Below are 57,671 nucleotides of genomic sequence, written 5' to 3'. Positions count from 1 at the left end.
CTTTCTTTGGTAACAGTTGCACCTTCGTTATCTCTGTTGCAAATCTTGTCGAGAGCAATGTCTGTGGAGGCGTCAACCCACTTACCATAGTCATTTACGACTTCTTTAGCTATAGAGCACTTGAAACTGTGGCTTTCACCATCCTTGAGGGTTTCGCTCTTAATGTCTGCAATGTTTTTAGTATCACCTCTATCGGTTTCGCAATCACCAAACTTGGCGTTAAGGTACTCATTTTCATTAATTTCTAGCCAATCTGTGGAGGAAGAACTTACGGGGATTCCTTCTACGTTGCCATTAGCAAGACATTCATAGTATGCGTCACCGACTATAGCGGCATCTTTTTTTCGATTTTTCGTGCAAATTCCAAGCGTTGCGTTTTCATCCAAATCGCTTGCTTTAACCCAAGAGTATCCGCTGGAAGAAAATCCAGAAATGTAGTTACACTTGTATTTTTTTCCTCCGTAAACTGCTACTTTGGTTTGATTTTTCATCTTATCTTCATCGCATTCGCCATAGATTTCTTCAAAGGTAAGTTCACGCCAATTATGGATATGGTTACCGTCGTTGTCTAAATCCTCTACTGTTTCACAAACATATGCATAACCGGATTCAGTAACCACTTTTTCATTGACATAGCCATAATGGCAAGCTTTATGTAAATCAAAGTCAACCTTAGCTGTAGAAACCCATTCGTATTTTTCCTGTTTATCAAGGTAATCGCACTTATAATGTTCGGAACCAGATTCTGCCTTGACTTCGCCCTTTTCCATCACGGCTTTTGAGCATGTTCCATATTTCTCGTCATGATCATCTTTCTCTCTCCATTTGGAGCCGTCGCATACAAAGGTCTTTTTGCTCGTTGTCGTGGCAAGTTCCGCATTCTTGGTGTCGAACAGCTTTTCTTTGCCTTCGTTTACAGTAGCGCTGCATTCACCGAGGTAAAGCTTGGATTCCGGATTGTTAGCCAGTTCTTCCGGGGTCATGCCGTCCTGTTCAGAATATTCTCCGGAAGAACTCGAAGAACTAGGATCACCAGGCACAAGTCCAAGATTATTGCAAGCAGTAGAATCAGGCAGATTACATTTCTCTTTGACACACTCATACTCTTGAATTTCCCCGTCAAAGAACGCCGATCCCTTATCGCCTTCACTACGGCCCAAGCATACATTGTCAGTATATTGCCAGCCACAGTTTTCATCGTCGCATACACAAACGGCATTATCATCAAGACCGTCAAAGCTATAGAAGAAGGTCGAATTAACAGCGTCAGCATCGCAAACTTTTTCCACCGTTGCAACACCTACAGCCCAAAGTGTTACAGGATACCAACCTTGTTCGTTTTCGATATATTCAAAGTAATGGAAATATCCCCCTTTGACATCAGACTTATATACCTTGCTGCTATAGCCAGACGGATCATTGAAATCCTTTGCGTCTTCGACTTTAAGCTTATAGGCTTCCACAAATCCATTCTGCAAAATCTTGTAATAGACGGCATCCGTACCACTCCAGACATTCGTTTCAGCAGTAGAGTCGCCATGCTGCATTTGGTTCCACTTGAAGAAGTTCGCGTCAATAAGCAAAGCGAGGTAGTCTACAAAGAACATGCTGTGTTCCTTGCCTGCGTAAGTCGTATTGACGGCGGTGTTAAAGTTGCCGTTTTCGGCAAAGACATTGCGGAAAGCGTTATAGACCGGGTTAAAGCCCGGAGTCTTGTCCTTTTGGTCAATGAGGGCCATCACCCACACGATGCTGTTGAAGTTTTCGGCCAGGCCAATCTGATCGGGGGCATAATGTTCGAAAGACGGATATTCTTCGCTGTTTTCCAAATAAAGGGCACCGGCAAGTTCCTTGTTTGCCTGCTCGTTTGCAACACCAAAACCGTTACCATCGTCAACCAACTTCTTTACGCGGGCGGCCTTGTAGTCGGTCAAGAAGTCGATGACAATCGTATCGGACGCATCGGACAAGTCTGCATAGGCGTTGTAAATGACATCCGTTGCGTTCGAGCCAAATCCGCCAAAGGCGCCGAAAGCGTTGTTACTCAAGTTCAGCTTGACACGGAACTTCACAACCGGGGTCGTAAGGTTCGTGATGTCGAGATCCCCTTCGAGGCGTGCAACCTTGTATTCCACCGTCTTTTCGTTAGTTTCTTCGATTGTCACAAAGGATTTATTGGCAGAGGCGAACAAGTCCTGCATAAACACCTTGCCGCTCGGGGCGAACTTTTCGTCAAGGTCCGTCACGGTAAGTTCTGCATTGTCGCCACCCTTGAGGTTCTTCCAGATTTCTTCATAGATGTCGTCAGTTTTTGTTTCCTTGTTGGCCTGCACCGGGAAACGCACCACCACATGCTTCCTGTACACCTTGGCAAGATTCTCGTTCACGGGCGTGAACGGGATTTCCATCTCGGTTTCGGCTTCGCCACACTTGATGAACACGGTGATGATTGCCTTTTCGTTGTTACGAACAATTGAATCGATGGCGCAAGCCTTGTTTTCAAGTTCTGCATTCCAGCTGCTGTAGGCGTCGTTGAACCTGTTGTCGATATCTTCGCCGAACTTGTCCGTTGCAGAGCTCAAGTTCTTGAGGGCGTCTTCGATGTCCTTCAGACTTTGTGTAGAGGCGCTGCTCAGGCTCTTGATTGCTTCTTCGACATCCTTCTGGTTCTTGGCCGAGGCATTGTCCAGTTCATTAAGAGCTTTCTCAATTTCCTGCTGGCTTGCGTCAGTGGCTTCACTGTACTTTTGGATAGCGTCGTTGAGTTCTTTTTGGTTTTTTGTCGAGGTGCTGTTCAAGGCATCTTTGATAAACTTATTGATGGCGACCGTATCAGCACTTACACCGTTTTGACCGTCTGTGCCATTCGTACCGTTAGCACCATTTTTACCATTGGCACCATTCTTGCCGTCGGCACCGTCCTTACCATTGTAGACAATACCAATCGTATCGCCGTCGCAAATAATGGCAAAGCCGGACTTGTCCTTTAATTCCTTGGATTCGCAGCGATACTGGATGGCTTCCTGGTCGTTCATGGCAATCCATTCGCCTTCGGAACAGATGTACATCGTGGCTTTGGGCTTCACGAAGTTCATGGTTCCTTCGGTTTTGTCGTTACAGTCTTCTGGATCTAGGGAACTGACGATACTGAGGTTGTCGTTAGTGATAGTTTCTTCGTTGCTACAAGATGTAACACTGATTGCAAATGCTGCGCACAATGCAGCCATTGAAAGGTGTTTAAAATTCACCTTATTCTCCTTTGTTCTGTTTTTTTTGGACGCAAAGATAGAAAAATTTGTTTTACATTTGTTGTTGATTTTTATTTTTTGAGAAAAAAGAAGTAGTCTGTTATCTTAAATAATGTTATTTCTATTTTATCGGTATTGAATATGGTTGATCGTGTGATTGCTTCTCTCAAGGGTTTTATTTTTGCAGCCATTTCGGCTATTTGCTATGGCACGAATCCGCTGGGTGCGCTCCACTTGTATGCACAGAACTATTCGCCCGAGACGGTGCTTTTTTACCGATTCTTTACGGCGGCATTGTTGCTGATGGTCGTCATGCTTTCCAAGGGTTCGCACTTTAAAATTTCGTTTCGCGAGTTCCGTGCGCTTGTGGCGTTCGGCTTCTTGTTTGCCGCGAGTTCACTCACGTATTACGCCTCGTTCAAGTACATGGATGCGGGGCTAGCCTCGACGCTCTTGTTCCTTTATCCGCTCGAAGTCTCGGTGCTCATGGCGGTTTTCTTCAAGGAAAAAATCAAGATCTGGACGGTTGTATCTATTGCGGTTTCTATGGCGGGCATAGCCCTCTTGTACCGCGGGGGAGATGGCGCAACGCTCAGCACGGTGGGGTGCCTGCTCGTGTTCCTGTCGTCCATCAGTTACGCCATTTACATGGTGATGGCAAATCGCATCAACTTGCAGATGGGGTCGGTCAAGATGACTTTTTACGCCATTTGCTTCTGCATGTTCTTTTTGTTACTTTATTCGGTGACGCTCGGTTCGGGCCTCCCGCCGGTGTTTACGCAGGCAAGTTCGTGGGGCTGGGGCTTTATGCTGGGACTTGTGCCGACGGTGCTCTCGCTCATTTTCATGGTGAAGGCGGTGCGTATCGTGGGTTCTACGCCGACGGCGATATTGGGCGCTCTGGAGCCTGTGACCGCCGTGACGATTGGCGTGACTGTCTTTGCCGAAACGCTGACGACGCGCATCATGGTAGGCATCATCTTGATCCTTTGTTCCACCATTTTGATTGCCGTAAAGAAATAACCCTTTAATTCCCGTCTACTTCCTACTGTCTACTTTCTACTATTTACTATATTACCGACATGCAGTGCACATGTTCTGTTTGCAACAAGGAATTTAACGACAAGGTCGGGATGTCCCCGATGCAGAGTAACCTTGCTATCCGTGTTCGGAACAAGGTCGGGAACATTTGTCCGGATTGCCGTGCAGAAACATGCAAGACCAAGCGCGGTCGCTGGCGCATGTTCTTTTATGACCTGAAAATCGGGCTGCTTTGCCTGTTGCTGCTGTTGCCCGTATTCCTGCTCTTTGCGGGAATTATTGTCGTGCTTGCGCTTTATGTGCTGTAAAGCTTGAGTTCGTTTGGCTAGAGTCCGCCGACCGCGACAATGACACCTGCGAAAACGAGACTCACCATTGTCATCAGTTTAATCAAGATGTTCAGCGAGGGGCCTGCGGTATCCTTGAACGGGTCGCCTACGGTATCGCCGACAACGCCTGCCTTGTGACAATCGGAGCCTTTCCCGCCGAAGTTGCCTTTTTCGATATATTTCTTGGCGTTGTCCCAGGCACCGCCTGCGTTGTTGAGCATGCAGGCGAGCGAGAATCCGCAAGCGAGCCCACCGGCGAGCAGGCCGAAGACGCCCGCGATTCCCATGAACAGGCCAACAACAACCGGAACAATGACAGCGAGAAGCGATGGCAGAAGCATTTCGCGCTGGGCTCCGTGAGTCGAAATTTCGACGCATTTGGCGTAGTCCGGCTTGCCTGTTCCTTCCATGATTCCAGGAATTTCCTTGAACTGGCGGCGGACTTCCTTGACCATGGAAGAGGCTGCGCGGCCGACCGCCTTGATGGTCATGGCGCAGAAGACAAAGGCCATCATGCAGCCGATAAAGAGGCCGCCAAGAAGCATGGGGTTCATCAGGTTCAGGTTGAATGCGTTCATGAAATCGCCGAACGAAGCGTCTGCAATAGAGAGCGCTGCGAGCGAACCGTCGTTTGCGATGGCCTTGATGCCGCCTTCTAGAATTTGCCAGTGAGTGTTGCTTGTAGCCGCTCCAGAAGTAAGCGCGGTAGAGCTGCTGAAGAAGGTAACGTTGCCGAATTCGAATGCGCCGTCGTGGGCGAATTTGCCGAGCCAGAGCTTGATTTCTTCGACATAGGAGGCAAGTAGTGCCATGGCGGTAAGGGCTGCAGACCCGATGGCGAAACCCTTGCCTGTCGCGGCGGTCGTGTTGCCGAGCATGTCGAGTTCGTCGGTACGTTCGCGGACTTTCTTGGGGAGTTCTGCCATTTCGGCGTTACCGCCCGCATTGTCGGCAATGGGCCCGAAGGCGTCTGTCGAAAGCGTGATGCCGAGGGTCGAAAGCATACCGACGGCCGCGAAACCGACTCCATAAAGCCCCTGCGAAATGTTTTCGAAACCGCCCGCAAAACCGAAGGAGGCGAGAATGCCGAGAACGATAGTGATTACCGGGAGGGCGGTGGAGTACATGCCGACCGAAATGCCTTCGATGATGGTCGTGGCGGGGCCCATCTGCGTGCGCGAAGCGATAGCGCGGGTGGGCTTGTAGGCGTCGGAGGTATAGAACTCGGTAAACTGTCCTATGATGACGCCAGCGGCAAGGCCCGCGACGACTGAACCGAAAATGCCCCACGAAATGAGTCCCAACTTGACAAAGACAAGGAGCGCCAAAAGAATAAGGATCGAAGATCCGAGCGTTCCGACGAGAAGGGAATGCAAGAGCGACTTGGTGTTGGCGTCATCTTTGGTGCGCACCATGAAAATGCCGACAATCGAAAGGACAATGCCTATTGCCGCGACAAGCATCGGGGCAATGACATGGTGCATGCTCATGCCGGGGAGTGCCGCGCCGAGGGCCGCTGTCGCCAAGATGGAACCGCAGTAGGATTCGTAGAGGTCTGCGCCCATGCCCGCAACGTCTCCGACGTTATCGCCGACGTTGTCGGCGATGGTGGCGGGGTTACGCGGATCGTCTTCGGGAATTCCCGCTTCGACTTTACCGACCAAGTCTGCACCGACATCGGCCGCCTTCGTGTAGATACCCCCGCCAACGCGGGCAAAGAGCGCCTGCAGCGAGGCGCCCATGCCAAAGGTCAGCATGGTGGTTGTCACCTCGGCCATCTTGGCGTGCCCGAAAGCGGAATTCGTAATCAAACTGTCCGAAAAATCCATCGAAATCTTGCTTGCCAGGGTGGCTCCCATGCCGAAAATATTATGGTCGTAGATGAAGTTCAGAAGGTAGAACCAAATGGAAATGTCTAGCAGGCCGAAACCGACGACAATGAGGCCCATGACCGCGCCGGAACGGAATGCCGTGACAAGCCCTTGGTTCAGGCTTTTGCTTGCGCCGGCGGCCGTTCTGGAACTTGCCTGCGTAGCCGTTTTCATGCCTAAAAATCCGCAGAGCCCGCTAAAGAAACCGCCGGTGAGGAATGCGACCGGAACGAAGGGGTTCTGGATTCCGAGGAATGCGAGAACCACGAAAATGAGGAACAAAATGGCGAATACGACCGAAACGGTTCTGTATTGGCGCTTGAGGTAGGCGAGAGCCCCTTCGCGGACATAACCCGCAATCTCTATCATGCGCGGCGTCCCTTCGTCCATTTTCATCATGGATTTGAAAAACAGGAATGCCGCTACAAGGGCAAGGATTGACGCTGCCGGAACAGTGTACCAAAAACCAGGAATGCTGAATGTTTCCATAAATGACTCCTTTGATACCGTTTTGGGGGCGAATTTCTATATAAATCTATACTGAAAATGGCGGAATAGGAGAAAATAAAATGCTAAAATTATGCTATGGAATTCATTAAACTCGCTCAAAACCGTTACAGCTGCCGCAAATTTAGCGACAAGGCTGTGGAACCCGAAAAACTCTCCCTCGTGCTCGAAGCGGGCCGCCTTTCTCCGACTGCGGTGAACGGCCAGCCGGTGACGGTGAAGGTACTCAAGTCCGAGGCCGCCCTAGCCAAGCTCCGCGGCATTACTCGCATGGCCTACAATGCCCCCGTGGTGCTCATGGTCTGCTACGACAAGGACAAGTGCTATTCTCCCGTGACCTACCACGACGATTTTGTGAGTGGCGACATGGATTCGAGCATCGTAACGACCTCGATGATGATGCAGGCGACCGATTTGGGCCTTGCGACCTTGTGGGCCCGTGGCTTCAACGCCTCTGAAATCGAACGCGCCTTCGATTTTCCGGCAAACCTGAAACTCGCGTGTTTCTTGGATGTGGGTTACGCCGACCCCGCCGAAGGCGGCCCCTCGCCGCGCCACCCCGTGCGCAAGCCCATGAGCGAATTCGCCGAAGAAATCTAAAAAGAAGGCGGTCAAATGACCGCCTCATTTTATTTCCAATGCATGGTCAGTTTGCGCTTGCTTTGGGCGCAATCTGTCAGATATGAGTCGATGAGCGTCTGGTAAGGAATGCTGACTTCTTTCGCCATATTCTTGAAATATTCAATGGTACTTGAATTCAGACGAATCGTTATCTGTTTTTTCAATGCGGCTGCATAGGGATTTTTAACCGCCTTCATGCTCGCAAAATCATACTCCTTTTTCATAATCCGTCTCCTTTTCGTTCATTCCAATAGTATTGGAATTCTTTTTTCGTTGCCTTGCGAGCGCTGATGATTCGATTGACTATAATCTCGGCATCAAGAAGGTTTCGTTCCGTATAAACCACAATAAGAGTCCTAAGTTTTTCTGACAATCCAATCAGAATAGACCTATCCTCGTTTTTTGAATGTTCTACATCAAAGAAAACTCTAGCGTGTTCATCTTCAAAGCACGATTTGGCTTCTTCGAATGAAATTCCGTGTTTCTTTTGGTTTAGCGCATTCTTATGTTCGTCCCACTCGAATTCTACTTCCATGCAGAACCTCGCGGTATAATTATAATATAATTATATTTTTTGCAAAATGCAACAGAATACATGTTCATGTTCTATTTTTTCTTCGGGAACGCCCCCGCGGGCGAATAGAGACTGTCCCTATCCATATATATACACGCTAATTTGGGGCGTTTGTGGGCAAATTTTGGTGTAAAAATATGTTTGCGGTTTAAAACGAACAGCCATTTTCGTTGAGTTTGTTATATTTCGCAAAAAATCGGTGGGGCTTATTTGGAGGTCTTCTGTGAAGATTTTTACATTGCGTCATTCTTGGCCTGTCATTCTCGAAGCGAAGCGTAGGGAATCCATACTTCTTGCCATGGCTCTTGCCTTTGCTGTATTTACTGCGTGCGACAGCAGTTCCAGCAGTGCCGACCCTGATCCGATTGCGGAAGTTTCGAGCAGTAGCGGTGATGATGAAGTCTTCTCCTCGAGTTCCGTTACGGACAAAGGAACGTCTTCCGGTGGCAGTTCGGTTTCTAGTAGCGATTTCTTTAGCTCAAGTTCAAAAACAGAAACTGTTAAATCAAGCAGCAGTGCTTTGCCTAAATCAAGTAGTTCAGCGTCGATTGCCGATCAAAAGATTCCATGTGATAAGCCTGAATATGTAATTTACCATATTGGGAATGAAGAGTTTGTTTGTAAAGATAGTGTTCTTGTCCCTTATATTCCTCCATCAAGTTCGTCTGTGCAAGTTCGTCCATTTAAAGAAAGGTTCAAAGTAGATAGTGTCTTTAATGAAGAAAAAACGTATGGAACTTTCGAGGATCCGCGTGATGGACAGAAATATAGGACCATCGTTATAAAAACTAAATCCGCAACGTCACCAGAATTTGAAGTCTTTGCGCAAAATTTGAATTATGGTAGCCAAGTGAATCTTGGAGCTTCTGTTTTTGACGATAATAAGGTAGAAAAGTTCTGCTATGATGATGATCCCTGGTATTGCGACAATTATTTTGGCGGTTTGTATTCGTGGAGTGAAACATTTGGTCTTCCTAGGGCATGCGATAGTGTGTGGACAGGTACAACGTCGAATTGTCCAGATTCTATAGCAACAGGAATAGATTCCGATTTTGATTGGGATTATCTTCAAATTCAAGGTGTGTGCCCAGATGGTTGGCACGTTATGAATGAAAACGAATGGCGGGCTATGATTGGAGCCGATGAATCTGCTTATAGGGCAACGTCTAAGGCTTCGAAAGGAAGTAACGGAAATGGATTTTCAGCTTTGTATGGGGGTGCCTGTGGCACAGGATTTGAAAATTTTGAAGAAATTGTTTTTCGAGGTTTGTCTGAAAATGCATCCTTTTGGCTACAGTATGAGAAGTCAGATAATAGAGCGAGAAGCATCTTTATATCGGATAAGCAACTGTTAAATATAATTCAAAATTCTCGTCCTAAAGAGAATGGACATTATGTTCGTTGTGTTAAAGATTATTCCTTTACAATCTAACCTGATTTAATTTTGTAAAAAGTTTAACAAAAAAAAGGACTTTAGAGAAAAGTCCTATGGGAGTTATTTATGTCAAAGAAGAAAGCGGCGGCGAATGCCTGGCCGCTAAGCGGACAGTAAAGGCCGAAGGCCGTAATTTCTGTGAGTAATAAATGCTTGGTATTAACCAAGCATGTTTGCGAGAGTGAGGCGCAAGACGAACGGTCTTTGGGCTCGTGCGGAGCAGGCTGAGCCGGAGCGCTTTTTTTCGGACATGAAAAGCTGATGCCGATTTCCATCGGCATGACGCGGGCGGGGAAAGGAGGTGCCGCATCAAGTGCGGCAAGACAACCGGAAATGAATGCCCTAAGGCGGAAGAAAATGTGTCGTTGAGCGAACATTCCGGAACGGTCATGTGAGCGAGATGAGCACATTTCTGGAGCCGAGGGCATTTGCAGCCAGGGCGTTACGGGCGCGGCGATTGAGCGCCCGTTCGAGGGGGTGCTGGAAGACCCGGCTATGGATTGCTTCGTCGTTTTGCTCCTCGCAATGACGTGCAAGCCGAAGCGAATGTTGTTAGCAAGCGAACGAGTCACGGAATTTTCCGTGATAGTGAGCGGGTAACAACATCGCGAAGGCCATGCGCATAAGCCGGGGCTGCAAGCAGGGGGATTCCTCCCCCTTTACAGACCGCTCGGCTCTATTTCATGTAAGAACCTACGATATCGCCTCGCTCTCGCCTCCAAAGACTCATTAAAATGAGTCTTCTTTGGCTCACGACAGACCGCTCGGCTCTATTTGTATAAGAAACTGTGATATCGCCTCGCTTTCGCCAACACGACTCCTTAAGACGAGTCGCTTATGGCTCACAAAAGGTTGTGAAGTCTTAGAATTATGGTGTTCTACTAACTAATTTGCTATATTTGGTACGGAAAATTTTAAAAAGGAATAAAAATGCGTTCTTTTAAATTTGTTTCTCGCGGTATTCTGACGGTCGCTCTGGCCGCAGGTGTCGCTTCTGCTCAGTTGTTGAATTCCAAAAGCATGGATGTAATCCGTGTGGAAAAAGTCGGTATTTCTGCAGGTAAAATCGATAGCCTCGCCAAGATGCTCGGCGAACAGCAGCTCCGCGGCAAGAAAATCGACGACAAGACCATGACCCAGCTCCGTTATGCCGTGATCGACAACCTGGTCGGTCAGGAACTCATCAAGCTCGAAGCCAAGAAGATGGGCATCAAGGTCTCCAAGGGCAAGGTCGACAGCCTGACCGCACTCTTCAAGTCCCAGTTCCCGAGCGAAGACGCCTTCCAGAAGGAACTCAAGAAGTCTAACACCACCATGGCCCAGTTCAAGGAAAAGATCGAAGACCAGCTGAAGAGCGAAGCGATCCTTGAAAAGAAGGTGCCGTACCCGAAGGATCCGACCGAAAAGCAGAAGGAAGCTTTCTGGGAACTCAACAAGACGAAGGTGGCCATTAACGATTCCATTAGCGGTGCCCGTATCGTGATTTACACCAAGGGCAAGTCCAAGCAGGAAATCGAAGACGCCAAGGTGATGTTGCAGGGCCTTGCCGCACAGGTGCGCAGCAAGAAGGCTACGTTTGCTCAGCTTGCTGCCATGTACAGCGACGACCAGACCGCCAAGAAGACGGGTGGCGTGATGGCTAAGTTTGTTGCCAAGTCCAAGGGCGATGCTTTTGTGAAGGCCGTGAACAAGGTCAAGGTCGGCGAAATCACCGAACCGTATACCGACAAGGACGGTATCGCCATCTTCATGCTGACCGAAAAGAACGACGGCAAGTACGAAAGCTACAAGCACCAGATCGACTACATTCTGCGTGTGCAGGCCGAACAGGACCGTCAGGCTCAGCTCAAGGCTTACCTCGATGGCCTCGGAAAGGTCTACAAGGTGCAGTACCTCGACGCGAAGTACACTCCGCCGCAGGCTATCGGCGCTAGCAAGTAGAACTTAGTAATTAGATCTTAGAACTTAGAAATGGTGTCATTCTGAGCGAAGCGTAGCGAAGTCGAAGAATCTAGTCTGGTTTATTAGATCCTTCGATTTCGAACCTGCGGTTCTCCACTCAGGATGACACTTCTAGTAGAATAACTTGCTTTTTGAGGTGAATTGAATGGCATTCAATACTACGCACACCGGGCTGATCGACTTGCGTACGCGCATCGACAAGCTCTGGGGGTATCTTTGACTTAGAAGCCAAGACCGAAGAACTCTACGTTTTGGAAAAGGACTCCGCCGACCCGAACCTGTGGAATGACCAGGAAAAGGCGCAGTCCATGATGAAAAAAATCGGCAATCTGCGCGCCCTGCTGGACTCGTGGAAAGAAGTCTCACAGACATGCGACGACCTCGCCGAACTTTATGAAATGAGCAAGGCGGAAAAATCCGCCGACCTGACTGCATCGATTGATTCCGATATCGCTGAACTCAAATCGAAAATCGAGGCGATGGAATTCAAGAAAATGCTGAACGGCCCCGATGATGCCTGCAACTGCCTGATGTCCATTCACCCGGGCGCAGGCGGCACCGAGTCGCAAGACTGGGCGCTCATGCTGTTCCGCATGTACACGCATTTCTTTGAACGCGAAAACATGGACTTCAAGGTGGTCGATTTCCAGGAAGCGGAAGACGCCGGCCTCAAGAGTGCGACGATCGAAGTCACTTGTGAAAACGCTTACGGCCTGCTCCGTTCCGAAATCGGCGTGCACCGCTTGGTGCGCATCAGCCCGTTCGATGCAAACGCTCGCCGCCACACGAGCTTTACCGCCGTGTACCTGTACCCCGAACACGAAGACATCGAATTCGATTTGGATATGGCCGATGTGCGTGTGGATACTTACCGCAGTAGCGGTGCCGGTGGCCAGTACATCAACAAGACGGACTCCGCCGTGCGTATGACGCACTTGCCCACGGGCATTATGGCGAGCTGCCAGACCGAACGCAGCCAGATCCAGAACCGCGAAACCTGCTACAAGATGCTCAAGACCATGGTCGCCGAACATTACCGATTGGAAGAAGAAGCCAAGCGCGATGCCCGCATGGCCGAGAAGAAAAAGGTCGAATGGGGTAGCCAGATTCGTAGCTACGTACTGCAGCCTTACCAGCTGGTAAAGGACCTGCGCACCGGTGTTGAAACCTCTGACACCGCGGGCGTGCTCGACGGCAAAATCAAGCCGTTCATCAACGCGTACCTGCTCAGCACCAGCGAAGGGCAGAAGTAGTGGTTGATAAAGTTGTATTTAGCTGAATTGTACAGGCTAAAATACGCTTGTGAGTGTGTTTGGCCTGTACAATTGGATTAAAACACCTGTTTTTGTTTCTGATAAACTAATTTTATACAGGCTAAAAGAGAGAATGAAATCCTTTTGACCTGTATTGTTGAGTAAAAACACGTCTTTTTGCTGTTGACAAACTAATTTTGTACAGGCTAAATAGGGGCTGTGCTCTCGTTTAACCTGTACCGACAAAAAATGCAAAAAAAATTCCTGCAACAGATGCTGCAGGAATAAAGATAAAGAATTTGAATTTGTATTACTTCACCTTGAGGGCGCCGCGTTCCAACTTGATCGTGAAGTTCGTGACGTCGCAAACTTCGCTCGGACCCCAGTACTGGATCGGACCCGGGTAGGTGTAGGATTCAGTCTTGGCCCAAACTTCGCGGTTCTTGGCGAAGAACTTGAACGGAGCACCGTCGAGTTCCACGAGAGCCTTTTGGATCACCGGCTTGTCGGCACCGTGACGACGTTCGATGTTCATCATCATGGTGATAGGAATGCCACCGGCAGTCCACTTTTCGATGCCCTTCGTGAGGTCGCGCACAGAGCTCATGTAGCCGTTCATCTTGTTGAAGGCGAGCACAGAAGCGGTGTAACCGAGGCTGTAGCAGTAGTCGGCGTCGAAGTTCGACGGAGCGGCGCAGCGGCCTTCGTAACCGAAGAAGTGGTTGAGGGCAGAGAACTTGCCCTTGAAGGACTTACGGCTCTTGAGTTCCTTCTTCACCATTTCGATGACGAGCTTTTCGGTTTCGATGAGGGAAACCTGCACGTTGCCGTGGCTGTCGCGGTCGAGCATCAGCTGGCCCTGAGTGGTAGAGGGGAGGCTCTTGAGGACTTCGGCAGAAGCCTTGGAAATCCACTTGCAGAGCAGTTCCACCTTGGCGGCGGTGTCGAGGCCTTCAACTTCCTTTTCGTGGTGGGCGAGGGCTTCAGAGAGTTCAGAGATGAGCACGCCGACATCCGGGATGAATTCGAGGAGGCCTTCCGGAATCAGGCAGACGCCGAAGTTCTTGCCGTCAGCAGCACGGGCGGCGACGATGTCTGCGACGTACTTGATGACCTGTTTCAGCTTCATCTTCTTGGCCTTGACTTCTTCGGAAATCAAGCAGATGTTCGGGTGGGTCTGGAGAGCGGCTTCGAGAGCGATGTGAGAAGCGCTACGGCCCATGAGCTTGATGAAGTGCCAGTACTTCTGAGCGGAGTTGGCATCGCGCATGATGTTGCCGATGAGTTCGGAGTAGGTCTTCACGGCGGTGTCGAAACCGAAGGAGGTTTCGATGTATTCGTTCTTGAGGTCGCCGTCGATGGTCTTCGGGCAGCCGCAAACCACGCAGGTAGCGCCGTTGGCCTGGAAGTATTCACCGAGAACAGCAGCGTTGGTGTTGGAGTCGTCACCACCGATAATCACGATAGCGTCGAGCTTCTGGGCCTTGGCAACAGCCATGCACTTCTTGAACTGTTCTTCAGTTTCGAGCTTGGTACGGCCGGACTGGATGATATCGAATCCGCCAGTGTTGCGGTAGGAGTCCATGATCTTTTCGTTGATCACGATGAACTTGCCGTTTTCGAGGCCAGACGGACCGCCGAGGAAGCCGAGGAGCTTGGAATTCTTGCTGATGCTCTTGATACCGTCGAAGATACCCGCGATCACGTTGTGTCCACCAGGAGCCTGGCCGCCGGAGAGCACCACGCCCACGTTGAGAGCCTTACCGGCAGCGGCCTTGGTAGCCTTCTTCATGCCGATGTACGGAGCGCCGTAGGTGTTCGGGAACAGGGCCTTGATCTTGGCCTGGTCACGGACGGACTGGGTGGGCTTGCCCTTCACGAGAGCAACTTTGAGAGCGCCGTCGCGGAGAGCGGCGGGGAGTTTCGGCTGGTAGGCCTTGCGGGCCTTGCCGAGGACGGACAGATTGTCAGCCATTGTATCTTCCTTTTGATTTTTCGACGGCTCGCATGTTGCGACGCACATCGGTTTTCGGGTTAAAAATTACGAGAGTAAATATAGTAAAAGGCGAACTCCACGCCAATACTGAAATTGAAAATCTATATTTGATGTGAATCATAAAACAAGAGGTTAGGACTATGAGAAAAAGCATTCTTGCTTTGATTGCTTCGTCACTATTTTCAATTGCATTTGTGGCTTGTGGTGACAGCGGTGCCGATGCCGGCGATTCCAACAACAGCAACTGGAAAAAGGATAGTTCTTCGGACCCGTCTGTGCTGATCGATGTCCGCGATGGCGAACAGTATCGCACGGTGCGAATCGGTAACCAGCTTTGGATGGCCGAGAACTTGCGCTTTTACGATACTCTCTGGAGTCCTACGCTTCCTGACTATTCCGAAGCCGATGAATACGGCCGCCTTTATACTTATGGCGCGGCGATGGCCGGGCGTGATTATATCGATTCCGGCTACAACGAAGGCATTTGCCCCGTTGGCTGGCATTTGCCCTCTATGGCCGAATTTGACGTTTTGAAAAACTTCGTCTCTGAGTTTTGCCCGTCCGTCGATAGTTGCCTAAGGTCTACGGAGGGTTGGGATTTTGCGGGTAACGACAGGTTCGGTTTTAATGCAAAACATTCCTCTGAAACGAACATAGCCCGTTATTGGACAAGTAATTCGGCTGACGCCGGCATGCGTATCAATACGGACCACGGGTATACTTATAGATCCAACAGCAGCGATGCCGTGATGTATGTCTTGCGGGATTCGTACGGTTACGATACCTTCGGCGCTGATTTTGCGGCCAAGGTGAATCTGTTTTACGTGCGTTGCGTCAAGGGCAGCGAGGTGGACTCTGCGGCCTACATGGATAACTACCTAAAGGGCCGCGAGAATATGATTGAGTACTTGAGCAGTTCTGCCGCCTACCAGGCGTATCTCAGCAGTAGTTCTGCCGCCGAATGGGCGAGAGTGCAGCAAGGTGCAAAGAAATACTTTAATCCTGACTTGAACTATGGGGAATTTGTGGATACCCGCGATGGTCAGACTTATGGTTACCTGCAAATCGGTAACTATACCTGGATGGCCGAAAATATGAAGGTTGACTTAACTGACTTTTTCTCCTACAAATGCATACAGGCTCTTTTGACCTGTCGATATCCTACCCGTGAAGATTCTATTGCGTATTATGAGCATGGCCTTGCTTATTCTGATTCACTTCTGGATCAAGTCTGTCCTTTGGGGTGGCATGTTCCCTCAAAGGCAGAATGGGAAGATTTGTTTTCGGTTGATTCTAATGCCGGTAGTTATTTAGCAACGGATGGAAATTGGCCTGCAGGGGATGGTCTATTCAATAAGAACGAAATTACAAATTCTACGGGTTTTACTGCGATTGCTACGGATGGGTCTCAGACTCGATTTAATGAGACGTATTTTTGGACTAGCACGGATTCGCTTGAAGTGTCAATAAAAATAGATACCGTGTATGTTGACTCTTTGTTGCCGGTTGATTCTGTTGCTTTGGTAGATACCATTCTTACAGATACAAATGTGGTTGAACCGATTCCTGAAAGAAAGTTTATTCTCGATACAACTCGCATCGAAACGAAGCGTCATGTTTATGTTCAGTATGATTGGATGATAAACAACTTTAAGTTTACTACTGAATTGAATCGTAGGTCGCTTTTCGTCCGCTGCGTCAAGGACTACTAATCCCTAGACTTTGTAAGGTTGCTCGGCTCTGTCGTATTGAAGCAAGAGCGTGATATTATAAAAAAGGTGGAAACGTTGTGTTTCCACCTTTTGGTTCATATGAAAAGAGAAATGCTTACTTGAATTGAGCCGTTATGTTCGTATTGCCGCTGATGTCAATCAGGCGCGGGTTGGCGGTGCTGCCATCGGACCATCCGCTAAATACGCTGCCAGCCGAAGGAATGGCTTGGAGCTGCATCTGCATCCCGGTAAAGAACTTGCCTTGGTAATTGCTGCTCGGGAGCTTCATGCCTTCGACAAGAACGGAGCCGTTTCCGCTTGCAGAAATGCTCACGGTTGCTTCGCCCTGGAGGCCGAAGTAGTTACCCAATTCCTGTCTAAAGGTTTGCGTGCGGTTTTGTGCGAATTTTAAGAGGTCGCTACCGCTGGGAGACCAGTTGAATGCCGACTGATTGCGCGGCCAGCGCTGTTCGTCACGTTGCTGTTCGGAACTCGGAATCATGGCGGCCATAGCCTGCACGGTCTTCTGGACCTTTTCGTAAGTCAGGTAGTCGTTCAAGAGAATGCAACCCTGGTTGATGAACAAGCGCTTGAAATCGGGATTGGCCAAAAGTTTTTTGAGCATGTTTCCGATGGTGGTATTTGCGCCGCCCATGCCGAAGCCGCCACCCCAGCCGCCGCCCATGCCGGGCCATTGACCTTGTCCGGGATCTTGTCCGCCCGGTTGCCCATTTCCCTGACCGTTATCCATGGTGGCGCTACCCAGCACCCACTGGAACATGTTGTGGCTTTCGGTATCGAATCCCGTAATGCCAGGAGAGAATCCGTAGCCGTGGTCGACGTCGAAAATCATGAACTTGAACGGGATTCCTTTTTCGGGGCTGCCCCAAGCGCGGATGTTATTGTTCGGCCAGTCGCCGTTATGAATATACATTTCGGCAATCATGTACTGGGCGAAACTGCTCACGTTTAATTTTTGCTTGACTTCTTCGTAAGACGGATTGTTTTCTCCAGCGAAGTTTCCGCTGGTAATCATGTTTGTCAGCTGGCCAAATTCTGCGCTTGAGGCTCCATTGGTGCCGCTGGGCGCCCATCCGTTGACGCAACCCTGGTCGCCGTTGCTGCAGTTCTTGACCACGTTAATGGATTTAGAATCAATGCCATAGTTTGTTTCTACAAAGCTCCTGTTCAGGCGTTCGCGCAAGTCGTGAATGCCAAAATATTCACCGTTGTAGAATACCACCACTTGCAAGCTACGCTGGTAATCTACTTCGGTACCTTCCATAAGGCTTACAAGCATCGGGTCTCCAAAGTAGTCCGTCCAGAAACGGTTACCATTGTTGCGGAGGTTAAAGCTCTTCATCTTCTTTGCTTCGGGGCGAGTCTTGAAGAACGAATACTTGAGCACCTTGTCGCCGTAATCGTCGTTATCCATCTTGATGGCGACACTCTTCTTGGGTTTGTAGCGGCTCCAGTTTCCGATAATCGAAATGCCTGCGTCGATTTCCCAAGTCTTTTCGGTGGTGGAGCTTCCTTTTTCGAAGTATTCCACGTGCACGGGGAGTTCGGTGTCTTTCCAGAAGTTTGCCTGTTGGCAGGGCTCGGTGCATTTCGGGTTGTTGTTGTCCGAAACATTGCCTCCGCCAAAGTTCATGCCGCCGGGCATGCCGCCTCCGTTCAAGTCACCAGTTGCGTAAAGACCCCTGGAAGAGTCGAACATGTCGGTGTGATTCACGGTCAAGGCCACCACAGGCATCGAAACCTTTTCGTTGATAAAGTATGTCTGCGTAGTCGTATCGGCCGCCTGACCGTTCACGAATTCAGAACAGCGGACAACGGTGTTTTGCGTAATCTGCTTGGCCTGAGTGATAGATTCAGAATTCTGGGTGGGGAAGGAACCGTCAAAAGTACACTTGATCTGGCCGCCCTTTTGCGGGGTGGGCGGTTCAATCGTCAAGTTGGAATAGAATCCAGCCTTCGGGAGGAACGTTTCCTTGGCCTTGTGGTTATCATCGTATTCCTTGAGTCCGCTCGAAGAAGAATACGGCATCGTTGCCGATGAAATTTGGATATTCTGGTTCGGATTGTTCGGGTCCGGATTCGGAGTACCGTTCGGATCTGCCGATGCGCTGGAATTAACAGGCTGCGAATTGCTCGACGGATTGTTTTGAACGGGGTCCGGAATCACGACGGGAACGGTCGCTGTGTCGCCCGTATTTGGGTCAATAACTTGGATTGCGGGGACGGTTTCGCCTGTTTCAGGGTTCACGTAAGGAACGGTCGGAATGGTGTCGCCCGTGGAGGGGTCGATGTAATCGCCCGTATTGGGGTCGATATAGGGAGTGGTGTAAGGATCTTCTCCTATAGACGGAGTCGGATCGGTTAGTGCGTTGATGTCTTTAGCATCGTCAGAACAGCCGATTAGCATTGTTCCAGCAATAACTGGAAAAAGAATTAATTTTTTTTGCATAGTAAGCCCCTAGCAATACAGCAATATCTCGCAACACCATAGGCTAAAGTAACAAGATTTATTTCAAAAAGGGGTTTGTTAATGCATTCTTTACAGTTTTTTGTTGTTGTTTGATGTAAATCACAAACGTTTAAAAAATTCACGGGGTGAATTGTTCCGAAAAACGGATTTTTTGAAAAATTTCGTTAATTATGTGTAAAAAATAAATGCCCGGACGGGGTGTCCGGACATTCAAAATCAGCTTAAAAAGAGGCCGAAAAATTACTTCTTGCAGCACTTGCATTCGGCGATGCACTTGTAAGCGATACCGCCGATTACGCCACCGAGAATCGGGGCTACCCAGAAGAGCCAGAGCTGCTTGATGGCAGCACCGCCAACGAACACAGCCATTGCGGTAGAGCGGGCCGGGTTCACAGACGTGTTGGTCACCGGGATAGAGATGAGGTGGATGAGCGTGAGGCAGAGGCCGATCGCGATCGGGGCAAAGCCTGCAGGTGCGCGGCCGTCGGTAGCGCCCATGATCACGAACAGGAAGATGGCCGTGAGCACGGTTTCAATGAGGAATGCGGAGAGCATGCCGGAGGTCTTGCCGCCAAAGGCGTTCAGGCCGTCCTTGAGGGAATCGGACCAGCCGTTGGTAGCGAATGCGCCGATACCTGCGTTGGTGAGGTCGGGGCATGCAATCACGTAGAGAAGCGCTGCTGCGATGATGCCGCCAATCACCTGGGCCACGATGTAGGCCGGAGCTTCCTTAGCGGGGAAGCGGCCGCCGGCAACCTGACCGAGCGTGACAGCCGGGTTCAGGTGGCAGCCCGAAATGTGACCGATGGCGTATGCCATGGTGAGCACCGTAAGGCCAAACGCGAGCGACACGCCCACGTAACCGATACCGGTGGTCGGGACGCCGCATGCGAGCACAGCTGCACCGCAGCCGCCAAACACAAGCCAGAAGGTGCCGATTGCTTCGGCAATAGCGCGAGTAGAAAGTTTCATTTGATTTTCTCCATATTGGGGGTTAAGAGTCGTGCCTTAATTTAGCAAAAAGGCCCCGCGAAAACCCGCGGGGCAAACTTTTGCTATGAATCCAGCGATGTTATTTCGCCGTCTTTGGCATCTGCACGGAAATATGGATGTCCTGCAGCTGCTGGAGGTCCACTTCGCTCGGGCTCTGGTCCATCGGGCTAGAGGCACTCGTGTTCTTCGGGAACGCGATGTAGTCACGGATAGATTCTTCACCTTCCATGGTAGCGACAACGCGGTCCAAGCCGAAGGCGAGACCGCCGTGCGGAGGAGCGCCGTACTTGAAGGCGTCGACGAAGAAGCCGAACTTGGTCTTCACCTGTTCTTCGGAGAGGCCGAGCAGGCGGAACACCTTTTCCTGGACTTCCGGGTTGTGAATACGGATAGAACCACCGCCGATTTCCACACCGTTAAGAACAAGGTCATAAGCTTCAGCGTTGCAATCCTTGAGGTTGCCACTGAGCATCATGTCCAAATGTTCCGGAAGCGGGTTGGTGAACGGGTGGTGCATGGCCATGTAGCGGCCTTCGGTGTCGCTGTATTCGAACATCGGGAATTCAGTAATCCATACAAATTCACGCTTCTTCGGATCGCGGAGACCCTTGATACGGGCAACTTCCAAGCGGAGCTGACCCATAGCGGTTGCAGCAACCTTTTCGGGACCTGCGATGAAGAACATCATGTCGCCGCACTTGGCACCAACAGCGTCGCGGAGTTCATTCAACTGTTCAGTTGTAAAGAACTTGCCGACCTGGGTTTCCACTTCGTCATTTTCCTTGACGCGCATCCACACGAGGCCCTTGGAACCATACTTACCCACGTAAGCGGTAAGTTCATCGATCTGCTTGCGGGTGAAGTCCACGCAGCCCTTGGCAGCGATACCGCGAATCTTGCCACCGGCGGCAACGCAGTTCTTGAACACGCCGAATTCGGACTTGGCGCCGATTTCAGACACGTCGTGGATTTCGAGGTCGAAGCGGAGGTCCGGCTTGTCGCTCCCGTACTTGAGCATGGCTTCGTGCCACTTCATGCGGCGGATGTGACGCGGCGGTTCAAAGTTCCAGACCTTGCCGAGAACTTCGGTCACGAACTTGTCAAACATTTCCATGACTTCGTCCTGGTTCACAAAGGACATTTCCACGTCGATCTGCGTGAATTCCGGCTGACGGTCGGCGCGGAGGTCTTCGTCGCGGAAGCACTTGGCGATCTGGAAGTAGCGGTCCATACCGGCAATCATCAAGAGCTGCTTGTACTGCTGCGGAGACTGCGGAAGGGCGTAGAACTTGCCCGGGTTCACGCGGGACGGCACGAGGTAGTCGCGTGCGCCTTCCGGAGTGGACTTGCAAAGGCACGGAGTTTCAATGTTTTCAAAACCGTTGGCATAGAAGAAGTCGTACACGGCCTTGAGGAAGCGGCTCTTGAGGAGGAGCTTCTTCTGGATCCACGGACGGCGGAGGTCCAGGTAACGGTACTGCAGGCGGAGGTCGTCGTTTTCCTTGCATTCTTCGTTCGGGTCGTTAATGGCGAGCGGAGAGGTGAGGGCGGCGTTCAAGATTTCGAGCTTGTCTGCCTTGACTTCGATTTCACCCGTGGCGAGCTTTTCGTTGGTGTTGCCTTCTTCGCGGGCGTAGACCTTACCAGTCACGTAAATAACGTATTCGTTACGGAGCTGTTCGGCGGTCTTCAACACGTCGGCGTTGTAGTCCGGGTTGAAAACGATCTGGGTCTTGCCATACTTGTCGCGGAGGTCAACGAAAATCACACCACCATGGTCGCGGCGGCGATCCACCCAACCGGCGAGTGTTACGGTCTGGCCAACATCTTCCTTGCGAAGCTGGCCGCAGTTATGTGTACGTTTCATGGTTGTATCCTTGAAGATAATTTTTCGGGGCAAAATATAGCAAAAAAAAATGCCCCGCCGGAATAGCAAAAAGTTCCCGAAAGGGAACTTTAGGGCGTTTGGCGGGAAACGGGGACTTTTGTAAAGCTACAGTATTCCGTGTTCGCGAAGCATTTTCTCGTACTTGTCGGCACGAGCCTTTTCTTCGTCGGCGCGGGCCTTTTCCTTTTCAGCACGAGCCCTTTCTTTTTCAGCAAGGTCTTTCATGTCGTCGATTTCTTCTTGCCATGTCATGTAGCGTATCCTCGTATTGCTGTCGGTTTGGTACCACTTCACCAGCCTGTCGATATCCTCGGTTTCCGGAGAACTTACCTTGTTAGTGGAGAAATACTCCATGTACTCCCTGATGGTCTTCTCGGCGATTTCGCGGTACTTGTTAAAAATATAAAAGTTTTTGAAAGAAAGATCACACATTTCAATTTTTGGGTCTTCGACTTCGAGATTCTTGAACCTGTAAACGGCACGGCCTTTCCCGAAGATGTCTTCGGGGCAGAGAAAAATGATGTAGAGTTCCTTCAAGTTACGGTATTTTTCGCCCCGGCTCAGGGCATCGCAGTCGCGCATGGCCTGATAGAAACGAGCCCGCTTAGGAATCTCCTTGGTGTCTTCCATTTGGAGCTCGATGTCGAAACTCCGTACAAGCTCGCCGTCGGGGCCAGTTTCCTTCACGAAAACGTCGAAGCGGACTCCCTTACTGGCGGGGCTAACGTCGATGGTCTTTTCCGGTTCGGGTTCTCTGAGTTCATGAATCTTGATGCCGAGTACTGCTTCGAGGAAGGGTTTGGCAATTTCCCTGTGACTAAACACCATTGCGAACATGAACTTATTGGTGATGGTAAGCTGTTCAAAGGGGGTATGTTTTGTTTCCATTTTGTTTTTTCAACCGGAACGCGTCGGTTTTCGCGAATAGAGAACCGCCCCTATCTTTATACTAATACGCCACTTTTGAAAATAGTGTCTGATTTTGCCCCTTTTTGATGAATATGTTTTTTTTTGCTGTATCAATTTCGATTCTGCGATTGGCAGAAATTATTTACATAAAATGTAAAGTTAAAGCAGTTGTTTTACATAGTTTGTAATATTTCAAAATTTTGTTTTTCTTGAAAATTGAGCAAAATTGGCGTTTTTAGCGCGATTTAACAATTTTTGTAAAGTTGGCATATTTTTTGCAAATAGGGGCGTGGAAAATTATAAAGAGAACTGAATTATGCCAATTAATTTTTCAAAATGGACCGGGTTGGGCAACGATTTCGTGCTTTATGAACCGGGGCAGACGCCGGAATATGGCGCCGCTTTTACAGAAAGGGTAATTAAGCTTTGCGACCGTCGCTTCGGTATCGGTGCCGATGGTGTGGTGATTGTAACGCCGATGGATAAGGACGGTTGCCTGGTGCTCGGCGATTCGGGCGTCGGTGCTAGCGTGGGGCCTGCTGCGAAATCCGTGCCGAACGGTGTCGATTTCGAAATGCGCATCTTTAATGCCGATGGCTCCGAGGCGGCCATGTGCGGCAATGCCACTCGCTGTGTGGCGAAGTTCATTCGCAGTCGCGGTCTTGCAAAAGACGATAGCACGAAGGTTTTTAATCTGCATACCAAGAGTGGCTTGGTGAAGCCCGCGCTTTTAGATGACGGTCGCGTGTGCGTAGATATGGGACTTCCGAGGAATTTCCTGGGCTCGATCAAGCTCACGGCAGACAGCTTCGACTTTACCGCCGAGACGGTCTCGATGGGGAATCCGCACGCGGTGATTTTCGTGGATGACATCGAAAAGATTCAGCTAGAAAAGTGGGGAAGCATTCTGGAAATTGACAGCCAGTTCCCCGACCGTTGCAACATTGAGTTTGCGCAGGTGATTTCCGCTGCGGGAGCGGCGCCCACCCAAATCCGTATGCGGGTTTGGGAACGGGGTTGCGGTATCACGATGGCCTGCGGCACTGGCAGTTGCGCAACCCTCGTTGCGGCCCAGCGCACGGGCCGCGTGGGCGTCGAAGCCGACATCATCCTCGACGGCGGCGTTCTCCACATCAAGCACGAAGAAGGTGGCCCCGTCCTGATGACCGGCCCCGCACAGGAAGTATTTAGAGGAGTAATTTAAATGTGTAATGTGAAATGACAAATGAATAATCCCACATCCCACATTCCACATCACACATCTAAAAACCAAATTATGAATTCATCTATCCTCAACACAAACTACGACTTGCTGCCTGGCAGCTACCTTTTCTCGACGATCGCCCAGAAAATCAAGGAATATCAGGCGAAAAAGCCCGATGCAGACATCATTCGACTGGGTATTGGCGACGTGACCACGCCCTTGATTCCGGAAGTTATCAAGGCCATGCACAAGGCTGTGGACGAAATGGCCGAAAAGGGAACGTTCCGCGGTTACGGCCCGGAGCAGGGTTACGACTTTTTGCGCGAGGCAATCGTGCGTGGCGAATACACCGCCCGCGGCATCGAAATGGACCCGGATGACATCTTCGTGAGTGATGGTTCCAAGTGCGATGTGGCGAACATCCAGGAACTTTTTACAGAAAATGTAAAGATTGCAATTCCGGATCCGGTTTACCCGGTTTATTTGGACTCCAACGTAATGGCTGGCCGTGCAGGCGTTTTGCAAAGTGACGGACATTTTTCTAAGGTGACCTACCTTGCATCGACTGCCGAAAACAATTTCCAGCCGGATTTGCCCAAGGAACCGGTGCAGCTGATTTACCTTTGCAGTCCGAACAACCCCACGGGTACAGTCCTTAGCCGCGAAACTTTGCAGAAGTTCGTCAACTACGCAAACGAAAACGGAGCATTGATTCTGTTTGACGGCGCCTATAACTGCTACATCCAGGACGAAACCTTGCCGCATTCCATCTTCGAAATTCCGGGTGCGCGCACGTGCGCCATTGAATTCCGCAGCTTCAGCAAGACGGCCGGCTTTACGGGCGTGCGTTGCGCCTACACGGTGATTCCGCACGAACTTTCTAAACTCCGTGCCATGTGGAACCGCAGACAGTGCACCAAGTTCAACGGCGTAAGCTATGTGACCCAGCGTGCCGCCGAGGCAATCTATTCGCCGGTGGGCTGGTTACAGACAAAAGAAGTCATTGCGGGTTACATGCGTACCGCAGGCGTAATCCGCAAGGAACTGACAGCTGCCGGTTACACGGTGTTCGGTGGCGAACATGCCCCGTACATCTGGTGGAAAATCGCAGATGGCGAAAAATCCTTTGATTTCTTTGACCGCCTGCTTGCCACCTGCGAAGTCGTGGGTACTCCGGGTAGCGGCTTTGGCCCCTGCGGCGAAGGATACTTCCGCCTGACCGCCTTCGGTGACTACGAACGCACCTGCGAAGCCCTTAGGAGAATCAGGGAAAAACTCTAAACAATGTGTAATGTGGAATGTGTGATGAATAATTAAACATCTCACATATCTCATTTCACATCTGACATTTCACATCTCACATCATTTACTATCTTATGTCCATGCCCTCTCCAATAGGTTCCGAAATTTCTGTCATCCAGAAGATCAGCGTCGCGATTATTCACGAACGCGATGTGGAAAAGTTGCTGGAAAACGTCCTTGGCATTCTGGAATCCGAACTTGGCATGTTGCGCGGGACCTTTGCGCTCCTGTTCGGTGACACTCTTAAGATTGAAGCTTCCCGCGGGCTCGATGAATCGGAAAAGCAAAAGGGCCTTTACCGTATGGGCGAAGGTATTACGGGCCATGTCGCCGAACGCGGTATTAGCCATGTGATTCCGGACCTGCGCAAGGATTCCCGCTTCTTGAACCGTACGGGTAGCCGCCATTATGACTCCCAGGTGGCTTTTATTTGCGTGCCCCTGATTCACGACGGCCAGGTCATCGGAACGCTCTCGATTGACCGCCCGGTAGACGGCTCTACGGACTTGGACCGCGACGTGGCGCTCCTCGAAATTATTGCAAACATCACCGGCGATGCGGCCAACGAATGCATTGAATTGCACAACGAACACGAAGCCATGCTCGAAGAAAACCGCAAGCTTCGCGATATGCTTTCGAACAACCCCGGCGAACTGGTGGGTAACTGCCGCGAAATGCAGCAGATATACGAACAGGTGCGCCAGGTGGCCCCGAGCGATGCGACGGTCTTGATTCGTGGCGGTAGTGGTACGGGTAAAGAGATGATCGCCCGTGCAATTGTAAATTTGTCTGCAAGAAAGGATAAGCCCTTCATTACGCTCAACTGCGCAGCCCTCCCCGAGAACCTTGTAGAAAGCGAACTTTTCGGTCACGAGAAGGGTGCATTTACGGGTGCGGTGAATCGCCGTATCGGTCGTGCCGAAGCTGCCGACGGGGGAACGCTCTTCCTCGATGAAATTGGCGACCTGACGATGCAAACTCAGGTGAAACTGTTGCGCTTCCTGCAGGAACGCACCTTTAGCCGTGTGGGCAGCAACGAAGAACTTCATTCCGATGTGCGATTCCTGGCGGCAACCAGCCGTAACTTGGAAGAACTGATTGCGCAGGGCAAGTTCCGCGAAGACTTGTTTTACCGCCTGAACATTTTCCCGATTACCATGCCCGACTTGGCAAAGCGTAAGTCCGACATCATCTTGCTCGCGGAACATTTCATCGAAAAGATGAACCTTCGCTACAACAAGAAGATTGTTCGCCTTTCGACGACGGCCATCAACTTGCTCATGAGTTACCACTGGCCGGGCAACGTGCGTGAACTGGAAAACTGCATGGAACGCGCGGTGCTTACCGCAAGCGACGACTGCATTCACAGCTACAACTTGCCGCCTTCGCTGCAGACGAGCCTTAGCGTAGGGCCTACAGGTGCTGTGACGGCCAAGACTGCTCCGCTCGAAGTGATGATGAACAATTACGAACGCGAAATCGTCACCGAGGCCATCAAGCGCAACAACGGCAACCTTTCTGCCGCGGGCCGCGACTTGGGCGTGTCTCCGCGCATGATGAATTACCGCATGAACAAGCTTGGAATCAAGTCCGGCCGTTGACAGGGGCCAAACTAATCTATATTTAGGTTATGTTTGGATTTTACCGATTCGCATCTGTTTGCCCGACGCTGAAAGTCGCCGATACCGCCTACAATACAGCCGAAATTATCCGCTGTGCCACCGAGGCTATTGACGGGGGTGCCGCCTTCGTCGTGTTCCCGGAGCTTTGCATTACGGGCTATACCTGCAGCGACTTGTTCCATCAGGAACTGTTGCTCAAGAAAAGCGTGGAATCGCTTTCGAAGATTGCAGAGGCGTTTGCAGATAGCGATGCGGTGATTGCGGTGGGGCTTCCGCTTAGAATGTTTGGTTGCCTTTACAACTGCGCCGCCTTCTTGCAACGTGGCAAGCTTGTGGCGGTGACGCCCAAGATTCATTTGCCGAACCAGCGTGAATTTTATGAAAAGCGCCATTTCTCGAGCGGCCGCGACTTATTGCGCGCTCCGACGACGTGCCCTGTCGAGGGCTTTGGCGATGTGCCGGTGACGAACTTCTTTACGGTTGCCGGGAAGTCTGGCGCAGAAGTTCGCGTGGGCGTGGAACTTTGCGAAGACTTGTGGACCGCGGTGCCGCCGAGTGGCGAGCTTGCATTGGCCGGTGCGAACGTGATTGTGAACCTGTCGGCAAGCGATGCCTTGGTGGGCAAACGCGATTACCGCCGTAACTTGGTGATGAACCAGTCCGCTCGCTGCATGGCGGCCTACGTTTATTCGTCGGCGGGCGTGCATGAATCGACGACGGACATGGTCTTTAGCGGGCACTTGATGATTGCCGAGAACGGCAGCATGATTGCCGAAAGCAAGCCGTTTAGCCGCGAATCTGAAATTATTTACGCAGACGTGGATGTGGAACGCCTGAACATGCAGCGCTTGAGCGAAGGATCGTTCCAGGATTTCGACAGCCGTAGCTTTTATGCGCGCGCGGCGAGTTTCGCTTGTCTGCGTTCGATTGATAGCCTTAAGTACCGCTTTGTGGCGCCGATGCCGTTTGTGCCGGGCAACATCGAAACTCGCGACAAGTCCTGCACCGAGATTTTCAATATCCAATGCGCAGGACTTGCGAAGCGACTCGAAGCGTCGCATTCTGCGCGCGCGGTGATTGGCCTTTCGGGCGGCTTGGATTCTACGCTTGCCTTGCTCGTTGTGGCCGAAACATTCAAGCTCCTGAAGCGCCCTGCTTCTGAAATCCTGGTGCTTACGATGCCCGGATTCGGTACGACCAAGCGTACCAAGAGCAATGCGGTGACGCTTGCAGAGCTTTTGGGCACGGAACTGCGCACGGTCGATATCCAGAAGGCTTGCCTGCAGCATTTTGCCGACATCGGTCACGATCCCAAGAATCTGAGCGTGACTTACGAGAATGTTCAGGCCCGCGAGCGCACGCAGATTCTGATGGACATTGCCAACAGCGTAGGCGGAATCGTCATCGGTACGGGCGACCTTTCTGAAATCGCGCTCGGCTGGAGCACCTACAACGCTGACCACATGTCCATGTATGCGGTGAACTGCGATATTCCGAAGACGCTCGTGCGCCATGTGGTGGGCTGGTATGCGGACCATGCCGAAAGCTTTACCGTCGACAAGGCGAAGGCCTCGGAACTTGCAAGCGTCCTTCGCGATATTTTAGACACGCCGGTGTCGCCGGAACTTTTGCCTGCCGATTCTAACGGCCAGATTGCGCAGAAGACCGAAAGCATCTTGGGTGCCTACGAAATCCACGACTTCTATTTGTATCACTTCGCAAAGTACGGCGCCGCTCCGCAAAAGCTCCTGTTCCTCGCGAAGTATGCCTTTGCCGGCAAGTTCAGCGACGAAGAATTGGAAAAGGCCTTAGCCGTATTCGTGCGCAGGTTCTTTACGCAACAGTTCAAGCGCAGCTGCATTCCTGATGGCCCGAAAGTCGGTACAATCTCCTTGTCGCCACGCGCCGACTGGCGTATGCCCAGCGATTCAAGCTTCAGTGACTGGATGTAATTGAACTACGTCATTGCGACCCTGTAGGGGGAAGCAATCTATTGCTTGTTAGGCTTCTTGGCGATAAGCTCGTCGAACGTTTTTTCGCGTTCTTCGGGCTTCTTTAGACCTAAAGCTTCGTCAAAAATATCGGATGAATCACGATAATCTACGGGTTCTTCGTTCAAATAATTGTCTACAAAAAATGAATTACCCCTACTGGGAATAAATCCGAAAACTAAACATGTTATTCCGGTGATGACGGCCCAAAAGATAAATAGGATGATCATTAGAAAAAAATCGGCTCCTATACATAAAAAGAATAATGTCATTACAAGGTAAAAACCTGTAAAGACTAACCATGTATATAGCCTACCTTTCATCTTATCAGTCATGCTATAAATATAAACTAATGAAAAAAGAAATGCTGATGCTGAAACGAGTTCAGCATGACAGTAGGCGAGGAATGGAGGTGCCGGAACGAGTCCGGCAAGACAAGTAAGAAGATAATCGCTTAGCAAGCGATAATAAAGCGTCGGCCAAGGATGGGGTGGGTGCAGGGAGGGGCCCGTGCGGCCCTCGCAAAAGTGTGCAAGTGAGTGTCGCACAGGCAAGTTTACTTGCCTGTATGACTGAACGTAGCCACGGACGCATAGCGTCCACTCCGAGCTGGGGCCCCTCCCGCATTATCAAGGGGTTTTAGGGGTGTACCCCTAGGCGAGAGGGTAGCGGATGCCGCGGGCGGCAGGAGCGAGGGGGATTCTTCCCCCTTTTTACTTAGTCAAACAATTCTGGGTCGGATTCGTCGGAGCCTTCGTCTTCGCTAGAGCCGTCGTCGAAACTGTCGGGCGGGGAGATTCGGGTAGCGCGCTTCACCTTCTTGGCGGTGAACTTGCTACCGAGCGCCTTGTAACCCTTGACTTCGGCGACTTCGGTCAGGTCCAGTTCTTCCTTCTGGACTTCGCGGCCTACCTGGTATTCCATGAGTTCGCGGGCGTCTTCTGTCGCGAAGAATTCAATCATCTGCGTATCCTTGTGATCGGACACGAGGCTGAATTCCGTGGTCATGGGGCAGCCTTCCAAGTTGAAGCGTTTCACCATGTAGTTGAAGTTACCGCCTTCGAAGTAGAGAACCGTAAAGACCTGTTCCGGGTCGAACTTATGGATGTATTTGACGCCGGTACCCACGAGAATCGGGTCGGCCATGTCGTGCACGCGGGCGGTACCGTTTTCCTTGACAATCAGGATCTTGTCCTTTTCGCCGAATTCGCCGATGCGGTCGCCCTTCTTCTGGGTGCTGATGATGCCGGCGAGGGCGTCAAAGTAGAGAACGCGGGCGCCCAAGGTGCTTACACCCTTGCGGACGCGCTTGATGCTCTTGACCGGGTACTTGGTCACAATGTTACCCATGGCGCCGCGGCCCTTCACGTCGATGGAGCTGAAATCCACCTCGAAGTTGAGCTTGGTGCGCGGACGCGGCTTGAGCGTGACTTCCACGACTTCGGCTTCGCCGTTCAGGTTGCTGGACATGTACAAAATCTTGCTGCCGGGCTTGCCCTTACCCATAAAGTAATCCTTGTCGCGGGTGACGCCACCCACGTTGAATCGCTTGATGTAGTAGGCCCCGTCCTTGCCGTCCTGGTGAATCACGTTATAAATGTGGCGGTCGTCGTCCTTCTTGAACTTTTCAACGAGCAAGATGTTCTTGCCCACAAAGTCCTTGTCGCTGACCTTGACGACCTTGAAGCTGCCATCGGCCTTGAACACGATCAAGTCGTCATATTCGGACACGTCGAAGAGGTATTCTTCCTTCTTCATGCCGGTGCCGAGGAAGCCTTCCTTGCGGTTTACGTAAAGCTTCTGGTTGGCGAGAGCCACATGCACGGCTTCGACCTTGCCGAATTCCGCAATCTGCGTGCGGCGTTCCTTGCCTTCGCCGTACTTTTTCAAGATATTCTTGAAGTGCTCGATGGTGTATTCGGTAATGTGTTCCTGGTTGTACTTGCAGGTGGCGATGCTTTCTTCCAGTTCCTTCAAAAGCTGGTCGGCCTTTTCGCGGTCGTAATGGCTGATGCGGCGGATCGGAATTTCGATGAGCTTGCCGATTTCTTCGTCAGTGACTTCTTTGCGGTGTAGGCGCTTGAGGTAAGGAGTGAGTCCTTCGCGCACGAGGCTGATAATCTGTTCGCGGTCCTTTGCCTTCTTGATGACCTCGTAGACTTCCTTTTCGATGAATATCTTTTCGAGGGTGGTCATGTGCCACTTGTCTTCAAGGTGCTTGAGTTCGTTGACGAGTTCCCATTCCAAAAGCTTGACCGTGTGCTCCGTGTTCATGCGGAGAATATCGGAGACGCCGAGGAATTTCGGGTGCTTGTCGACGATCACGCAGGTGCAGGGCGAAATGGATTTTTCGCAGTCGGTAAAGGTGTAGAGGGCGTCGATGGCGACCTGCGGGTCGGTGCCCGGCTGCAGGTGCACGAGGATTTCGACTTCTTTACTGGTGTTGTCGTCCACGTGCTTGATCTTGATTTTACCCTTGTCGTTTGCCTTCACGATGCTTTCGATCAGGCTTACGGTGGTGGTGCCGTAGGGGATTTCGCGGATGGCGAGCGTCTTGTTGTCGACCTTTTCAATCTTCGCGCGCACGCGGACCTTGCCACCGCGCTGGCCGTCGTTGTAGTCGCTCACATCGATGATGCCGCCCGTGAAGAAATCCGGGTACAGCGTAAACTTCTTGCCCTTCAGAATCGCGATGCTTGCTTCGCAGAGTTCGCGGAAGTTGTGGGGGAGGATCGAGGTGGAAAGACCTACGGCAATGCCGTCCACACCTTGTGCCAGGAGCAGCGGGAACTTGACCGGGAGTGTCACCGGTTCCTGGCTGCGGCCGTCGTAGCTCGGAATCCATTCGGTGGTTTCGGGGTTGAACACGACGTCGATTGCGAACGGCGTGAGGCGGCCTTCAATATAACGCGGTGCTGCGGCGCGGTCGCCCGTGAAGGGGTTACCCCAGTTACCCTGGGTGTCAATCAGCAAATTCTTTTGACCGAGGCCCACGAGAGCATCGCCAATGGAGGCGTCGCCGTGCGGGTGGTAGGCCATGGTTCGACCGACGATGGTGGCCACCTTCTGGTAGCGGCCGTCGTGGTTTTCGAAAAGGGAATGCAGAATGCGGCGCTGCACCGGCTTAAGTCCGTCCTCGTAGTACGGAACGGCGCGGTCCAAAATCACGTAGCTCGCGTAGTCCAGGAACCACCCGTCGTAGAGTTTTTCAAGGTGGTTCACGTTCGAAAGTCCAAGGGTCGAATCTTTAATTTCTTCGCTCATATTCAAAAAATGCGTTTAAAGGCTTAAATTTCAACGTACGGACACAATATAAAAAAAAGTAGTGTCAAAAAAATGACACTACTGCACAAAGGGGCAAAAGAACGCCTGTTAGAAGCTGAAGATGGCTTCGACACCGAACTTGAGGTTCACGTCTTCGCCGTAGTCAATCGTAGAAACGGCTGCCTGATGGCCGTCCTTTTCCCAGTCGTCACCCATGGGGAGAATCGCCATGAGGAAGCCGGTAACGTCAAGACCGTCAACCGGGGTGAAGTAAGAACGCAAACCGAAGTTCAAAGAACCGAGGTCGGTATCGTCATCAAGAGAGTTCGAGTGCAGTTCGCCAACGGCACCGAGGGCGAATGCGTCGTTGAACTTGATGATGCCTTCGCCGTAGGCAAACATGTATTCCGGAATTTCAGTGTCATGAATCGTTGCCTTTTCCAGATTGTCGTCCAGCAGGGCATAGAAGAAACCGCCCTTGACAGTTACGTTGGCAACCTTGAAGGTGGGTTCTGCCAAGAAGGCGTGAGTGAATTTCGGATTGGACTTGGTAATGTTGTCTTTATGCAACCCGTAGACGGCGTGAATAGCGAAGGGACCGAATTCGAGGGCGGCGTCCAAACCGGCGTGGAATTCGCTTTCGTCTTCAATCTGCCAGTTCTGGTAATGAACGAACGGGCGGAGTGCCTGGCCGGCCAGGTCAAACTGGTACGCGGCGTGCACGTCGTAGCTCTTGCAGGCCTTATCTGCTGGAATCGGGTTGCCGTTTGCATCGTAGTACTGGTTGCTGCAGGTGTAGTCAGCGCCGCTTCGGGTAAGGCCAAAGGCGAGCTGCAGGCCGTAGAGATCGAGTTCGATACCACGGACATCGTGTTCCTTCATTCCGACGGCGTAGTCAGCAGGATCATTATAGTCGTAGTAGTCGAATGCGCCTTCGGAATAGGTCATGTCGCCAAACTTGATGGCTAAGTTTTCGTTCCTCTGGTATTGAACGAAAGCGCCGTTATAGTGAACTGCCGGCGAGGTCCCTTCGCCATCGGCTTCGATTTCAACCTGAGCTGACCACTTGTCGTTAAACTTTACCTGGAAATCGACGTCGACAGTAGACCAGAAATCATGATAGAAGTCTCGTTCGTTGTCATTTCGCCAGTTGACGTAGGTGTCAAATTCTGCCTGGCCGGAAACCTTGAATTCCATGGCCTTCTTGCCTTCGGGGGCGGGGTCAGCCTTGGTGATGTTCAGACGTTCTATGAAAGAGGCGCCTTCCTTAGCATCTTCTTTCTTTTCTTCGGCTTTGGGCTCTTCAGCCTTGGCAACTTCTTCTTTCTTTTCTTCAATTTTAGGTTCTTCTGCCTTGGCGGCTTCATCCTTTTTCGGTTCTTCAGCAACCTTGGCTTCTTCGGCCTTCGGGGCTACTGCTGCGGTGTCGGCAGCCGGAGCTGCGGCTTGTTGAGTAGCGGGCTGGGCTGTTTCAGCCTTCGGGGCTTCGGCAGCGGGTTGTGCTGCAGGAGCGGCGGCCGGTTGTGCGGCAGGCTGGGTAGCGGGTGCTGCAGCCGGGGTGGCGGCAGGGGCAGCAGCCGGGGCGGCTTGAGCAAAAGCGCTTGCGGCGGCGAGGCCGAGCACGATTGCAGAAAGTTTCATGGTTTTCATTAGGTGCTCCTTATGGATGTTAATCTTAACGAAATTTAACAATGTAAACGGATTTTGACGAAACGAACGAAAAAAAAGTGCCTTTGGGGAGGTACTTTTCTGGATGTTGCGCAGATTTATTACTAGTTCTGGGATGAAATTTCGCTGAGAGCCTCTTCCATGTACTTGCCAAAGAGCTTGGAAATGGTTTCGGCCGTGGTTCTCGGTTCGCGGTTGTCCATGCTTAGCTTTTCGTCAAAACTTTTTTCCCAGATGGCTTGGTCGCTTTCGGTTTTGCGGAAGGTCAGCTGCATTGCGAGACGTGCATACTGCGAAGAACCTTCATCAACTTCTTCGATAGCGACGATGTTTCCCAAGAATTCAAAATCGGGCTTGCCAGTCGGTTTGGTTTCTACAGTCTTGAAAAGTCCGCTCTTGGCGATGTATTCGCTTGCTACTTGGGCCATCATGTGTTCTGGGCGGCTGGCCCACAGGTCCAGGTCGTAGAACATGAAGTCGTAGGCGGATTCGCGGTAGACGATGTTTGCTCGCTGGTAGGCGGGCTCAATGGTAAACTTGCGCACTTGCAGGCGTTTGTCGGCGTATGCGCTAGATGTGGGGGCCTGGATGTTTTCGACCGCAATCGTATAATACTTTGTCGGTTCGCTGGAACCGCCGCCCAGGCAGGCGGTGAGCGAGAGTGCCAATAAGGTCGCGATTGCAATAAGTGTTTTTTTCATATTAAACTCGTTTAAGTAGAAAAGGGGATCCCCCGCCTTCGCAGGGATGACATAAGGGCTTATTTCCTCCGGCTCTTGTTCTCCGAATGAATCAGTACCGACGGGTTGTTCTTGATTTTCTGCGTAAATTCTTCGAGGTTCTCTAGCACAGCGTTGAGTTCCACGACGGCGTCGCCGACCTGGTCCTGGTTCTTGTACACCACCTGGTCAAGCCGCTGCGTGAGCTGCCTGATAGATTCCATCGCTTGCGTCAGGTTCTCGTTCATCGCCTTGGTATCGATGGCTTCGAGCTTTTCCTTGACCAGGTCCATGTTTTCGCTGGTCTTTGCCGCGATTTTAGCATCTTCGATTTCAGTAAGGACGTTCTTCATCGAGTTCGCCGCATTCGAGATGTTGTTGATGGGCGCGTTCAGGTTCTGCGTCAGCCGGTTCAGGTTTTGCGTAGCACTTTCGAAATTCTTGAGCGAATTGCTGATGCTTTGCGTATTTTCTTCGGAGAAGAGGCTGTTGATGTTGGTCATCAGCGAGTCGACATGAGCGATGATATCGGTCGTCTTGTTGGCGATCGCATCGAATGCCGTCTTTTCGGCAGGGACATAACCACCTTCGGCGACGTCGGGTTCGTCAAAGCGGCCTCCCGAAAGCACAATTTGCTTTTCGCCGGTGAGTGAAATTCCGTGCGTCATGCCCGCGCGGGTGCCTAGCTTGATGGGCGTACCCTTGTTCACGCGGAAACGGACGACCACCTGGTTCAGGTTCGAAGAATCAATCGCAATTTCGGTCACGTTACCGACGTCGATACCGTTCAGCTTGACCTGCGCATCCTTGTAAAGGCCGATGACAGATTCGTTGAATACAGTATAATAGTTGTCGAATTCCTTGTTCAAGAATCGCGAAAGTACATAGCCCAGGAACACGCAAATCATGATTCCGCAGAGGAGCATGAAGGCGCCAATCTTGATTCTTTCGGCACGTGTGGTTTCCATGGTTACTCCAAATCAGTCGATAAAGTTAAAATGGTAATATTCATTGTGGTCCTCTTCCTTGGGACATTGCCTGTTGAAGAAATGCCGCAGGATGGGGTCGTCGCTGTCGAGCCCTTGCTGCAAGGTGCCGTCCATGAGCACATAGCCGTCTTTCAGGTAAATAAAGCGGTCGCAGACGATCTTGATGCTCTCGAGTTCGTGGCTCACGATGACCATCGAGACCCCGAGCGTGTCGCGCAGCTCCAGCAGCAGTTCATCGAGGGAGCGTGCGGTCACCGGATCGAGGCCGGTCGAGGGCTCATCGCAAAAGAGCAGCTCTGGCTTTAGCGCGATGGCGCGGGCAAGGGCCGCGCGGCGTTTCATGCCGCCCGAAAGTTCGGAAGGATACTTGTGGAAGGCGTGCAGCAGGTGCACTTTTTCAAGGCGGTCGGCCACAATCGCTTCCATCTGTTTTTTGGGCATGTAGGGCATGCTGCGGATGAGCGGAAGCATGGCGTTTTCGGCCACGGTCAAATCCGAAAGGAGCGCTCCGTTCTGGAACAACACGCCCGTACGCAGGCGAGTCTCGAAATCGAGCCCTTCCTTGGCTCCGAACGTCTTGCCGAAATAGGTGATGGTTCCGCTTTCGGACTTGTAGAGCTTGAGGATGTTGTTCATGAGCGTCGACTTGCCACATCCGGAACTTCCGAGAATCATGCGGATTTCGCCCTTCTTGACATCGAACGAAATATCGTTCAAAACGGTCTTTCCGTCGTAACCGGCTTTCAGGTGATCTACTTTGAGTGTAATGTCGTCCATTGTTGCCCCTAGTAGAATATAAAGCTGAACGCGCAGTCTGCGACGATGATGGCAGAAATCGAAACCACGACGCTGGAGGTTGTTGCGAGGCCCACCGCTTCGGCACCGCCTTCGGCGTTTAAGCCCTTGTTGCAAGAAATCAGCGTGACTAGCCAACCGAATGCGATGGATTTGACCGTGCTCTTTAAGAAAAGAATCGGCGGAATCCCGTCGCGGATAGACTGGAAGTAGTTCGCAAACGAAATATCAAAGAAAAAGTAGCCAATCAGGAAACCGGCAAGGCAGCCCGCGATGCCTGCGCAGAAGGCAAGAATCGGCGTGCAGATGGTCATCGCGATAAAGCGGGGGACCACCAGGTACTGCACAGGCGAAATTGCCATGGTCTTGATGGCCTTGATTTCTTCGCAGACGGACATGTTTGCAATTTCTGCCGCGATGGAGCTGCCGGAACGCCCCGCCAAGATAATCGTCGTGAGTAGCGGGCTGATTTCTGCAAAAATCAGGTAGCCAAGCCCCGAGGCGAGGTAAGAACCGCCGCCCACGGCCTTGAGCATGAACGAACTCTGGAGCGCCATGGTGAAGCAGATGAGGGCGACCATCAGAAAGCAGATGCCCGTGGCTTCGGTGCCGAGCATAAAGACCTGCTTGGCGGTGCCGCCGAACTTGCTGCGCCCTTTGTCGAAAGGACCGCAGATCATCCAGTAGATGCACATGTTCAAGAGGATGAACACCTCGGCAACTTCCTTGGCGATGATTGCGGTCTTTGCACCGATGGCATCGAGGAAGTTGCTGTAGCCGGTCTTGACTTTTTCGGGAATTTTTTCTTTCTTGAGCGCCCTGAGCTGCGCCTTGATTTCTTCGCTAAAGTGGGCGAGCGTGAGCTTGTTGCCGGTCTTTTCGCTTAAGTCGGCGAGGAGCGCAAAGAATGCATCGCCGCTGTAGTCCATGCGCGTGAGGGAAGAACCGTCGATGTTCAGCGGCTCCTTGTAGAGCGTGCGCCTGCACTCCCGCAACAATTCTTTGCTGTTTGCGGCCGTAAGGGTGGCGGGGAGTGTAATCGTTCTTCCTTCCATTAAGGCCAAATCTAGAAAATCGGTAAAATTTGTGTTACTTTTTTTGCTTTTTTACGACGAAAAGCCTTATAATGAAGATAATTCGCTGTTCGTTTACTCTTTCCAGGGAGCTTCGCTGCGTTCCTTCTCTTTCTGTTCGTGGGCTTCGCGCTTTTTGTGCCAGGCGGCGAGCTGATCCTTGAAGGTTTCCTTGAGACGTTCCATGCCGATGTTTTCGCGGGCGCTCACCTGGATTGCCTCGGGATAATTCTCGCGGAGTTCCGTACGGCGTGCCTCGTCGCAGATTTCGGCCTTGTTGAATACGCGGATACGTGGCGTCTCGGAACTGATGATGCCTTCGAGCGTTCGGTGCGTGACTTCGAGGTGCTCGCGGTAATCGGGCGCAGAACCGTCAACGACTTCCAAAATGCAGTCTGCATGGGCGGCCACGCCGAGCGTACTCTTGAAGGTTTCGATTAAGTTGTGCGGAAGTTTGCGGATAAAACCGACTGTGTCTGACAAAATGATGTTTTCGCCGTCCAAATAGAGTTTTCGTGTGGTACTGTCGAGGGTGGCGAACAGCTTGTCTTCTACGTATACATCGGCGCCGGTCAAGCGGTTGGTCAGCGTAGACTTGCCCGCGTTCGTGTAGCCCACGATCCCGATGTGGAAAATATCGTTTCGGTTTTCGGCCTGGCTTTCGCGGGCGTCCTCGATTTTTTCAAGTTTCTTTTTGAGTTCCTGGATGCGTTTACGGATCATGCGGCGGTCGGTTTCGAGCTGCGTTTCGCCAGGGCCCTTGGTGCCGATACCTCCATTGTGCTGGCGGCAAAGGTGAGTCCATGCGCCAGTGAGGCGTGGCATCATGTACTGTAACTGCGCCACTTCGACCATCAAGCGGCTTTCGGCGGTAATGGCATGCTTTGCAAAAATGTCGAGAATAAGGCCGGTTCTGTCGAGAACCTTGATTCCAGGGAGTCTCTGCTCCAGGTTACGAACTTGCGAGCCCGAAAGATCGTCATCGAAAACGACCATCTTGGCGTCTTGTTCTTCGAGGGCGCGCTTGACTTCGTTTACCTTGCCTTCGCCAATGAGCGTTGCCGGACTGAAATTCTGCACTCGTTGTAAAAAACTCTGCACGACTTCGGCACCTGCAGTTTCAGCAAGTCTTCCAAGTTCTGCAAGCTGTTCGGTAGCAAGCCAAGGACGCACTTTGGGTGTAGAAATCCCGACAAGAATGCAGCGTTCTTTTTGTGGCTTGTGTTCAATGGTCAAATCCTTCATACGAGCTACATATTAGAAAAAACTTTTTGTTATAATTGCTGTATACAATTTGATTTGCCATGAAAAAGTTAAAGTTAAAACGTTGGATGCCTTTAAGCCCAGCCATTATCGCGGTTGCGATTGCGGTGGTTATTCTTGTTGTTGTTTATGCCTTGATTGCTCGCGAAGCCTATTTTAAGCAGGTCGAAGAATCGATTGTGCAAGATACGCGTCGCATGTCTTCGGAACTGACTGAAAAACTGAAATACGCAAAAAGCAGTATTAAACTAGTTTCTCATTCCGTGTCCAAGAAAATGGATGGCCCGGAACTTCGTCGTCCGGAATCGGCGTTCTTGTCGATGATGGACGAGGTCCCTTTTTCAAGGATTGAGTATATTCGTAAAGACGGCCTAAAGCTTTCTTACGACGAGGAACCGATAGATGTTTCTGAAAGTGATTTTTTCCGTCAGGGAATCATGGGGAGGTCTGGTGTTTGGATCGATTACAAAGCCAAAACCTTCAGTGAATCTAAAATCAACGTATATACCCCTCTTTATTACAACAATTCCGTGATCGGCGTAATTTCCGGAATCTTGGGTGGCCAAAAAGACCTTTTGCCCTTGCTCAAGAATACGGTGAATGGGGAATCTACGGTGGCGCTTGTATGTGACGGCGAACTGCACATAATCACGTCAAACATTGTCGAGAACGATTACGGAAAATCTTTTGAAGAGCGTGCCCAGGATTTTTTCACGGCGGATATTTTTGACATGTTCAAAAAGAATGCCGTTCTCAAGGAACCGAAGGCTTTCAGGTTTACTACGGAATATGGTACGTCGATTGCATGCGTTATGCCGGCAAACGAACTGGGGTGGTTCGTGGTACAAATGGTGCCTTACCATGTGCTGACTAGTGTAACCAAGATTATTATTCTAAAGTCTTTCTTTGCGCTCTTCTTTGTCCTGCTCTTCTTTATCATCTATATCCATTCGGTTTACCGTACCAATCGTCGCTTGCGTAGCGAATTAGAAGGTAAGCACCTGAACGTCATCAATGCGCTTACGGATTCATATGGGAGTGCCTTCGTCATTGATTCCAAGACCGGTCAAAGCGAAAGCTATTGCATTAACGAGAATGTATCGCGCTATATGCAAGACGCTTTCGACAAGTCTCCGCATTATGACCAACTGACGTCTCTATACGTTAATCGCATGGTGCTGCTTGAAGATCGCCCGCTTTTTGACCGCGTTATCAACTTGGAACGCCTAAATCACGAATTTCTGAAGCATAACCGTTTTGAGTTCATTTACCGCATTTCCAGAGGCGGTGTTGTTCATTACATGCAGGTTCACTATGTCAAGCCCTCCAAGGATCGCCCGGAATTTGTCATGGGTATCAAGCTTGTCGATGAATCCATGAATGCCGAACTTGAAAAACGCAAGGAACTGAACGAACAGCGCGTGGCGCTTGTGAAGGCGCTCGACCGCGCACAACGTGCCGACAAGGCGAAGTCGAACTTCTTGTTCAATATTAGCCATGACATTCGAACTCCGATGAATGCGATTCTTGGCTATGGAATTCTTGCCCAAAAGTATTTGCTGAACTTGAACTTGCCCGAAGCTCAATCTTCGATGCTGAATTACTACATGAGGGGGATTCAGTCGGCAGGCACGCTTTTGCTCGATATGATCAATTCGGTCTTGAACCTTACGACAATCGAATCGGGCTACGAAAAACTTGAAGAACACCCGGTATTGACCGCTACGCTAAGCGAAGACCTGATAACGACTTTTGAACAGACTGCTAGGCAAAAGAGTGTCATGCTGCAGGTTTCTCGCAATATCAAGTCCCGCTGCGTGTATGTGGATAAGGTCAAGTTCCACCAGATTCTCTTGAATATCGTGAGCAACGCCATCAAGTACACCCGCGCGGGCGGACTTGTCCGTATTTCGCTACGCGACTTGCCGCACGAAACTCCGGGAATGTGCTACATCGAAATGATTGTCGAAGATACGGGCGTGGGCATTTCGGAAGAATTCCTGCCGAAGGTCTTTGAACTTTTTGAACGTGAGCAGAGTGCGCTTACCCGCGGTATCGATGGCACCGGCCTTGGACTGAGTATCGTTAAAAAGCTAGTCGACTTGATGCGCGGAACAGTGAAGATTACAAGTCGAGTGGGCGAGGGTACCCGAGTCGTGGTTGTAACTCCGCACCAGATTGCCGATGACCAGATAGAAGAAACTCCTGTCGAGGAATCTCCGTTTAAGAAATCCCTTGCAGGAAAGCGAATCCTGGTGGCCGATGATGACCCGCAAACGATTGAAATCGTTTCGAGCATGCTTGAAACAGTCAATGCCGATGTCGTCAGTGTCAATACCGGTAACGACTGCTATCGAAAAATCGATATGTCTCCGGCAGGTTCGTTCGATGTCGTGCTGATGGATGTAAAGATGCCTAAGGGCGACGGCCTAGAAACGACTGCTCGAATTCGTAAAATGGAGGATCGCCGCAAGTCGAGATTGCCTATTATCGCCTTGTCGGCAAGTGCATTTGAAGAAGAAAAACAGACTGCTTTTGATGCCGGCGTCAATGGATACGTGACAAAACCGATCGATTTCGCGCAATTGTTCGCGTTGATTATGCGGTTGTTGAAGTAATGGAATTGCCTTTTAATAAATTTGTTGCATGAAAATTCGCCTGACACAAGAAACCTTGAATCGCCTGAAACGCTTCCGTAAGAACAAGCGGGCTTTCTGGTCGCTTGTGGTGCTTGTGGTGGCGTACCTGTTGTCGCTCACGAGCCCTTGGACCGTTAACGACGAACCGCTTCTGATGCGCTACCAGGGAAAGACGTATTTTCCGGCGTTTGTCCGCTATAGTGATGCGGATTTTGGCGGAGAATACCAGACTGAAGCCGATTACGGCAAGTTGTTTGCCGCGGTGCGAGAATGCGAGGAAGATGCCGCCGAGGGCTTTACGCGTGCCGGAGGCTGCCCCGAAATCTGGACGATTATGCCCCCGATTGCGCACGACCCGCTAAAGGCGGACTTGAGCGAAGACGGAACGCCGCCCTTTGCTCCCAGTGCAAGACATTGGCTTGGAACCGACAGCAATGGCCGCGATGTGCTGGCTCGTCTGATTCATGGGTTCCGCATTTGCATTAGCTTTAGCCTGCTTTTGACGGTGCTGGGAACCTTCCTGGGCATTGTGATTGGCGGTATTCAAGGTTATCTTGGCAAGTTCTGGGACACGGGTATGCAGCGCTTTATCGAAATCTGGTCGTCGCTCCCGATGCTTTACGTGGTGATTTTGATCGGCAGTATTTATGGCCGTAGCTTCTGGCTTTTGATTTTGATTATGGCCGCCTTCAACTGGATTTCGCTGAGTTACTACATGCGTGCGGAATTCTTGAAGTTGCGCGGTATGACTTACGTGCAATCGGCCAAGGTCTTGGGCATGGGGCATCGCCATATATTCTTCAAGGAAATCTTGCCGAATGCAATGACGCCTGTGGTCACGTTGTTCCCGTTTACGCTGATTGGCGGAATCGGTAGCCTGACTTCGTTGGATTTTTTGGGCTTTGGCCTGCAACCGCCAACACCTAGCTGGGGTGAACTCATGAGCCAGGGGCTCAACAACCTTTATGCGCCGTGGATTTCTGTAAGCACGGTGGCTGCTTTGTTCATCACGCTGCTCCTCACTACGTTCGTAGGCGAAGGCGTGCGAGATGCAATGGATCCGAAGTCGGGAGACCGATATGTTTAGTATGATTCGACTGAAGGATCCATGCCAAGCGAGAACGACTCGTATTGACGAGTCGTGGAAGCGCGGAGCAATTGACGCTGTATTCTCAAATATGCATAAGTCAATTGCGGAGTCTTGTGTAGATCCTAAATCAGGGGATCGATATGTCTAATTCTTTGCCGGTTTTGCAGGTGCGCGATCTCTCGGTGGCTTTCGGTTTTGACAAGAAGGGCAAACCCCGCGAAGGCGTTAAGCCGTTGCAGGTGACAGACAAGGTCTCGTTCAAAATCAGTCAGGGCGAATTCTTTGCGCTGGTGGGCGAGTCCGGTTGCGGAAAGAGTGTGACGGCCATGAGCATTCTGCGCTTGTTGCCGCAACCGAGCGCGCAAATTGTCGAAGGCTCGGTGTTGTATCGCGCAGACGAAAATGCATCGCCGGTGGATCTCGCGAAGTTGCCGCTTGCAGACTTGCAAAAAGTCCGCGGCTCCGAAATCGCATGCATCTTTCAGGAACCCATGCAGGCCTTGAATCCTGTACTGACCATCAAGAAGCAACTGTTGGAGGTTTTCAAGTTCTGCGGCATCAAGGGCGATAGTCTTGCAACTATCCGCGAAATGCTTGCATCGGCAGGCTTCAAGGATATCGACCGTGTGCTGAATTCGTATCCGCATGAACTTTCGGGCGGCATGTTGCAACGTGTATGCATTGTGATGGCTCTGCTTTCTAAACCCAAGCTCATTATCGCCGACGAACCGACGACAGCTCTCGACGTTACGGTGCAGGCACAGGTGCTTGCAGTACTCAAGGATATGGCGAACCGCACAGGGACTGCAGTGCTCTTGATTACGCACAATATGGGAATCGTGTCGCAATATGCAGACCGCGTCGCGGTCATGTACGCCGGGCGTATTGTTGAAACAGGTGCCGTTCGCGACGTGATTGATTCTCCGATGCACCCGTACACGCAAGGGTTGCTGGCAGCCATTCCCGAGAACCACAGCGATATGCGAACAATGAAGTCTATTCCAGGCTCGGTGCCGCATCCGCGTGATTTTGCAAAGGGATGCCGCTTTGCGGACCGCTGCGAAAAATGCACCGAACAGTGCCGCAGCGAAGTTGTTCCGCCAAAACAAAAAGCTCCGGGCTCTTCGAACCACGAAGCAAATTGTTTTATGATTTGATTGAATTTTTTGTCACACGAATTCGAAAAAGCTAACGCTTTTTCAAAAAAAGTCTTAAATAGATTTTACGTTAGTAAAATCCCAATCGTGAGGCTCCAAAAGAATCTTGTTTCCGGGATTACTTGAATTCCTTGCACCACTTGGGCACAATTTCTGTCGCCTTGCCCTCCACAAAAACATCGGTGTACGGGTCGCTTGTCGGAACTTCCAAGTTCAAACAAGTCACCTTTGCGCCAAAACTTTTCGCAAAACTCTTGAAACCGGCGGCGGGGTAGACCACGCTACTCGTGCCAATGTACACGAATTCCTTGCAATGCCTTAGGGCGTCCTGGATTTCTTCCATGTAAAGAGGCTGCTCGCCAAAGAAAACGATATCCGGGCGGCTCATGCCACCACAGAACGGACAGCGCGTATCCAGCGTTTCTTCGCCCTCGAAAATGAATTCATGCTTCGGATTTTTTTCGCAAGTAAGACGCATCAAGTCGCCGTGCATATGCAATACGCGCTTGGATCCCGCGCGCTCATGCAAGTTGTCTACGTTCTGGGTCACGAGCAAAAAGTCCTCGCCCAGGCGTTCTTCAAGTTCTGCAAGCGCAAAGTGGGCGGCGTTCGGTTCGTGCTCCTTCAGTCCCTTGCGTAAGAAGTTGTAGAAATCCTTCACACGCTTCTTGTCGCGGTAGTAGCCTTCGGGCGTGCACACGTCGTCAATGTTTTCGTGCTCCCACATGCCGTCGTTGCCGCGGAAGGTGCGCAGTCCTGATTCAGCGCTGATGCCTGCACCAGTTAAAACGACAAGTCTTGGAAATTTGGTAGAACTCATTCGCAGATTCCTCCAAAGAAAAGGGTTTCGGCGACAATGCCGTGTTCAAAGTCGGGCAAGTAGAGGCTTTCGTTTTCGCCATGGGCATTGCATTCGGGGTCTTCGAGGCCCGTGAGCAAAATAGGAATGTCGCCGAAGGTGTTGCGGAATAGCTCTGCGCCCGGGATGCTAGCACCGCAACCAATAAACTTGGTCTCGGCACCGTAGGCATTCGCCATCGATTCGCTCATCTTTTTGAAGAAAGGGTGGGCGGTATCGGTCACAAAGGGGTTTGCGCCATCTTCGGTAGTGATGCTGCATTGCAGGCCGTAGGGGACTTGCGCCTGCAAGAATTCCACCAGTTGCTGGGTCGCTACGTCGGCATTCATGCCCGGGGCGAGTCGAATACCAATGCGTGCGTAAGCGCTGTTCTGCAAAACGTTTCCGGCGTTCGTGCGGTTGCCGACTTCGATTGCGGTCACCACAATCGAGGGCCTGCGCCACAGCGACAAGAGAATTTCGTCTTCGGGCACTTTCAGTTTGACGCTTTCCAGAATGCCGCCGTCGTTTCTGAAAATCTTTTCGGTCATGCCGAGGCTCTTGTAAGAGGCTAGTTCTGCTTCGGTCGGCGGCACCAGGGTGTCTTCGAAATTCGGAATTAAGATGTTGCCCTTGCCGTCGGTAAGGCTTGCGATCATGCGGCAAAGCACTTGACCGGGGTCAGGAATCGGGCCCGACCAGCTTCCGGAATGGAGCGGAGCCTTGGTTGCCTTGAGTTCCACGTTCACCGCACTCATGCCGCGGAGCGTCGTCGTAATCGAGGGCGTTCCCTTGGCGAAGTTTCCGAGGTCTGCTACAATCACGGCGTCGCATTTCAGGAGTTCGGCGTTCTTCTTCAAAATGACTTCAAATCCGGCACTTCCGGATTCTTCTTCGCCTTCAATCAAAAACTTGAGATTCGGACCGTCGTTCTTTTTCCAGGCGCGAACCTGTTCAAGGGCGGCCAGGTGGGTCACGATGCCCGCTTTGTCGTCGGCGGTGCCGCGGCCATAGAGTCGGTCGCCTTGGTGGCTTGCTTCAAAGGGCTTGGTGTTCCAAAGAGCTTCGCGCATGGGGGGCTGTACGTCGTGGTGAGCGTACAAAAGCACTGTCGGCTTGTCGGGGCTGGTCAAGCTTTCGCCGTATACAGACGGGCGACCGCTTGGCGGCAGCAAAAATTGCACGTTGGTTAGTCCTGCGTCCAAAAAAAGCTGCTTCACGGCTTCTGCGGATTCTAGCACGTATTTTTGGTCAAAATTGTCAAAACTAATGGAGGGAATACTCACCAGATCGCTTAAGGTCTTGATGTATTCCGGCATTTTCGTGTGTATTGCCGAGACAATAGAATCAATCATTTTCTGTTCCATTTTTAGCCCTCTTTCGCCTAAACAAAATAGAAAACGAATTCCCAAATGGTCGCCCAAGGGTGATATTTTCTATTTTTTTGATATAAGTTTCGGCAAAAGGAATTCCCATGTCTTTCAACTGCGTGAATCACGAATATTACCTGAACTTTGGCGACCGTGTTTTGGCGCTCATTCGCCGCATTTTTCACAAATATCCCGAATTCCGCCACGATTCTTTGAAACATGCAGCCCGGTTTGCCCCCTACATTCCTTTTATGGGTGGTCGCCCCGACTTGAGCAAGACTCTCAAGCGCGTTATCTCATTCCCGGACCACAGCAATTCCCTGTACCTCGGTTGCCCCATCATTTTGGCGGCCGGAGCCAACAAGACTGCCAAGCGCATTTGCGATTATGCGAATATGGGCTTTGGTGGTATTACGGTTGGGACTGCGACCCGCAGGTTCCGTGAGGGCAATACGCACCGCCCGCGTATCGGTTTTTTGGAAAAAGACCGTGCTATCCATAATAGCATGGGCCTGAACAATGAAGGCGTCGAAGTCATCGCTCGTCGTGCCGACGAACAGCTGACCAAGGCCCACAAGGTCGGTCTTTGCGTAGGTGTGTCCGTGGCTGAAACTCCGGGCCTCACCGATGACGAAGAAAAGCTGAAGGACTTGCTCGAAAGTTTCGCTATCGCCTACAAGGCCGGCGACTTTATCGAAATCAATTTGAGCTGCCCCAATACCGGCGAATCCCGTGTGGACATGGACTTGTCGCTGACCGAACGTATTTTCGGTGAAATCATGAAGTACCGTAATGCGCAGGCCATCCGTAAGGCCGTGTATGCCAAGATTAGCCCGGACCTGTCGGAACGTCACCTGGTAAACGTGATGGACATGATTGTTCGTACGGGCGTGAACGGCGTGGTGGTGGGCAATACTTACCCGACCAAGAAGATTAGCGAGCTCCCGGTTGAAACCAAGTTCGAAGACTTGACTCCGCTTCGCGCCGATGGTGACTGCGGTGGCATGTCGGGCAGGCCGCTCTACGAAAACATGATGTGGAATGTAACCTACATCCGCAAGCATTACCCCCAGATTAGCGTGATTGCCTGTGGTGGCATTGACCACGGATTCAAGATTTTTGACTTGATCAAGTTGGGTGTCGATGCTGTGGAATGCTATTCGGTGGTGGCCTTCCGCTGGATGGCGGCACATGCCATGCGTAAGGAACTTGAAGCGGCCCTATTTGAAACGGGCTACAAGACGCTTGCGGACTACGACGACCACAACCCCAAGCAAACCAAAGCCGTTTAGATCACTCAGAACACTAGAGCAATGTGAAATGTGTAATGTGTAATTGATTTCCTCATTTCACATTTCTCATCTCACATCTTTCATAAAATGAAACCATTATTTCGTAATATTGTTTTCGCTTTGCTTCTTGCAACAGGACTCTCCTATGCGGTTCCCTGGCTGGGAGTTACCTTTAAAAAGGCGAGTTTCGAAAATCACCTCGCCTTGAACGTTATCGGCGTGCATCCGGAATCGGGCTGCTTTACGGCGGGCATGGTTGCGGGCGACCAGATTATTGGCGTCGAAGGTCAAACGCTTACTGGCATGGCGCAGATCCAGTCGGCGGTTGCTGGCCACAAGGCCGGGCAAAAGGTCAAAATCGAAATCGTGCGCGAGGGTAAAAAGAAAACGCTGACGGTCGCCCTCACAGAACGTCCCGACGATATCAGCAGTCTCACGGGCTCCGCCATCGGCAGTAAAATCGCCAAGTTTGGCGAAAACTTCTACAAGAACGGTGAAAAGCGTAAGGCAAAACCGAAGGCCACCTTGCTTGATTTTTGGGCTACCTGGTGCGGACCTTGCCGCAAGACGCTCCCGGTGCTGGCAAACATCTATAAAAAGTACAGCGACAAGGGGGTCGAAATCATCGGTATTGCAGACGAATCTGTAGACGTGCTGAATGATTTCTACGCTCACCAGCATGCGTCGCCGTATCCGCTTTATCGTGACGCCAAAAAAGAAATGTGGATGCGCTATGGCATCCACGCTGTTCCGACACTCATGCTGTTAGATAAAGATGGTTACATCAAGCGGGTCTGGAGCGGAGCTCCGACCGAATACATGATTGAACAAATCCTGAAGGACGTTCTGGATTAATTATTCAATAGCCGCTTTTTTCTGAGAAGCGAAGATATCTTCGTATTCTTCTTTGCTGATGCGGGCGTAACCCGTGGTAATGCCGCCGAATTCATAGTAAGCGGAGTCACCCTTCACGCTCATGCAGTATGGCATGTCAAGTGTATTCTTGCCGCAAAGCTTGCCTTCTTGAATGGTGGCGGAGAGGTCACCGTTTACGTTGCGAATCGTAAAGTCCTGGTTGTTTTCACTCAAGACTTCAAAAATCATATTGGCTTCGCCCTTCCAGCAGCCAGTATAGTTGGCGTTGTCGCCGCAGCCGAAAAGGAACATCGAGGAAATAAGAGATGCGGAAATAAGAATAACTTTCTTCATGCCCATAAAATAGTATTTTTGAAAGCACTGAAATGCAATTTTTTGTTAAACATTTGTATTTGCTTGCTCCAATATTGGCGATTCTAGTCTTATTTGGGGTATACCGACTCATTAAGGCCAATGATCGACCGATTCCGCATTACGAGCCCAAACAGGTCGAAGACACTTGGTCTGCCGAAGAATACATGCGCCATTTGAACCTGAAACCCTTCAACCAGCGCGAAGTCCATCGCTTGTTGCTTAAGCGTACTCGCCAGAAAGAAGGAGTTTATCTGGAAAGCTTGCTTCCGGTCATGGATACTGCTGGTCTAGAAATCATTCGCTGCTACCATAAAGTGATGGGTGATGATTACGTGCCTGTGATTACTAGCGGAAACGATTACCCTTACCACAAGAAAAATTCAAAGCATTACAAGAATGCGGCGATGGATTTCCGTATTGTCGATATGCCTATGGACAAGCGCCGTCAGGTTGTAGAAATGGCCCAAGATAAACTCGGGCCGCGATTCAAGGTGCTCTGGGAAAAAGGTGAAATGGAGCACCTGCATGTGGAGATGACGGAATAATTCCGAACTCCGAATTCTGAAATCCGAATTTACTTACAGCACCTGAACCCTACGTTCGGGTACTGGTTCTGCGGGTAGAAACTGAACTTGTTGTCGGTGCACTTGCTTTCGTTGTTGGTGTTCCAGGCACCGCCAGCGACTAAGTACATGTTCGGGTGATCCTTGCTCGTAGTCGAAGTCCATTCCCAAAGGTTCCCGTTCATGTCGTACATGCCGTACCAGCTGCGGCACTGTTCCTTACGACCGCTGCGCTTGGCTGCCTTGGTGTTGGTGTTGCACTTGTTCTGCTTGTAGCTGTCGCCGTAGCTGTAGCGCGTGTTGTCCTTGCTCTTGCAAGCGGCCTGCCATTCGGCGAGGCTGCAGAGGTGCTTGCCCTCTTGCTGGCACAAACTTGCGGCCTGTTCCTGGCTCACCATGTCGCGGGGGAGTTCGTCGGCCTTGTTCGGGTATTCGTAGGCGTCTACGCAAACGGTCTTGCCTCCGAGCGGAACGGGGTAGGCGTTCTTGCCGCAAACGTTGTCGCTGGCCATGTCGTACTTGGCTTCTTCCCAAGCGGAGCGGTTCCCCACGGAGTCCACGGCGTAGAAGAATACGCTTCCGGTCTTGTTGTATTCAATGGCCTTGCCCGCTTCTTGGGCGTGGAGCGTATCGCCAATGGAGAGGAATGTCTTGCACTTGATTTCTTCGCACTTGACCTTGAGCTTGATGGGGTCGTAGTAGCGGCCTGCAGGCGGTGCGATTTCAGCGACCGGTGGCACCTGGTCGGCAGCGCGGATGCTGTCTTGAATGCGCTTCTTTTCGAGAGAGTCGGCTTTGGCTTTTTCGATGACGGCCAAGGAATCGGCGATGCGCTGCAAGCTGTCTGCGCGGGCTTTGTCGATTGCGGCGAGACTGTCCTTGATGTGATTCAGGCTGTCGCGCACGTGACGGATGCTGTCGCGGTTCACATTGTTCTGGAGTGCGGCCAGAGAATCAGCAATGCGCAGACTATCGGCGATGCGTGCGCTGTCTGCGCTGAGTCTTGCCAGGGAGTCCGCCATGCGGATGCTGTCGGCGCGGGCCTGTTCCAAGGCGCGCAAGCTATCAAGCGTGTGGCGGCGCTGCATTTCAAGAGCGGTTTCCTGTTCCTTGGCCAGGGCGTCTTGCTTGATCTGGTCCAGGTGACACTGCACAATAAAAAGGGTTACAAGCAAAAGGAACATCAACACGAGAATCGCGATGTTCTTCTTTTTGCGGCGAGATTTTACCTGATCTTCTGTTTCGTTATTATTCATAAAAATCCTTTAAACCAATTACCTACAACCAACTTCCTACAGTCTTCCGTCAACCGTCTACTGTCTACTTCCTACTTCCTACTACCCTGCCTTTTCTTCTGCAATTTCGGCCTTAGCCGACTCACGCACGTCGTTAAAGAGTTCGCCCCAGTGGCGGATAATTTCTTGCTTGAGTTCAGCAACGCTGATGTTTCGGCGCAGCGTGTTACGGTAGGCGATAGAAATATAGCCCGTTTCTTCGGACACCACGATCACGAGGGCGTCGCATTCGGCAGCCAATGCCTTGGCGGCGCGGTGGCGCATGCCGTAGCCCGCTTCTTTTTCGGCGTTACCCGTGGGCATGGGCAAAATACAGCCGGCGGCAATAATGCGCTTGGTGTTCATGATGACTGCACCATCGTGCAAAGCGGAATTCGGGAAGAAGAGGGCGCGCAAAAGTCTAGAACTGATTCGGGCGTCCAAGATTTCACCGGTGTCGGCGTAGTTACGCAGGCCCACGCGCTTTTCAAGCACAATCAGGGCTCCCGTGTGCGTTTTTGCCAAGTCCTGGCAGGCGCTAGCGATTGTCTTGGTGATTTCGTCGAGACCGCTGGAATGGAAAAATAGGTTGTGAAAGTCGAGCTTACTGGCGGCCTGACCGATACGGGTGAGGGCGCTTCGAATTTCGGGCTGGAAAAGAATCACAAGCGCGATAATACCGAGGGTTGCAAGGTTACTGATAAGCCATACGACGGTATGGAGTTCCCACCATTGCGCAATAATCCAGGCAAGAATCAGCAACAGGCCGCCGAAAATCATCTGGGCGGCGCGGGTGCCGCGGAACAGCAAGAAGATGTAGTAAATGATAATCGAAATCAGGAGCACGTCCAGAATATCTGCCGGACGCACATCGATAATCCCGAATAGCTTAAACAGAATCATGTTCTCAGAGCCTCCAAATAAAGCAGAGATTCCTTGGCCTCTTTCACGTCATGCACGCGAATGCAGCTGGCGCCACCGAGTACGGCAACGATTCCTGCCGTAACGGTCGGAATCAGACGGTCGCTATTTTCGAGGCCGGGCATTTTACCAATATAGGACTTGCGCGAGGTCCCGATGAGAACGGGGTAGCCGTCTTTCAGGAATTCTTCAGTCGATTTCATCAAGTCGATGTTGTCCTGCGCCGTTTTTCCGAATCCGATGCCCGGGTCGATGCAAATTTTTTCGCGCTCGACGCCTAGGTCCAAAAGCTTTTTCACCTGCGACAAGAGTTCTTCGCGGACTTCCTGTACCACGTTCGTGTACGGTTTGAAGTCCTGCTGCATGGTGCCGAAGTTTCCGCGGATGTGGTTGAGTACCACGGCGGCCTTGGTGTCAGCGACGGTCTGGAGCATGTTCGGGTCCATGGCGCAGGCGCTGATGTCGTTGATGATGTGCGCGCCGAGCTTCATAGTCTCTGCTGCAACCTTCGCTTTGACCGTATCGACCGAGATGTAGAATTCGCGTTCCTTGGCGAGTTTGGCGAGGCGTTCCACCACGGGGCACACGCGGTCCAGTTCCTCTTGCAGGCTGACTGGTGCGCTTCCCGGGCGGCTGCTTTCGCCACCGATGTCCAAGATTTCAGCGCCTTGCTCCAGGAGCATTAGGGCGTGTTCGTAAGCGGCGTCAGGCTTGTTGTGCTTGCCGCCATCAAAAAAACTGTCCGGAGTCACATTCACGATACCCATGATCAGCGGGGTCTTGCAAGGCAGAACCTTGTTGCCGATTTTCCATGGGAGAGAGCGGCTATGATCCAGAACTTCTTTGAACATTACGAATTTTCCTGTTTTGCGTCTTCAGAGGATTTCAGCGTTTCGGTATGGGCGTCATCGCTTGCCGGAGTCGTTCCGGCGGCGGGCGCGGGCTTGATTTCGGCTACGGGTGCATCAGTGACCGGTGCTACCGGCGGCTGTTTGCCCGGGTCAGGAGGCGGCGTATTTTCGCGCTTCTTCTTTTCTTCCATTTCTTCGAGCGCCTTGTACTGGCGACTCTTCTTGGTGCCGGTCAGTTTCTCTCCAGCCATTACGCGGTCAATTTCTTCGCGGTCGAGCACTTCGAATTCAAACAGCGCTTCGGCGAGGTCGATGAGTTTGTCCTTGTTCTCTTCGATGAGTTTCTTGGCGGCCTGGTTCAGACGCTTGATGAGGTTGTTCACCGCATTGTCGATCTTTTCGGCCATCATTTCGGACATTTCCTTCGGCTTGCTAATTTCGCGGCCGAGGAACACTTCGCCGTCGGTGCGGCTGTAGCAGACCGGCCCGATTTCGTCGTCGAAACCCCATTCTGTGACCATCTTGCGGGCAAGTTCGGTAGCGCGCTGAATGTCGTTGCTGGCTCCCGTGCTCTGGTGGTTGAAGAAGATGAGTTCGGCGAGGCGGCCAGACATCATGATCATGATGCGTTCTTCGGCGTATTCGCGGCTATAGCTCACCTGGTCGCGTTCGGGCAGACTCATGGTCACGCCGAGGGCGCGCCCGCGCGGAATAATCGTAATCTTGTGGAGCGGGTCAGAATGCTTGCACAAGAGCGTCATCAAAGCGTGGCCTGCTTCGTGGTAAGCGGTGTGGCGCTTTTCTTCGTCGGTCATTAAGAGCGTGCGGCGCTCGGCACCCATGCTGAGCTTGTCGCGGGCTTCTTCAAAGTCGAGCATCGTGACTTTCTTGTTGTTGAAGCGTGCGGCAAGGAGGGCTGCTTCGTTCACCAGGTTTTCGAGGTCTGCACCTGCAAGACCAGGAGTTCCCTTGGCAACGGCTTTCACGTCCACGTCGTCGGCCAGCGGCACCTTGCGCTTTTTCAGGTGCACCTTCAAGATTTCTTCGCGGCCCTTCAGGTCGGGGAGTCCCACCACAATCTGGCGGTCAAAGCGACCCGGGCGCAGCAATGCCTTGTCGAGCACGTCGGGGCGGTTCGTTGCGGCAATCAAAATCACGCCTTCGTTGGCGGTAAATCCGTCCATTTCCACCAGCAATTGGTTCAAAGTCTGTTCGCGTTCATCGTGACCGCCACCGAGACCAGCACCACGCTGGCGACCGACGGCGTCGATTTCGTCGATGAACAGAATGCACGGGGCGTTCTTCTTGCCGGTTTCAAAGAGGTCGCGCACGCGGCTTGCGCCTACGCCCACGAACATTTCCACAAAGTCCGAACCGGACATGCTAAAGAATGGTACTCCTGCTTCGCCTGCAACTGCACGGGCCAAAAGCGTCTTACCGGTACCCGGAGGGCCAACCAGCAAAGCGCCCTTCGGAATGCGTCCGCCGAGGGCATCGAATTTCTTCGGGTCCTTCAGGAATTCCACGAGTTCCTGCAAGTCCTGCTTGGCTTCGTCGCAGCCGGCCACGTCGTTAAAGGTGGTCTTTTGCTTACCGTTCAACTGTTTTGCCTGGCTCTTGCCAAAGCTAAACGGACCCTTGCCGCCGCCACCCATCTGGCGGTTCATCATCAGGTAGAAGAATACAATCAGGAGAATCGCGGGCAGAAACGCGACAATCGTATCGAGCCAGGTGCTGGATTCGTGAATGACCTTGACTTTGACGCCCTTGTACATTTCCCAGGCGGTAATTTGGTCGTTGCTGACTTCCAGCATGTGGCTGCGGAAGGCTTTCGTATTGCCGTTGTCGGCCGATTTGGTGAAACGGGCGAGCGCGCTCTGGCTCTTTTTCGCTTCGGCCTTTTCTTCGGCACTCATTTCGCGTTTACCTTCGATAATCACGCCATCGGGGGTCTTTTGCAGGGTGAGTTCGGTAATCACCTTGGTGGAGTCACCCATCATGGCCAAAAATTCGGTGCGCGTAATGTCCGATTCGCCATCTTTCCCGGCGAGCGGGAACATGACGAACAACAAAAGAATCATCACCAGTAAAATGATAAAGTTCTTGCTACGGTAGGGAGGGGTCGGTTTTCCTTGACTCATAAAATCCTTTTATACGTTCACTTGCAAGATACAAATTTTAGGGCTGCCTCGACGCTTTCAAATTCGCAAATCAAGACGGTTGAGCCCTTTTTGGCGATAGCTCGCTTGCGGTAAGCGGCTCGTACGGGAATTTTAACATGGGCGGGCTCCGTTTGGCTGTAAAAGAAGCCAATCGGAAAGCGGAATCCCTGTTCCGAAAGCCACAAACGAAACATTTCGGAAAGGTCGGCATTGGAGTGGGCGAGTAAGATTTTGCGGAGAGCCTTCTTGTTCAAAGCGATGATGGTATGAGGTGTGAGGTCGGTCGCTTCGCTCCCTTTGAGGTGTGTGAATGGAGCCGTGTCACCCTGACCCTGAACTTGTTTCAGGGGAAGGGTCTCTTGAAACATCGCGTCGCATTCTTCAATTACTTTCGCATACGCCTTATCGGCAAGCCTGGCAACCTTGCAAAGTTGCATTGTTGCCCCTGGGTTGGTTTCTTCCAGGTGGGGGAGGTATTCGTGCCGCACCTTGTTCCGTGCAAATTTTACGTCAGTGTTGCTTTCGTCTTCGCACCAGGTGAGATTGTTTTCGCGAGCATACGCAAGAAGCTCCGCCCGAGTCGTGTTTAGCAAAGGACGGTAGATAAAATGTGTAATGTGTGGTGCGTAATGTGTAGTGATCTCTTTTTCATTCCACATTTCACACTCCACATCGAACAATTCTCTTGTTTCTTGGATTCCTCTGAGTCCCGCAAGGGTCGTGCCGCGGCGGAGTCGCATGTACATGGTTTCTGCCTGGTCGCCTGCATGGTGCGCCGTGACGATAGCGATAGAGGTATGTGGTATGGGGTCGGTCGCTTCGCTCCCTTTGAGGTATGGGGTGTGAGGTGTTGGGTGTGAGGTGTGTGGCGTGTCATCCTGGAGCCTCGCAGAGGCGATAGGATCCAAGGCAATCTCAACTAATGCTTTGTACCTTGCATCTCTCGCGTTTTCTTCGAGCGAACCCTCGGCACTTTTCAGCGCCTCGCCGTCCAGCTTCTTCAAGAAAAATGGAACGTTATACTTGCGGGCGAATGCTTCGACAAATTCAGCGTCGCGGTCCGCCGTTCCTTCGCGCAGCCCGTGATGCACATGTGCAATCCCCAGCCATTCGATGCCAAGTGCTTCGCGGTTAGCGATGAAATAATGCGCGAGGCAAATAGAATCTAGACCGCCCGAAACCGCAAGCAACAGGCGCTTGAAACCATGACGGCGAATATTTTGCGTTAAATCAAAACTCAATTAAATAGGTTCTCTAGGCAGGAGTCAAATTCTTCTTGATTGCCTTTTGTGTAAGCTGAGACATATCCATCAAAATCATGTATTTCAAGATAGGGAAGATATTCTTCGGAACAGTATTTTGACGATTTAACAGGGGTGCGTTCAGATGTTAAAATGCATTCTTTTTTGTCTGTTGACAAGGCTATTTTTGTAGATATTGTTTCGTGGTTGTTTATAACTTTGGTAGCTATTTCGTCAATAGATATGATTCCCTTGTCACGAATGTTTATTAAAGTCTTTGCTCCAGAGGAATCTATGGTGATACCATTTTCTGCATATTTTGTGGATCGTTCTGCAGAATTCAGGTCCTCGAAATATCCTAGATCAATGTGTGTGATTTTTCCGATAATTTCGAATATATTTTTGTCCTTTGATTGGTTGATGGAGTGAATGTTGTAGATGGTATCCGTAGTAATAATTCTTTTGAAATTATGTGGGCAATCAGATGTTCCACTGTTTAAATTAAGATAACACAGATATTCCCATTCTCCATTAATAGTATTGTTTTGACCATAATAAGTCTCTCTAAGTTGTAAGTCTTCATAATTTCCTGTAAGTGCTTTATATAGTTTTATAAGAGAATTTGTAAGAGTGTCTTTTGAAATGTCATAGAAATAGGCGTAATCGGACAAATTGGGGTTGGTTGAAAAAGTTCCATTACGATAAGTACATCTAGGTTCAGTTGTGTAAAAATATGGTTTGCCGTCTAGTTCACCGAATGTTGGAATTTGTTTTATGACGAGTTCATCATCGTTGAAGTTGTAAGTTGACTCGTTGATTGTCGACGAAGAAGATTCAGTTTCGCTGACAGAGGAACTTGTTTCTTGGATACTTGAAGAAAAATCTTGAGACTGTGTTTCATCCTTACTGCTAGAGGAACTGGCTTCTTGAACGCTAGACGATGATTCCCCCTTGTCGCTAGAAGAACTTGCTTCTTGAACGCTTGAAGAAGAATTCTGTTCTTTCTTTTTTTCAGAAGACGAACTGACGATTTCCTCGTCCGTAGACGATTCGATAGAGGTTTCTTCCGAAGAAGATGAAAGTTCATTGTCGTTGGCTGACGAAGAATTGTCGTCACCGCAAGCGACCATCAGTAGGGCGGAAAATAGAATGCAATATGCTTTTTTCATATCAATCCTTTATATATCCTAAAAAATAATTTATATTTACCCCCTAAGGAGGCCGTTATGGCTAAAAACAGAACGAAAGCGGCGGGCAAGGTTGCCGATGCCGCAACAGAAAGCGCAAGAATGCGAGCGCTACGCATAGACGGCTCCCAGAACGGAGCCTCATTACGGACAAGAATCGTCCGCGACAAGACGAAGTACACCAGAACCCTTAAACACAAAAAATCCCTCGCCGATGCGGGGGATTTCCCTTTTATACAGGCTGTCGCGGGTTATTTGCCCGCTGCAATCTTGCCGTAAAATGCGCGGATGTCTTCCCAGCGGTAATAAGGCGCTGCGGGGCAGTTCTTTATTGTCGCTGAATCGCATGTCACGGGCAGCTTTTGCTCGATTTCGTTGAGCATCACTTTCACTAAAATCGGGGCGCCCTTCTTGCTGGACTTGTAGAATACGAGCTGTACGTTGGCGGCCATCGGGCTGATTTCATAGTCGCGCCAGACCTTGTGCAGGTTTTCCATGTCGGCGGTTTCGATGCCGGTATTCATCGAACCGTTTTCTAGTTGCAACAATACGGCGAACGGGAAAATGACAGTGTCATGCCCGAAACGGAGTGTGGCCGTGGTCTTTTTGGCGGGCTTTGCTGCAGTCTTGTCGGCCTTTGTCGTGTCGGCGGCAATCACCTTGTCGGCTTCGTCCAAAACGTTTTTCAGGAGCGGACGTGCGTTTTCGAGCCCCTGCTTTTTGGCGAATGGATTGTTGCCCAGCACGCTGTACCACCAGGCGTTCTGTGCATGCCAGCGAGCGGCGAGATCCTCGTCTGTCCACAGGTCGTCAAAGCTGAAATCGATTTCGGGGCTCCCTTGCAGGCTGTTGCCGATTTCATAAATCTTGCTGAAGAGGTCGCCTGCGTCTACATTCTTCTTGATGTAGTTGGAATCGTTGAAAATCGTGCGCATCATGCGAGTCGGATTCACGTGGCTGTAGAGTTTTTCGTTTTCTTTTTGCCATGCGGGTGTGTTCGATTCGCCGATGATTTTCCCGAAGTCGAGCGGGCTGATGAAGCTCATCAGGTACTTGCCCGATTCCTGGTGAATTTCGACCTTGGGCTTTTGCGCATGCAATTCTTCGAGGAACGCGGCCATGCTCACCACGCAGCG

The 57,671-nt window shown here is 51.1% G+C and carries 45 protein-coding genes (2 of these 45 cut by a window edge); 18 read left to right on the top strand and 27 right to left on the bottom strand.

The window, feature by feature from the left end; all coding sequences use genetic code 11:
- Positions 1-3,248: the 5' portion of a hypothetical protein gene (locus BUC02_RS10640; protein WP_254794196.1), read on the bottom strand. Its footprint begins 520 nt before the window's first position; only the first 3,248 of its 3,768 coding nucleotides appear in the window; its start codon is at positions 3,246-3,248; its stop codon lies beyond the left edge, outside the window.
- A 141-nt stretch (positions 3,249-3,389) separates the two neighbouring features.
- Here BUC02_RS10640 and BUC02_RS10635 point away from each other — a divergent pair, with 141 nt between their 5' ends.
- Both BUC02_RS10635 and BUC02_RS10630 read left to right on the top strand, forming a co-directional pair.
- Entirely contained in the window at positions 3,390-4,271 is an 882-nt protein-coding gene (locus BUC02_RS10635; RefSeq protein WP_073322411.1) for an EamA family transporter, read from the top strand.
- A 59-nt stretch (positions 4,272-4,330) separates the two neighbouring features.
- A complete protein-coding gene (locus tag BUC02_RS10630; RefSeq protein WP_139261114.1) occupies positions 4,331-4,597 on the top strand; it encodes a hypothetical protein in 267 nt (88 codons plus the stop codon).
- A gap of 17 nt (positions 4,598-4,614) precedes the next feature.
- Here BUC02_RS10630 and BUC02_RS10625 read toward each other — a convergent pair whose 3' ends face one another.
- Complete coding sequence (locus BUC02_RS10625; protein WP_073322407.1) at positions 4,615-6,978, bottom strand: sodium-translocating pyrophosphatase; 2,364 nt, start codon at positions 6,976-6,978, stop codon at positions 4,615-4,617.
- 96 nt (positions 6,979-7,074) lie between these two features.
- Here BUC02_RS10625 and BUC02_RS10620 point away from each other — a divergent pair, with 96 nt between their 5' ends.
- Positions 7,075-7,596: a nitroreductase family protein gene (locus tag BUC02_RS10620; RefSeq protein ID WP_073322405.1), complete on the top strand. Its 522-nt coding sequence runs from the start codon at positions 7,075-7,077 to the stop codon at positions 7,594-7,596.
- Between the two features lie 29 nt (positions 7,597-7,625).
- Here BUC02_RS10620 and BUC02_RS10615 read toward each other — a convergent pair whose 3' ends face one another.
- Entirely contained in the window at positions 7,626-7,841 is a 216-nt protein-coding gene (locus BUC02_RS10615) for a BrnA antitoxin family protein (protein ID WP_073322403.1), read from the bottom strand.
- Positions 7,838-8,152: a BrnT family toxin gene (locus tag BUC02_RS10610; protein ID WP_072978884.1), complete on the bottom strand. Its 315-nt coding sequence runs from the start codon at positions 8,150-8,152 to the stop codon at positions 7,838-7,840. Before BUC02_RS10610 ends, BUC02_RS10615 begins: the two co-directional genes overlap by 4 nt.
- A 262-nt stretch (positions 8,153-8,414) precedes the next feature.
- On the opposite strand from BUC02_RS10610, the gene BUC02_RS10605 reads away from it, so the two are divergent.
- From BUC02_RS10605 to prfB, 3 genes are all read left to right on the top strand, one after another.
- On the top strand, positions 8,415-9,623 hold the full coding sequence (locus BUC02_RS10605; RefSeq protein ID WP_073322401.1) for an FISUMP domain-containing protein: 1,209 nt from the start codon (positions 8,415-8,417) through the stop codon (positions 9,621-9,623).
- Between the two features lie 933 nt (positions 9,624-10,556).
- Positions 10,557-11,567, top strand: a complete 1,011-nt coding sequence (locus BUC02_RS10595; RefSeq protein WP_073322387.1) for a peptidylprolyl isomerase — start codon at positions 10,557-10,559, stop codon at positions 11,565-11,567.
- A gap of 166 nt (positions 11,568-11,733) precedes the next feature.
- Positions 11,734-12,841 (top strand): peptide chain release factor 2 gene (gene prfB / locus BUC02_RS10590; protein ID WP_139261113.1). Its coding sequence is split into 2 segments (ribosomal slippage): positions 11,734-11,805 and positions 11,807-12,841, totalling 1,107 coding nucleotides; the frame shifts between segments, so codons are not numbered across the junction.
- A gap of 310 nt (positions 12,842-13,151) precedes the next feature.
- Here the strand turns inward: prfB and BUC02_RS10585 are convergent.
- Positions 13,152-14,816, bottom strand: a complete 1,665-nt coding sequence (locus BUC02_RS10585) for a diphosphate--fructose-6-phosphate 1-phosphotransferase (RefSeq protein ID WP_073322383.1) — start codon at positions 14,814-14,816, stop codon at positions 13,152-13,154.
- Positions 14,817-14,977: 161 nt separating this feature from the next.
- On the opposite strand from BUC02_RS10585, the gene BUC02_RS10580 reads away from it, so the two are divergent.
- The gene (locus BUC02_RS10580) at positions 14,978-16,549 is read left to right on the top strand and encodes an FISUMP domain-containing protein (RefSeq protein ID WP_073322381.1); all 1,572 of its coding nucleotides are present in this window, start codon (positions 14,978-14,980) and stop codon (positions 16,547-16,549) included.
- A 115-nt stretch (positions 16,550-16,664) separates the two neighbouring features.
- Here the strand turns inward: BUC02_RS10580 and BUC02_RS10575 are convergent, their stop codons facing one another.
- The 4 genes from BUC02_RS10575 to BUC02_RS10560 all read right to left on the bottom strand — a co-directional run bounded on the left by BUC02_RS10575 (position 16,665) and on the right by BUC02_RS10560 (position 22,809).
- Positions 16,665-18,977 carry a CotH kinase family protein gene (locus BUC02_RS10575; protein ID WP_254794195.1) on the bottom strand — a complete coding sequence of 771 codons (2,313 nt, stop codon included), beginning with the start codon at positions 18,975-18,977 and terminating at the stop codon, positions 16,665-16,667.
- Between the two features lie 303 nt (positions 18,978-19,280).
- Complete coding sequence (aqpZ, locus tag BUC02_RS10570; RefSeq protein WP_073322377.1) at positions 19,281-20,012, bottom strand: aquaporin Z; 732 nt, start codon at positions 20,010-20,012, stop codon at positions 19,281-19,283.
- Between the two features lie 100 nt (positions 20,013-20,112).
- On the bottom strand, positions 20,113-21,900 hold the full coding sequence (gene aspS / locus BUC02_RS10565; RefSeq protein ID WP_073322375.1) for an aspartate--tRNA ligase: 1,788 nt from the start codon (positions 21,898-21,900) through the stop codon (positions 20,113-20,115).
- A 126-nt stretch (positions 21,901-22,026) separates the two neighbouring features.
- Positions 22,027-22,809 (bottom strand): Rpn family recombination-promoting nuclease/putative transposase, encoded by a 783-nt coding sequence (locus tag BUC02_RS10560; RefSeq protein ID WP_073322373.1) that lies wholly within the window; start codon positions 22,807-22,809, stop codon positions 22,027-22,029.
- A 337-nt stretch (positions 22,810-23,146) separates the two neighbouring features.
- Between BUC02_RS10560 and dapF the strand changes: the two genes are divergently transcribed.
- The 4 genes from dapF (at position 23,147) to BUC02_RS10540 (ending at position 28,910) form a co-directional block, all read left to right on the top strand.
- Entirely contained in the window at positions 23,147-24,034 is an 888-nt protein-coding gene (gene dapF, locus BUC02_RS10555; RefSeq protein ID WP_073322371.1) for a diaminopimelate epimerase, read from the top strand.
- A gap of 72 nt (positions 24,035-24,106) precedes the next feature.
- The gene (locus tag BUC02_RS10550; RefSeq protein ID WP_073322369.1) at positions 24,107-25,315 is read left to right on the top strand and encodes an LL-diaminopimelate aminotransferase; all 1,209 of its coding nucleotides are present in this window, start codon (positions 24,107-24,109) and stop codon (positions 25,313-25,315) included.
- Positions 25,316-25,416: 101 nt separating this feature from the next.
- Entirely contained in the window at positions 25,417-26,937 is a 1,521-nt protein-coding gene (locus tag BUC02_RS10545; protein WP_254794194.1) for a sigma 54-interacting transcriptional regulator, read from the top strand.
- Positions 26,938-26,966: 29 nt separating this feature from the next.
- Complete coding sequence (locus BUC02_RS10540; protein ID WP_073322365.1) at positions 26,967-28,910, top strand: NAD(+) synthase; 1,944 nt, start codon at positions 26,967-26,969, stop codon at positions 28,908-28,910.
- A 38-nt stretch (positions 28,911-28,948) separates the two neighbouring features.
- Here the strand turns inward: BUC02_RS10540 and BUC02_RS16640 are convergent, their stop codons facing one another.
- The 8 genes from BUC02_RS16640 to hflX form a co-directional block, all read right to left on the bottom strand.
- Entirely contained in the window at positions 28,949-29,077 is a 129-nt protein-coding gene (locus tag BUC02_RS16640) for a hypothetical protein (RefSeq protein ID WP_256375155.1), read from the bottom strand.
- 589 nt (positions 29,078-29,666) lie between these two features.
- Positions 29,667-32,213, bottom strand: a complete 2,547-nt coding sequence (locus BUC02_RS10530; RefSeq protein WP_073322361.1) for a DNA gyrase/topoisomerase IV subunit A — start codon at positions 32,211-32,213, stop codon at positions 29,667-29,669.
- Positions 32,214-32,321: 108 nt separating this feature from the next.
- Positions 32,322-33,863: a hypothetical protein gene (locus BUC02_RS16235; RefSeq protein WP_175549840.1), complete on the bottom strand. Its 1,542-nt coding sequence runs from the start codon at positions 33,861-33,863 to the stop codon at positions 32,322-32,324.
- Between the two features lie 122 nt (positions 33,864-33,985).
- The gene (locus BUC02_RS10520) at positions 33,986-34,582 is read right to left on the bottom strand and encodes an ABC-type transport auxiliary lipoprotein family protein (RefSeq protein WP_073322357.1); all 597 of its coding nucleotides are present in this window, start codon (positions 34,580-34,582) and stop codon (positions 33,986-33,988) included.
- A gap of 59 nt (positions 34,583-34,641) precedes the next feature.
- Complete coding sequence (locus tag BUC02_RS10515; RefSeq protein WP_073322355.1) at positions 34,642-35,568, bottom strand: MlaD family protein; 927 nt, start codon at positions 35,566-35,568, stop codon at positions 34,642-34,644.
- 12 nt (positions 35,569-35,580) lie between these two features.
- Positions 35,581-36,366, bottom strand: a complete 786-nt coding sequence (locus tag BUC02_RS10510) for an ABC transporter ATP-binding protein (RefSeq protein WP_073322353.1) — start codon at positions 36,364-36,366, stop codon at positions 35,581-35,583.
- A gap of 8 nt (positions 36,367-36,374) precedes the next feature.
- Positions 36,375-37,439, bottom strand: a complete 1,065-nt coding sequence (locus BUC02_RS10505) for an ABC transporter permease (protein WP_073322351.1) — start codon at positions 37,437-37,439, stop codon at positions 36,375-36,377.
- Positions 37,440-37,532: 93 nt separating this feature from the next.
- On the bottom strand, positions 37,533-38,702 hold the full coding sequence (gene hflX / locus BUC02_RS10500) for a GTPase HflX (RefSeq protein WP_073322349.1): 1,170 nt from the start codon (positions 38,700-38,702) through the stop codon (positions 37,533-37,535).
- Positions 38,703-38,761: 59 nt separating this feature from the next.
- On the opposite strand from hflX, the gene BUC02_RS10495 reads away from it, so the two are divergent.
- The 3 genes from BUC02_RS10495 (at position 38,762) to BUC02_RS10485 (ending at position 43,606) form a co-directional block, all read left to right on the top strand.
- Positions 38,762-41,338: a hybrid sensor histidine kinase/response regulator gene (locus tag BUC02_RS10495; RefSeq protein ID WP_083564565.1), complete on the top strand. Its 2,577-nt coding sequence runs from the start codon at positions 38,762-38,764 to the stop codon at positions 41,336-41,338.
- A gap of 28 nt (positions 41,339-41,366) precedes the next feature.
- Entirely contained in the window at positions 41,367-42,446 is a 1,080-nt protein-coding gene (locus BUC02_RS10490; RefSeq protein WP_073322345.1) for an ABC transporter permease, read from the top strand.
- 143 nt (positions 42,447-42,589) lie between these two features.
- Complete coding sequence (locus BUC02_RS10485) at positions 42,590-43,606, top strand: ABC transporter ATP-binding protein (RefSeq protein WP_073322343.1); 1,017 nt, start codon at positions 42,590-42,592, stop codon at positions 43,604-43,606.
- A gap of 118 nt (positions 43,607-43,724) precedes the next feature.
- On the opposite strand, the gene BUC02_RS10480 is transcribed toward BUC02_RS10485, so the two are convergent.
- Both BUC02_RS10480 and BUC02_RS10475 read right to left on the bottom strand, forming a co-directional pair.
- On the bottom strand, positions 43,725-44,426 hold the full coding sequence (locus BUC02_RS10480) for an SIR2 family NAD-dependent protein deacylase (RefSeq protein ID WP_073322341.1): 702 nt from the start codon (positions 44,424-44,426) through the stop codon (positions 43,725-43,727).
- A complete protein-coding gene (locus BUC02_RS10475) occupies positions 44,423-45,811 on the bottom strand; it encodes a M20/M25/M40 family metallo-hydrolase (RefSeq protein WP_254794193.1) in 1,389 nt (462 codons plus the stop codon). Before BUC02_RS10475 ends, BUC02_RS10480 begins: the two co-directional genes overlap by 4 nt.
- Before the next feature lie 107 nt (positions 45,812-45,918).
- Between BUC02_RS10475 and BUC02_RS10470 the strand changes: the two genes are divergently transcribed.
- Both BUC02_RS10470 and BUC02_RS10465 read left to right on the top strand, forming a co-directional pair.
- The gene (locus tag BUC02_RS10470; RefSeq protein WP_073322339.1) at positions 45,919-47,106 is read left to right on the top strand and encodes a beta/alpha barrel domain-containing protein; all 1,188 of its coding nucleotides are present in this window, start codon (positions 45,919-45,921) and stop codon (positions 47,104-47,106) included.
- Positions 47,107-47,226: 120 nt separating this feature from the next.
- Positions 47,227-47,961 carry a thioredoxin-like domain-containing protein gene (locus tag BUC02_RS10465; protein ID WP_254794192.1) on the top strand — a complete coding sequence of 245 codons (735 nt, stop codon included), beginning with the start codon at positions 47,227-47,229 and terminating at the stop codon, positions 47,959-47,961.
- Here BUC02_RS10465 and BUC02_RS10460 read toward each other — a convergent pair whose 3' ends face one another.
- Complete coding sequence (locus BUC02_RS10460) at positions 47,962-48,315, bottom strand: hypothetical protein (protein ID WP_073322509.1); 354 nt, start codon at positions 48,313-48,315, stop codon at positions 47,962-47,964.
- A gap of 74 nt (positions 48,316-48,389) precedes the next feature.
- On the opposite strand from BUC02_RS10460, the gene BUC02_RS10455 reads away from it, so the two are divergent.
- A complete protein-coding gene (locus tag BUC02_RS10455; RefSeq protein ID WP_139261112.1) occupies positions 48,390-48,881 on the top strand; it encodes a hypothetical protein in 492 nt (163 codons plus the stop codon).
- Between the two features lie 29 nt (positions 48,882-48,910).
- On the opposite strand, the gene BUC02_RS10450 is transcribed toward BUC02_RS10455, so the two are convergent.
- The 6 genes from BUC02_RS10450 to BUC02_RS10425 all read right to left on the bottom strand — a co-directional run bounded on the left by BUC02_RS10450 (position 48,911) and on the right by BUC02_RS10425 (position 56,517).
- A complete protein-coding gene (locus BUC02_RS10450) occupies positions 48,911-50,155 on the bottom strand; it encodes an SUMF1/EgtB/PvdO family nonheme iron enzyme (RefSeq protein ID WP_073322334.1) in 1,245 nt (414 codons plus the stop codon).
- Between the two features lie 81 nt (positions 50,156-50,236).
- Positions 50,237-51,076 carry a diadenylate cyclase CdaA gene (gene cdaA / locus BUC02_RS10445; RefSeq protein ID WP_073322332.1) on the bottom strand — a complete coding sequence of 280 codons (840 nt, stop codon included), beginning with the start codon at positions 51,074-51,076 and terminating at the stop codon, positions 50,237-50,239.
- Positions 51,073-51,945, bottom strand: coding sequence for a dihydropteroate synthase (gene folP / locus BUC02_RS10440; RefSeq protein ID WP_073322330.1), 873 nt, complete (start codon positions 51,943-51,945; stop codon positions 51,073-51,075). Before folP ends, cdaA begins: the two co-directional genes overlap by 4 nt.
- On the bottom strand, positions 51,945-54,086 hold the full coding sequence (gene ftsH, locus BUC02_RS10435; protein ID WP_073322328.1) for an ATP-dependent zinc metalloprotease FtsH: 2,142 nt from the start codon (positions 54,084-54,086) through the stop codon (positions 51,945-51,947). The genes folP and ftsH overlap by 1 nt, the downstream gene beginning before the upstream one ends.
- A 17-nt stretch (positions 54,087-54,103) precedes the next feature.
- A complete protein-coding gene (locus tag BUC02_RS10430; RefSeq protein WP_073322326.1) occupies positions 54,104-55,348 on the bottom strand; it encodes a tRNA lysidine(34) synthetase in 1,245 nt (414 codons plus the stop codon).
- Positions 55,345-56,517 carry a hypothetical protein gene (locus tag BUC02_RS10425; protein WP_139261111.1) on the bottom strand — a complete coding sequence of 391 codons (1,173 nt, stop codon included), beginning with the start codon at positions 56,515-56,517 and terminating at the stop codon, positions 55,345-55,347. The genes BUC02_RS10430 and BUC02_RS10425 overlap by 4 nt, the downstream gene beginning before the upstream one ends.
- Positions 56,518-56,574: 57 nt before the next feature.
- Between BUC02_RS10425 and BUC02_RS10420 the strand changes: the two genes are divergently transcribed.
- Positions 56,575-56,814, top strand: coding sequence for a hypothetical protein (locus BUC02_RS10420; protein ID WP_073322322.1), 240 nt, complete (start codon positions 56,575-56,577; stop codon positions 56,812-56,814).
- Here BUC02_RS10420 and BUC02_RS10415 read toward each other — a convergent pair.
- Positions 56,787-57,671, bottom strand: the 3' portion of a protein-coding gene (locus BUC02_RS10415; RefSeq protein WP_139261110.1) for a histidine-type phosphatase. 432 nt of this gene lie beyond the right edge of the window; only the last 885 of its 1,317 coding nucleotides appear in the window; the start codon falls outside the window, past its right edge — the gene reads right to left on this strand; its stop codon occupies positions 56,787-56,789. The genes BUC02_RS10420 and BUC02_RS10415 overlap by 28 nt on opposite strands.

The sequence above is a fragment of the Fibrobacter sp. UWOV1 genome (assembly GCF_900142495.1).
GTDB lineage: Bacteria > Fibrobacterota > Fibrobacteria > Fibrobacterales > Fibrobacteraceae > Fibrobacter.
Note: the sequence above shows the minus strand (reverse complement) of the source record. Positions and strands in the feature narration are given on the sequence as shown.

Bases quoted from the DNA above. Each gene is read 5' to 3' on its own strand.
- BUC02_RS10635 (WP_073322411.1), top strand. From the start codon at position 3,390: ATGGTTGATCGTGTGATTGCTTCTCTCAAGGGTTTTATTTTTGCAGCC.
- BUC02_RS10630 (WP_139261114.1), top strand. From the start codon at position 4,331: ATGCAGTGCACATGTTCTGTTTGCAACAAGGAATTTAACGACAAGGTC.
- BUC02_RS10625 (WP_073322407.1), bottom strand. From the start codon at position 6,978: ATGGAAACATTCAGCATTCCTGGTTTTTGGTACACTGTTCCGGCAGCG.
- BUC02_RS10620 (WP_073322405.1), top strand. From the start codon at position 7,075: ATGGAATTCATTAAACTCGCTCAAAACCGTTACAGCTGCCGCAAATTT.
- BUC02_RS10615 (WP_073322403.1), bottom strand. From the start codon at position 7,841: ATGAAAAAGGAGTATGATTTTGCGAGCATGAAGGCGGTTAAAAATCCC.
- BUC02_RS10610 (WP_072978884.1), bottom strand. From the start codon at position 8,152: ATGGAAGTAGAATTCGAGTGGGACGAACATAAGAATGCGCTAAACCAA.
- BUC02_RS10595 (WP_073322387.1), top strand. From the start codon at position 10,557: ATGCGTTCTTTTAAATTTGTTTCTCGCGGTATTCTGACGGTCGCTCTG.
- BUC02_RS10585 (WP_073322383.1), bottom strand. From the start codon at position 14,816: ATGGCTGACAATCTGTCCGTCCTCGGCAAGGCCCGCAAGGCCTACCAG.
- BUC02_RS10580 (WP_073322381.1), top strand. From the start codon at position 14,978: ATGAGAAAAAGCATTCTTGCTTTGATTGCTTCGTCACTATTTTCAATT.
- BUC02_RS10575 (WP_254794195.1), bottom strand. From the start codon at position 18,977: ATGCTAATCGGCTGTTCTGACGATGCTAAAGACATCAACGCACTAACC.
- aqpZ (WP_073322377.1), bottom strand. From the start codon at position 20,012: ATGAAACTTTCTACTCGCGCTATTGCCGAAGCAATCGGCACCTTCTGG.
- aspS (WP_073322375.1), bottom strand. From the start codon at position 21,900: ATGAAACGTACACATAACTGCGGCCAGCTTCGCAAGGAAGATGTTGGC.
- BUC02_RS10560 (WP_073322373.1), bottom strand. From the start codon at position 22,809: ATGGAAACAAAACATACCCCCTTTGAACAGCTTACCATCACCAATAAG.
- dapF (WP_073322371.1), top strand. From the start codon at position 23,147: ATGCCAATTAATTTTTCAAAATGGACCGGGTTGGGCAACGATTTCGTG.
- BUC02_RS10550 (WP_073322369.1), top strand. From the start codon at position 24,107: ATGAATTCATCTATCCTCAACACAAACTACGACTTGCTGCCTGGCAGC.
- BUC02_RS10545 (WP_254794194.1), top strand. From the start codon at position 25,417: ATGCCCTCTCCAATAGGTTCCGAAATTTCTGTCATCCAGAAGATCAGC.
- BUC02_RS10540 (WP_073322365.1), top strand. From the start codon at position 26,967: ATGTTTGGATTTTACCGATTCGCATCTGTTTGCCCGACGCTGAAAGTC.
- BUC02_RS10530 (WP_073322361.1), bottom strand. From the start codon at position 32,213: ATGAGCGAAGAAATTAAAGATTCGACCCTTGGACTTTCGAACGTGAAC.
- BUC02_RS16235 (WP_175549840.1), bottom strand. From the start codon at position 33,863: ATGAAAACCATGAAACTTTCTGCAATCGTGCTCGGCCTCGCCGCCGCA.
- BUC02_RS10520 (WP_073322357.1), bottom strand. From the start codon at position 34,582: ATGAAAAAAACACTTATTGCAATCGCGACCTTATTGGCACTCTCGCTC.
- BUC02_RS10515 (WP_073322355.1), bottom strand. From the start codon at position 35,568: ATGGAAACCACACGTGCCGAAAGAATCAAGATTGGCGCCTTCATGCTC.
- BUC02_RS10510 (WP_073322353.1), bottom strand. From the start codon at position 36,366: ATGGACGACATTACACTCAAAGTAGATCACCTGAAAGCCGGTTACGAC.
- BUC02_RS10505 (WP_073322351.1), bottom strand. From the start codon at position 37,439: ATGGAAGGAAGAACGATTACACTCCCCGCCACCCTTACGGCCGCAAAC.
- hflX (WP_073322349.1), bottom strand. From the start codon at position 38,702: ATGAAGGATTTGACCATTGAACACAAGCCACAAAAAGAACGCTGCATT.
- BUC02_RS10495 (WP_083564565.1), top strand. From the start codon at position 38,762: ATGAAAAAGTTAAAGTTAAAACGTTGGATGCCTTTAAGCCCAGCCATT.
- BUC02_RS10490 (WP_073322345.1), top strand. From the start codon at position 41,367: ATGAAAATTCGCCTGACACAAGAAACCTTGAATCGCCTGAAACGCTTC.
- BUC02_RS10485 (WP_073322343.1), top strand. From the start codon at position 42,590: ATGTCTAATTCTTTGCCGGTTTTGCAGGTGCGCGATCTCTCGGTGGCT.
- BUC02_RS10480 (WP_073322341.1), bottom strand. From the start codon at position 44,426: ATGAGTTCTACCAAATTTCCAAGACTTGTCGTTTTAACTGGTGCAGGC.
- BUC02_RS10475 (WP_254794193.1), bottom strand. From the start codon at position 45,811: ATGGAACAGAAAATGATTGATTCTATTGTCTCGGCAATACACACGAAA.
- BUC02_RS10470 (WP_073322339.1), top strand. From the start codon at position 45,919: ATGTCTTTCAACTGCGTGAATCACGAATATTACCTGAACTTTGGCGAC.
- BUC02_RS10460 (WP_073322509.1), bottom strand. From the start codon at position 48,315: ATGAAGAAAGTTATTCTTATTTCCGCATCTCTTATTTCCTCGATGTTC.
- BUC02_RS10450 (WP_073322334.1), bottom strand. From the start codon at position 50,155: ATGAATAATAACGAAACAGAAGATCAGGTAAAATCTCGCCGCAAAAAG.
- cdaA (WP_073322332.1), bottom strand. From the start codon at position 51,076: ATGATTCTGTTTAAGCTATTCGGGATTATCGATGTGCGTCCGGCAGAT.
- folP (WP_073322330.1), bottom strand. From the start codon at position 51,945: ATGTTCAAAGAAGTTCTGGATCATAGCCGCTCTCTCCCATGGAAAATC.
- ftsH (WP_073322328.1), bottom strand. From the start codon at position 54,086: ATGAGTCAAGGAAAACCGACCCCTCCCTACCGTAGCAAGAACTTTATC.
- BUC02_RS10425 (WP_139261111.1), bottom strand. From the start codon at position 56,517: ATGAAAAAAGCATATTGCATTCTATTTTCCGCCCTACTGATGGTCGCT.
- BUC02_RS10420 (WP_073322322.1), top strand. From the start codon at position 56,575: ATGGCTAAAAACAGAACGAAAGCGGCGGGCAAGGTTGCCGATGCCGCA.